The organism is Paenibacillus methanolicus (assembly GCF_008124765.1).
Taxonomy (GTDB): Bacteria; Bacillota; Bacilli; order Paenibacillales; family Paenibacillaceae; genus Paenibacillus_Z; species Paenibacillus_Z methanolicus.
Genome location: NZ_VNHS01000001.1, coordinates 288357 through 346027, shown reverse-complemented (window position 1 = coordinate 346027; position 57671 = coordinate 288357). Strand labels below are relative to the sequence as shown.

Annotated in this window: 45 protein-coding genes and 1 pseudogene (2 of these 46 cut by a window edge); 6 read left to right on the top strand and 40 right to left on the bottom strand. The window is 59.6% G+C overall.

Annotated elements, in window-relative coordinates; all coding sequences use genetic code 11:
• The 22 genes from BCM02_RS01270 to BCM02_RS01170 form a co-directional block, all read right to left on the bottom strand.
• On the bottom strand, positions 1-1310 hold the 5' portion of the coding sequence (locus tag BCM02_RS01270; protein ID WP_187433950.1) for a glycosyl hydrolase family 28 protein. 430 nt of this gene lie to the left of the window's left edge; 1310 of the gene's 1740 nt are visible here — the first part of the coding sequence; the start codon lies at positions 1308-1310; its stop codon lies off the left edge, out of view.
• 1 nt (position 1311) lies between these two features.
• Positions 1312-3774, bottom strand: coding sequence for a hypothetical protein (locus tag BCM02_RS35100; RefSeq protein WP_187433949.1), 2463 nt, complete (start codon positions 3772-3774; stop codon positions 1312-1314).
• A complete protein-coding gene (locus tag BCM02_RS01265) occupies positions 3771-4118 on the bottom strand; it encodes a cupin domain-containing protein (RefSeq protein ID WP_246183137.1) in 348 nt (115 codons plus the stop codon). The genes BCM02_RS35100 and BCM02_RS01265 overlap by 4 nt, the downstream gene beginning before the upstream one ends.
• 24 nt (positions 4119-4142) lie before the next feature.
• A complete protein-coding gene (locus tag BCM02_RS01260; RefSeq protein WP_148927242.1) occupies positions 4143-6275 on the bottom strand; it encodes a heparinase II/III domain-containing protein in 2133 nt (710 codons plus the stop codon).
• Between the two features lie 12 nt (positions 6276-6287).
• Positions 6288-7172, bottom strand: a complete 885-nt coding sequence (locus BCM02_RS01255) for a carbohydrate ABC transporter permease (protein WP_148927241.1) — start codon at positions 7170-7172, stop codon at positions 6288-6290.
• 13 nt (positions 7173-7185) lie between these two features.
• Positions 7186-8085 carry a carbohydrate ABC transporter permease gene (locus BCM02_RS01250; protein ID WP_148927240.1) on the bottom strand — a complete coding sequence of 300 codons (900 nt, stop codon included), beginning with the start codon at positions 8083-8085 and terminating at the stop codon, positions 7186-7188.
• A gap of 85 nt (positions 8086-8170) precedes the next feature.
• Positions 8171-9619: an ABC transporter substrate-binding protein gene (locus tag BCM02_RS01245; RefSeq protein WP_148927239.1), complete on the bottom strand. Its 1449-nt coding sequence runs from the start codon at positions 9617-9619 to the stop codon at positions 8171-8173.
• A gap of 123 nt (positions 9620-9742) precedes the next feature.
• Positions 9743-11377 carry a response regulator gene (locus BCM02_RS01240; RefSeq protein ID WP_187433948.1) on the bottom strand — a complete coding sequence of 545 codons (1635 nt, stop codon included), beginning with the start codon at positions 11375-11377 and terminating at the stop codon, positions 9743-9745.
• On the bottom strand, positions 11343-13253 hold the full coding sequence (locus BCM02_RS01235; protein ID WP_148927237.1) for a cache domain-containing sensor histidine kinase: 1911 nt from the start codon (positions 13251-13253) through the stop codon (positions 11343-11345). The genes BCM02_RS01240 and BCM02_RS01235 overlap by 35 nt, the downstream gene beginning before the upstream one ends.
• 251 nt (positions 13254-13504) lie before the next feature.
• The gene (locus BCM02_RS01230; protein ID WP_148927236.1) at positions 13505-15754 is read right to left on the bottom strand and encodes an FAD-dependent oxidoreductase; all 2250 of its coding nucleotides are present in this window, start codon (positions 15752-15754) and stop codon (positions 13505-13507) included.
• Positions 15755-15794: 40 nt separating this feature from the next.
• Positions 15795-16628, bottom strand: a complete 834-nt coding sequence (locus BCM02_RS01225; protein ID WP_425466134.1) for a carbohydrate ABC transporter permease — start codon at positions 16626-16628, stop codon at positions 15795-15797.
• 17 nt (positions 16629-16645) lie between these two features.
• Entirely contained in the window at positions 16646-17524 is an 879-nt protein-coding gene (locus tag BCM02_RS01220) for a carbohydrate ABC transporter permease (RefSeq protein ID WP_148927235.1), read from the bottom strand.
• Positions 17525-17615: 91 nt separating this feature from the next.
• Entirely contained in the window at positions 17616-18965 is a 1350-nt protein-coding gene (locus BCM02_RS01215) for an ABC transporter substrate-binding protein (protein ID WP_148927234.1), read from the bottom strand.
• Positions 18966-19151: 186 nt separating this feature from the next.
• Positions 19152-19928 carry a response regulator gene (locus tag BCM02_RS01210; RefSeq protein ID WP_148927233.1) on the bottom strand — a complete coding sequence of 259 codons (777 nt, stop codon included), beginning with the start codon at positions 19926-19928 and terminating at the stop codon, positions 19152-19154.
• Entirely contained in the window at positions 19900-21693 is a 1794-nt protein-coding gene (locus tag BCM02_RS01205; RefSeq protein WP_148927232.1) for a sensor histidine kinase, read from the bottom strand. Before BCM02_RS01205 ends, BCM02_RS01210 begins: the two co-directional genes overlap by 29 nt.
• A gap of 191 nt (positions 21694-21884) precedes the next feature.
• Positions 21885-22319: an SRPBCC family protein gene (locus tag BCM02_RS01200; RefSeq protein WP_148927231.1), complete on the bottom strand. Its 435-nt coding sequence runs from the start codon at positions 22317-22319 to the stop codon at positions 21885-21887.
• Positions 22320-22495: 176 nt separating this feature from the next.
• Positions 22496-23275 (bottom strand): class I SAM-dependent methyltransferase, encoded by a 780-nt coding sequence (locus tag BCM02_RS01195; protein WP_246183136.1) that lies wholly within the window; start codon positions 23273-23275, stop codon positions 22496-22498.
• Between the two features lie 223 nt (positions 23276-23498).
• On the bottom strand, positions 23499-24062 hold the full coding sequence (locus tag BCM02_RS01190; RefSeq protein ID WP_148927229.1) for a VanZ family protein: 564 nt from the start codon (positions 24060-24062) through the stop codon (positions 23499-23501).
• A gap of 78 nt (positions 24063-24140) precedes the next feature.
• Complete coding sequence (locus BCM02_RS01185; RefSeq protein ID WP_148927228.1) at positions 24141-25271, bottom strand: DUF4179 domain-containing protein; 1131 nt, start codon at positions 25269-25271, stop codon at positions 24141-24143.
• Positions 25258-25794 carry a sigma-70 family RNA polymerase sigma factor gene (locus tag BCM02_RS01180; RefSeq protein ID WP_148927227.1) on the bottom strand — a complete coding sequence of 179 codons (537 nt, stop codon included), beginning with the start codon at positions 25792-25794 and terminating at the stop codon, positions 25258-25260. The genes BCM02_RS01185 and BCM02_RS01180 overlap by 14 nt, the downstream gene beginning before the upstream one ends.
• Before the next feature lie 248 nt (positions 25795-26042).
• Positions 26043-26528, bottom strand: a complete 486-nt coding sequence (locus BCM02_RS01175; RefSeq protein ID WP_148927226.1) for a GyrI-like domain-containing protein — start codon at positions 26526-26528, stop codon at positions 26043-26045.
• A gap of 129 nt (positions 26529-26657) precedes the next feature.
• A complete protein-coding gene (locus BCM02_RS01170; protein WP_187433947.1) occupies positions 26658-27503 on the bottom strand; it encodes a lipoate--protein ligase family protein in 846 nt (281 codons plus the stop codon).
• Positions 27504-27762: 259 nt separating this feature from the next.
• On the opposite strand from BCM02_RS01170, the gene BCM02_RS01165 reads away from it, so the two are divergent.
• Both BCM02_RS01165 and BCM02_RS01160 read left to right on the top strand, forming a co-directional pair.
• Entirely contained in the window at positions 27763-28461 is a 699-nt protein-coding gene (locus BCM02_RS01165; protein WP_148927224.1) for a hypothetical protein, read from the top strand.
• A gap of 49 nt (positions 28462-28510) precedes the next feature.
• Positions 28511-29368 carry a sugar phosphate isomerase/epimerase family protein gene (locus BCM02_RS01160; protein ID WP_148927223.1) on the top strand — a complete coding sequence of 286 codons (858 nt, stop codon included), beginning with the start codon at positions 28511-28513 and terminating at the stop codon, positions 29366-29368.
• A 99-nt stretch (positions 29369-29467) separates the two neighbouring features.
• Here BCM02_RS01160 and BCM02_RS01155 read toward each other — a convergent pair whose 3' ends face one another.
• Positions 29468-30229 carry a sulfite exporter TauE/SafE family protein gene (locus BCM02_RS01155; RefSeq protein ID WP_148927222.1) on the bottom strand — a complete coding sequence of 254 codons (762 nt, stop codon included), beginning with the start codon at positions 30227-30229 and terminating at the stop codon, positions 29468-29470.
• Complete coding sequence (locus tag BCM02_RS01150; RefSeq protein ID WP_148927221.1) at positions 30220-31701, bottom strand: carboxylesterase/lipase family protein; 1482 nt, start codon at positions 31699-31701, stop codon at positions 30220-30222. Before BCM02_RS01150 ends, BCM02_RS01155 begins: the two co-directional genes overlap by 10 nt.
• Before the next feature lie 126 nt (positions 31702-31827).
• Here BCM02_RS01150 and BCM02_RS01145 point away from each other — a divergent pair, with 126 nt between their 5' ends.
• From BCM02_RS01145 to BCM02_RS01135, 4 genes and pseudogenes are all read left to right on the top strand, one after another.
• Entirely contained in the window at positions 31828-32733 is a 906-nt protein-coding gene (locus tag BCM02_RS01145) for a LysR family transcriptional regulator (protein WP_148927220.1), read from the top strand.
• A gap of 183 nt (positions 32734-32916) precedes the next feature.
• A pseudogene (locus BCM02_RS36535) lies at positions 32917-33468 on the top strand (methyl-accepting chemotaxis protein); the annotation flags it as partial.
• A gap of 79 nt (positions 33469-33547) precedes the next feature.
• Entirely contained in the window at positions 33548-33832 is a 285-nt protein-coding gene (locus BCM02_RS36245; RefSeq protein ID WP_281288134.1) for a hypothetical protein, read from the top strand.
• Positions 33833-33991: 159 nt separating this feature from the next.
• Complete coding sequence (locus tag BCM02_RS01135; protein WP_148927218.1) at positions 33992-34441, top strand: VOC family protein; 450 nt, start codon at positions 33992-33994, stop codon at positions 34439-34441.
• Positions 34442-34473: 32 nt separating this feature from the next.
• Here BCM02_RS01135 and BCM02_RS01130 read toward each other — a convergent pair whose 3' ends face one another.
• The 16 genes from BCM02_RS01130 to BCM02_RS01055 all read right to left on the bottom strand — a co-directional run.
• Positions 34474-36276 carry an ABC transporter substrate-binding protein gene (locus tag BCM02_RS01130; RefSeq protein WP_148927217.1) on the bottom strand — a complete coding sequence of 601 codons (1803 nt, stop codon included), beginning with the start codon at positions 36274-36276 and terminating at the stop codon, positions 34474-34476.
• Between the two features lie 298 nt (positions 36277-36574).
• Positions 36575-37558, bottom strand: a complete 984-nt coding sequence (locus tag BCM02_RS01125) for a BtrH N-terminal domain-containing protein (RefSeq protein WP_148927216.1) — start codon at positions 37556-37558, stop codon at positions 36575-36577.
• Between the two features lie 603 nt (positions 37559-38161).
• Positions 38162-39643 (bottom strand): aminoacyl-histidine dipeptidase, encoded by a 1482-nt coding sequence (locus BCM02_RS01120; RefSeq protein ID WP_148927215.1) that lies wholly within the window; start codon positions 39641-39643, stop codon positions 38162-38164.
• 84 nt (positions 39644-39727) lie between these two features.
• Positions 39728-40129: an Rrf2 family transcriptional regulator gene (locus BCM02_RS01115; RefSeq protein ID WP_148927214.1), complete on the bottom strand. Its 402-nt coding sequence runs from the start codon at positions 40127-40129 to the stop codon at positions 39728-39730.
• 115 nt (positions 40130-40244) lie between these two features.
• The gene (locus tag BCM02_RS01110) at positions 40245-40475 is read right to left on the bottom strand and encodes a hypothetical protein (protein WP_148927213.1); all 231 of its coding nucleotides are present in this window, start codon (positions 40473-40475) and stop codon (positions 40245-40247) included.
• A gap of 136 nt (positions 40476-40611) precedes the next feature.
• Positions 40612-40869 (bottom strand): hypothetical protein, encoded by a 258-nt coding sequence (locus BCM02_RS01105; RefSeq protein WP_148927212.1) that lies wholly within the window; start codon positions 40867-40869, stop codon positions 40612-40614.
• Between the two features lie 161 nt (positions 40870-41030).
• On the bottom strand, positions 41031-41345 hold the full coding sequence (locus BCM02_RS01100; RefSeq protein ID WP_148927211.1) for a hypothetical protein: 315 nt from the start codon (positions 41343-41345) through the stop codon (positions 41031-41033).
• 66 nt (positions 41346-41411) lie between these two features.
• Positions 41412-42890: an Lsa family ABC-F type ribosomal protection protein gene (locus BCM02_RS01095; RefSeq protein ID WP_148927210.1), complete on the bottom strand. Its 1479-nt coding sequence runs from the start codon at positions 42888-42890 to the stop codon at positions 41412-41414.
• Positions 42891-43436: 546 nt separating this feature from the next.
• A complete protein-coding gene (locus tag BCM02_RS01090; RefSeq protein WP_148927209.1) occupies positions 43437-44201 on the bottom strand; it encodes an SDR family NAD(P)-dependent oxidoreductase in 765 nt (254 codons plus the stop codon).
• Positions 44202-44239: 38 nt separating this feature from the next.
• Positions 44240-44941 (bottom strand): DUF554 domain-containing protein, encoded by a 702-nt coding sequence (locus BCM02_RS01085; protein WP_148927208.1) that lies wholly within the window; start codon positions 44939-44941, stop codon positions 44240-44242.
• Between the two features lie 216 nt (positions 44942-45157).
• Positions 45158-49996 carry a X2-like carbohydrate binding domain-containing protein gene (locus BCM02_RS01080; protein ID WP_148927207.1) on the bottom strand — a complete coding sequence of 1613 codons (4839 nt, stop codon included), beginning with the start codon at positions 49994-49996 and terminating at the stop codon, positions 45158-45160.
• An 89-nt stretch (positions 49997-50085) separates the two neighbouring features.
• Positions 50086-51771, bottom strand: a complete 1686-nt coding sequence (locus BCM02_RS01075; protein ID WP_148927206.1) for an extracellular solute-binding protein — start codon at positions 51769-51771, stop codon at positions 50086-50088.
• Positions 51772-51881: 110 nt separating this feature from the next.
• Positions 51882-52781: a carbohydrate ABC transporter permease gene (locus BCM02_RS01070; RefSeq protein ID WP_148927205.1), complete on the bottom strand. Its 900-nt coding sequence runs from the start codon at positions 52779-52781 to the stop codon at positions 51882-51884.
• A gap of 17 nt (positions 52782-52798) precedes the next feature.
• Positions 52799-53752 (bottom strand): ABC transporter permease, encoded by a 954-nt coding sequence (locus BCM02_RS01065; protein ID WP_425466146.1) that lies wholly within the window; start codon positions 53750-53752, stop codon positions 52799-52801.
• Positions 53753-53978: 226 nt separating this feature from the next.
• Complete coding sequence (locus tag BCM02_RS01060) at positions 53979-55706, bottom strand: type 2 periplasmic-binding domain-containing protein (RefSeq protein ID WP_148927204.1); 1728 nt, start codon at positions 55704-55706, stop codon at positions 53979-53981.
• 54 nt (positions 55707-55760) lie between these two features.
• Positions 55761-57671, bottom strand: the 3' portion of a protein-coding gene (locus BCM02_RS01055; RefSeq protein WP_246183134.1) for a helix-turn-helix domain-containing protein. Its footprint extends 375 nt past the window's final position; the window shows 1911 of its 2286 coding nt (coding positions 376-2286); its start codon lies beyond the right edge, outside the window; the stop codon is at positions 55761-55763.

Here is a 57671-nt window from a genome sequence, read left to right as displayed (position 1 = left end):
TGATCGATGCCGAAGCCGACCGACGCGTTGTAGATCACGCCGTTGCGGTATGTAATATCCCGTTGGTTCTGACGCATGCCTTGGCCAACCTTGAACGCGTAGCAATACGTCCAGGCGAGCAGATCGTCGAAGACGATGCGCTCGTTCGACTCCGGCGCGCCCGGCCAGCTTAAGCTGATGTCCACCGTTTGATCCCATGTTTTCGTCGAGAACGGGTCGTCGAGCGCGATGCCGATCGCGTTCGTCACGACGACGTCCTGCGATTCGTTGACGTCGATGCCGTCGTTCTCGCCCATGTCGAGCCGGTTCAGCAGTTTCATGTTCGTGAACGTCAGATGATCGGAGCGGGCCGGCGTGACCGCCCACGAGGCGGAATCGCGGACGACGAGCCCCTCGAACGTAAAATGGGAGACGCCGATCGGAACGAGAATGTTGTTGCCGAAATCGTGCGTATCGGCCGCGTATTTGCCGTTGCCGTCCAGCGTGCCCCTACCGTACAGCTTGATGTTCGACGAACCCGGTTTGGTGTAAATCCACCAGGTGATGTCGCGGTCTTGCGAGTCCTTATGCCAATGCGCCGTATAATCTTGCGGGATGCCGGTAAACCGGAATACGGCGCCACCCTCCAGATACATGGCGACGTCGCTTTTAAGCTCCAGATTGCCGACCTTATACACGCCTCTTGGCACATAGACGATCCCTTGCCCGCCCGCATACGCGTATGCGTCGTCGATCGCTCGCTGGATCGCGGCCGTTGCGTGCGCCGCTCCCGTCGCGTCGGCTAGATACGGGCTTGCCGCGACGTTATAAATGCCGGCGCCCGACGCCGCGGGCGGATTCGCCTCCGGCGGATCGACCGCGATGACAAGCTCCTTCTTGTCGTCGATCTTCACGATCAGGTATTCGTCTTTGGTCAGCGTGAACGTAAGCGAATTGCCGCTCTTGGTCGCGGCCAAGTTCAGTTTCCTCGGACTAATGCCGTACTCGTTAATCGCCGACTGGCCGAGCGCCGTCACCTCGAGGGCGATCGGACCGGCCGCGGAGAAATGCGCGTAATCGTATTGGGCATAACTGATGACGGGCACGCTCGTGCCGTTCGCCTTAAGCGCGTAGGCGGATGAGGCGCTGTAGATCGACGGCCGCGGATAGATCGCCAATGGAGCGGCTGCCGATGCCTGAACATCCGCGGCGTCGATTGCCGCCGTCGGTTCCTCGAGGGCTGCCGCCGGCTTTCCCGTCAGGAAACTCGTTATCGACACCCATAACAAGCATGAAGCGATTGCAGCATTCCGCCATTTCGTTCTTCCCATATTAGGAACCCGCCTTTGCTTGGAATTGATCGTCATGCGCAAGCAGCTCGATCTGTCCATCCCACTCCCACTTAACGGCGTGCCAATGCGCGCCGAGCGTACTGGCCGGGGCATCCGGATGATCGGCGAAATTTCGTACGCCCTTGAACTGATCCGGGCTGACCAGATGCCGATCGCCGTCGACATGGCGGTGCGGACCGAATCGATTGTACGTGCTCGGATACAGCACAGCCTCTACTTCCGTAACCCCTGTTGCATCCTCGGCGAGCTCGATTATCCACTCCGGCCCCCAGCACCACTGCCCGGTACGATCGCCGATCCGTACGAACGCCGCGTCCGCGCGCAGGCCGGCGAGCCGCAGCCGGCCCGGTGCGCCGGGCGGAAGCTCGATCGTCTTCGCGATCGTGACCGGATCGCCGCAGAACGGGTAGCCGCCGCGGATCATGTCCTTCTGCCCGGAATGGCAGTCGATTGGAGCAAGGACGAGGGGACCCGCCGTCATCAACTGGCGCCCGTCTTTGTCCGTCCACTCCGATCGGCTGCATACCTCGAATCCGCCTTGAACGAATGCCGCTGGAATCGGTTCGCCGAGCGGCAACGGGGCGGCCTCCAGACGGAGAATGAGATCGGACGCTGCAGCTTCGAAATCCGCGCCTGCGCCCAAGTCCGCGACATAGCCGTCTCCCGAGGGCTTTAAGGTGATCCGTCGGCCGTTCGCTTGCAAGGACTCCACGCGATCGTGCAGGAACACCTCCAGCCTCCCGGGCAGCTCGCCAATCCGGTCGACGACGAGCTCGGCGCCGATTCGCCCGTCCTTCAGCTGCCGCCATTCGATCGGCAAACGGTTCGGCGATGGGAGCTTGCTGATGGTCCATTCGCTTTGAGGCGGGATGACCATGGCAGCCGCGAACGGAGCGGATCGAGACGACGCGCTTTCTCCTCGCTTCGCCGAAAGGCTTTGCCATTCGTCCGGTCCCATCACCTGAACGCCTGCGCGCCGAAGCCGGTCAGGCAGCCCTTCGTCCGACCATGCGCAGCCATCCGCCAGCAGCACGCGGCGATAAGCGCGATGTCCGATGCGAAGCATGCCTTCCGAAAGGCGTCCATCCCGCTCCACCGTTCGTTCCTCGGACAGCTCGGCGTGAATGCCGGCCCGGTGGACTGCCTCTACGAGCCGCACGGCCGCCAGGCTGATCGCGGCCGCCTTCGTATCCGGCGCCCGCGAGCCGTCGTGCTCGTTCATACCCGCCGCTTCCCGCGGCTCGAAGCCGGCCATGACGCCGCGCGTCGGCATGACGATCAACAGCTCCGGGTCGTCCGAGAGATCCGGCATCCGCGCGGCCTTCGCTTGGATCGACCGCAGCAGCGAAGGGAACGCCTCCCGCCACGTCATGTGGGCCGGCATGGAAGGAGGCCAATCCTGGATCGCCTGCGTATCGAGCCGATCCTGCTGAAGATGGACGACGAACGTGTCGATGCCATGTCCGGCAAGCCATAACGCGTAAGTCTCGAACGTCTCGGGATTGACGCCCCATCCGCCCCCGCCCATCGCTTCGGCCAGCGCGCCGCCTCTGCCCTGCTGCATGGCGACCGAACGGGCAAGCATCGGATAGTAGTCGTTGCCGGGATAGCGCTCCAGCGCGTCGATCGCCGGCGTCTCCACCTGCCTCAGCAGCTCGAGGCAAGATCCGCTGTACGAAAGCTGAAAATAAGGATGCTCCTCCGCCTTCAAGTGCGCGGTGAACCGCTTGCCGTGCGCCGCGCACCAGTCGGCGACCGGCCGATAGAAGCTCTCGGCCAGCAGGTCGCTCATCAACTCCCAGTAACGGCTCCGCAGCCGGCCGTCACCTTCGCCCGCCGTGAACAGCAGCGGCAGCTGCGGCTCGAGCCGTTCACCGTATCGTGCCAGATACCGCTCCGGCAGCCGTAGATCCCACGGCACGGCGCCCGTCTTGAGCGTCAGACCGTGCCCATCCAGGAACGCGACCTCGTCGGAGAAGAATCCCTCGACGTGCGCGAACGCTTCCGGATGCAGACCCAGCCGGTAGCCGTCGTACGTCAGGCGAATGAACAGCGCCGTCGCCGCTTCATCCAACGAATTAACCGCTTGCTTCGAGCCGAACGCGATCTTGCCCTGGCCGTCTGCCTCCCGCCATTCGATCCACTCGCAACGGCTGCCCGGAAGCTGCCTGAGCACCTCGCCTCCGGCGATGCCGGACGGCCAGCCGTTCTCATCGTAGATCCAGAATCGCAAGCCGATCGATCTGGCGTGAAGGATGATCTCGGATACGCCGTCGAAATAAGCGCTGCTCAAATACGGCGGCTGATTCGGGTATCGCCTCGGATGAAAGACGACGCCGTCGAAACCGGAAGCCCGAATCGCGTCAAGCCGGCTGTTCAAGTTCGTCGCATCAAGGCCGCCGTTGATCGCCCAGAACGATAAAAAGGTCAGTTCCTTGTTCATACGTCCTGCACCGTCTGATCCGTCCAGCCGGAGGACCGCAGCAGGTCCGCGCGGAGTGGCGTGAACGCGTCAAGCAGCGCGCCCGCCTCCAGCGCCCGAACGCCATGTCGCGCGCCGCCGGGGATGAACAGCGTCTCGCCTTGCTCGAGCGGATGCGGCCGTCCGCCGATTCGAAATTCGAAGCGCCCTCGCAAACAATAGGTCAGCTGTTCATGCGAATGGTCGTGCTCGTAACCTTCCGCCCCCGATTCGAAATGCACCTCCATCATCATGATCGAATCGCCCGGGCGAAAGATGCGCCGTTTGACCCCGGGCTCCGCTTGTTGCCATTCTTCCTTATCCACCTGCTTCGCTCCTCTCTGATGCCTTCATAGGTCGTCCGTCATGCCGAATTCGGCCGACGTATCATGCCAATGCAAGCGGAATCGACGCGCGCCGCCTCCCGTTCGCAGTTCGATTCGCCAACCGCCGTCTTCGGTCGGCGACACGTCCAGTCCTTCCTTTGGGGCGGAGGCGGCGGGTTCGGCTTGTTCGTCCTCGAATCGGTAGGCGTGGACGAACATCGCCGTACGAACCGCTTGCGTGGAGCGGATGAGCGTTGCCCTTGATGCGGTCGGCGGATTATCCGGCGTATCCGCGAGCGACATCGACGACGGTACGGAGCACCAGCCGTCCAGCCGCATGCGCCCGCCTGCCCGCAGCTTGGCGCGCAGCGTCTCTCGCGGCCCGGACATGCGGCCCCGATGCGCGCTCAGCCAACGTCCGTCGATCGCGCCGAATGCGTGATAATTCGGGAGCCACGCGTCGCAAGGGACTTCCCATTCGCCGGCGATATGCTGCGCAAGGCAAAATTCGCGCGCTTCCAAGGCTTCCGCCAGCACGACGTCAAGCGCCAGGTCGTCCGCGAGCGCGACGATGCGGCGGAACGTTACGCCCGCATACGGGCGTTCATCCCAAGGGCAGAGCTCCTCGGGAAGAAAGATGCTCGATTGCATGCGGTAACCGTACTCCGTCCAATCGACCGCGGACTCCGCCCATGTCCCCCATGCGCGATCGTGCGCCTGCGCGAGCCGCCCGTCGCGGGGAGGTTGGTCGAAACCGCCAACGCTCGGCGCGTTGTGCGCGAGCGTATGCTTGAACCAGCCGTAGTGGGCAGGCACGCCGTACGCCGTCGTTCCCGGATCGGTCAAGACCGGACGCCCTTCGTAACCGAGCTGAAGCCCGAGTCGGTCCAGATGATCGTGCTCGCCGCCGAACGGCCCGTGCTTCAGGAGCGCATGCCAGCCCGCGGGACGGACAAGCTTGGTCAGGCCGCTCTCCGCCGACGTAAAGGAACGTTCCGTCCATGCTTGTAATACGCTGCCTGTTTCAGCTTCCGTATCCGGTAGTTCGCCACCGTATAACAGCGCTTCCAATGAATCGCGAGCTTGGAAGGTCACGCATCCTTCCTCGTTGCACGCCGCCCGTCCCGCCTCTTGTCCGTAATAAGCCTCTTGCAGGAGCAATCTATGACGCGTATCTCCGTAAAAGTCTAATCCCGCCTCGTATAAGCTCGCATAAGCGACCAGCAGCTCGGACGGCCCCGAATCGTTCAGAGCCGGCAGACGGCCGCCGGGCAGCACGACGCGCAGCGGGAAATCGAACATCGCCTTCAGCTGCGCGCTATTCCTCACGTCCCAGGCGGTGCCTTCCGCGAGAAGCGAGAAGCTAAGAAGTGCCCGCAGCGCATAGAAGTGGTACGTAAAACTTCCTTCGTACCAGAAGCCGTCTCCGAGAATGCCGCGCGCAATCTGATCCCGGAGGCCGTATTCGCCGTCCAACCCGGCCGACGCGACCGCGTCGTCGCCGAGCAGAATGCCGAGCGCCCCGATCGCCGACGTAATGAGAACGGCGTGGTTATGAATTTGCATCTCCTTATGCGCGATCAGGAATTCGGCGCATGGCGCGAGCAACCCGGCGCGAATGCGCGAATTCTCCTCCTCGGCGAGCTCCCCGCTCAGCAGCGAATAGCCTGCGGCCAGATCCAGCATCCAATGCGCTTCGTCCAGCGTCTGGGCGAACAGTTTCCCGGGACCGTTGTACGGGATTTCGCCGTGTACGGCGTAATCGGAATAATGTTCCGCGTATTCGAGCATATACCGCTTGGCCGTCGTCGCCAGCGCTTCGTCCGGCTCAATGGCGTGAAGCAACGCCGCGTGATAGACCGCCTTGGCGATCCGGTTATGGGCGATCGATATCCAGCAGCCGTCGAACGGCTCGCCAGCGTAGACCGTTCCGCATAGGGGGCAGACGTGGCAGCCGGGCTGCTCCCAATCGAATCGAAGCGCCGCGCCGTCCGCGTGGCAGTGGTAGAGATGCGTCCACTGCCCCCTCGCGCCCGCAAAATCGACTTCGCCGATTCGCGCCGCCTCCGCCGTTTCCGTTCGCAGTCTGGCCAGCGCGGCCCGGAAGTGCGGCGATCGTCCGTTCGCGCGCAGTTTCTCGCGTCTTATCTCCAGCATGTGTTGCGCCACCTACCCTTTCAGCGAGCCCGCCGTCATTTGCATGAACGACCGGTTCGCGACCGCGTAAGCCAGCAGCAGCGGCAAAATGGACAAGCAGGCGCCGGCGAACATGTAATGGGTCTGCACGGCCGCCGTCGGGCCATAACGCAGATAGGACAAGCCGACCGTCAGCGTCTGCAACTCCGGGTTGTTGAGCGTGAACACGAGCGGACGCAAATATTCGTTCCACGCCCCGCAGAACGTGAACAGCGCGCCGACGCCGAGCGCCGGACGAAGCAGCGGCAGGATGATCCGCCAGTAAATGCCCGCGTTCGAGCAGCCGTCGATCCTCGCGGCTTCGTCCAGCTCCCGCGACAATCCCTTGAGGAAGCTGAGCAGGATGAAGAAAATATACGCGTGCGCGCTGATCAGAATGAGCACGACGCCCCATAGCGTCGTATGCAGATGCAGCTTGACCATGAGTTGGAATTGCGGCCGGAGCACGACGGCGCCGATCGAGATGAACATCGTCGACGCCTGCAGGCCGACGAACAGCGCCTTGCCCGGGAACGTCATCCGCTCCACGACGTAGGCCGCCATCGAGGCGACGATGAGCGTCCCCACCGTGGAAGCCGCGCTCAGGAACAGGCTGTTCCACAGAAACCGCGAGAAGTTCGCCTGCACCCAAGCCTCTTTATAATTGATAAACTGCCACTTGGCCGGAATGAGCTTCCCGCCCGCCGTAATCTCGGCGTTCGTCATGAGCGAGCCGAAGCCGGTGACGACGAGCGGGAAGAGAATCAGACCGGCGATGACGAGCAGGAACAAGCCGATGAGCAGCCGCCCTCCCCAGCGCCCGGCCAGGCGAAGGCGGAATGGCTGCCCGGATTGCGCGTAAGCCGACGAATTCGTCATCGGGCACCCCTCCTTACTGTAGTTTGTTCAAGCGTCGGGATAAGAGATGGTAGAGCAGCGTCACGATGCCGACGATGACGGCCGTCGCGAAGCCGACCGCGCTGCCGTAGCCGAACTGCTGATCGGCCGTGAAGGAAGCCGATGGCGTCGGGAAGAACAGCTTGTAGACGTACAGGAACATGACCTCCGTCTTGCCGATCGGCCCGCCGTCGGTGAGCACCATAATGCTCTCGTACCCCTTGAGCGAGTTGATGATCGCCAGCATGATGACGATCTGCAGCACGGGGCCGAGCATCGGCACCGTCAAGTGCCAGAACTGCTGCCGCCCGTTGGCGCCGTCGATCGACGCGCTTTCGTAGACGTCCTGCGGAATATTTTGCAAGCCGGCCAGGAACAGCAGCATATAGTTGCCCACCGCGCCCCAGACGGCGATCAGAATCGTCGTCAGCATGGCATGGTCCGGCCCCAGCCAATCGATCCGCTCCGGGATCAGGTTCAGCTTGAGCAAGTATTGATTGAGCAGGCCGTTGTAGGAGTTGAACAGCATGTAGAAGACGACGGCCATGACGGCGGAGCTGATGATCGTCGGGAGGAAAATGACCGCCCGCAGCAGGCTCCGTCCCCGGAAGGCGCGATTCAGAATGACCGCAAGCGCCAGGCTGAGCGGGATCGTAATCGCCAGCTTCCCGCCCGCGTAGACGAACGTGTTGACGACCGAATCCCAGTATTGCGCATCGCGCGCCAGCCGCTCGAAGTTGGCGAGGCCGACGAACGACGCTTCTCCGTATCCCTTGTAATCGAAGAACATGTACCAGATCGCCCAGCCGATCGGATAGAGGCCGAGGACGGCCGTCAGCAGGAAGCTGGGGAACAGAAACAGATACGAAAAGCCCGTTTGACGCAGCCGAAGCATAGGTAAACCTCCTTGCCGCAAGCGTTTTTTGACATTAAGAAAGGAGCGCCGCCCGCGGCACGCGGCGCTCCTATGAATAAGCTCTTTATTTCAGCTTCATCGGGTCGAACGCCGGATCCGGCTCGGCCTTCACTTCGCCGGCGGCGATCGCTTTATCCAACGCGGCGTTGTAGCGCGCGTTCAAGTCGTCCACGATCGCATCCAGATCTCCGCCGCTCAGCATGTACTTGAAGAAGGCGTCGGGCGCCATGATCCCTTCGAGCTTGAGCGCCGAGGTCGGTTCGAGCGGCCATGTGCCGTCGTTCTCCGTCGGCATGAATCCTTCGATGCCGTTGATCGCGGGCTTCCCGGCGGAAGAGGCGATGTGCGGCACCATCGACAGGCCGAACCCTTTCTCCTGGTACGCCTTCAAGATGTCGTCGCCGTACATGTACTGCATGAATTTCCAGGCGGCTTCCTTGTTCTTCGACTCCGCGCTGATCGCGAGCCACTGACCGCCGAGGAGCGACGTCTTGCCGTGCACTTGCCCGTCCGTCGTCGGCACCGGCGCCGCGGCCCAATCGATCTTGGCCGGGAACTGATTCTGATAGACGCCCGGCTCGGACGAGAACGAGATATACATGCCGATCTTGCCTTCGGCGAACTGCGCGCGCAGCGGGTCGATGTCGAGCGACTCCATACCCGGCATCGTGCTGCCGTCGTCGACCATCTTCTTGAACGCCTCGACGATCGGCTTGTAGCTGCTCCAGTCGTAGCGCGCCGTCTTGAAGTCGTATCCAAGTCCGCCGTGCCCGTTCGCTTCGGCGATGACCCGCGCGGAGCGGAACAGCGCGCTCTGCGTGCTCTTGAAGTTCTGCGCGAACCCGTAGGCGCCTTCGGCCTTGCCCGCTTCGGTCAGCTTCTTCGCCGTCTCGACCATTTCGTCGAGCGTCTTCGGCGGAGCGGCGACGCCCGCTTTGGCGAACAAATCCTTGTTGTACACGAGTCTCAGCGTTGAACCATAGTTCGGCAGCGAATACAGCTTCCCGTCGATTTGGTTGAAATCCGGAATCGCCGGGAACTTCTGCTTCAGCTCGTCGGATAGATAGCCGTCGATCGGCTCCAGATATCCTTTCTTGGCCCACGCCTGAATCGTGTTCTCCTTTACGCGGATCAGGTCCGGCGCTTGGCCGGAAGCATAGGCGAGGTCGATCGCTTGATTGAAGTCGTCGGTCTTCACGACCAGCTCGATCTCGATGTTGTCCGCGCTGGACGCGTTGAACGATTTGACGACTTCCGTAATGTAGTCCTGGTCGTGTCGGTCGCCCGTCCAATAGGACAGCTTGACCTTCTTCCCGCTCTCCTGCGGCTTCGCCTCGTTCCCGCCTGCGGGCTCCTTATTCCCGGCCGCTTCGGTAGCCGGCGGATTGCCGCTTCCGCCATTGCCGCCGTTATTGCCGTTATTGCCGTTGTTGCCGCTTCCGCCGCTGCAGGCAGCCGCCGAGAAAGCCAGCATTCCGATCGTCGCCGCGATTCCGAGTTTTTTCATGCGCATGGATGATCCTCCCTTTTCTGTTAAGAACGCTTTCGCTTACCTCTTTACTATAAAGAATCGGCCTTCGGACGATAATGCGGCAACTTGCGGTTCGAGGGCAGCTTTTTCGAGTTGTTGCGCGGCTCAATGCGACGGCGGCTTCCCCAGGAACGATTCCTTGAACTCGGTCGGCGTCAACCCCGTCTGTTTCTTGAACACCTCGCTGAAGTAGCGCCGATGCTCGTAGCCCAGCTGGTCCGCGATTTCCTGAACCTGATAGTCGGCCAGCAGCAGCGCCTTCGCGCGTTCGATCTTCTGCTGCGTCACGTAATGCTGGAACGTCGTTCCCGTCGCTTTCTTGAATAAATTCGAGTAATACCCCCAGCTGAGATTCACCTCGCGCGCGCACAGCTCCAACGTCAGATCGAGATGAAGATTCGCCTTGATATAGTCCATGGACCGGAAAATAATCCGCTGCGACTCGCTTGTCCGCTCTCGCTCCATGAGTCCGCACCCTTCCTCGCACAGTCCGTTCAGCCAAGCTCGATAATCCGACATTTCCATCGAGCGAGCAGCGTCGTTCGTCGCATCGGCCAGCCGCTCGAACGCCGCCAACGCCGAGCGCGGGAACTTCTCCAGCATGATCCGATGCATGCGCAGCGCCAGTCCCCGGAATAGATGCTCCGCGTCGCTCGGCGCCGGAAGCGTCTTGGCGGCGCCCATCTCGACGAACGCCGCGTCTAACCACGCCCGGCATTTGGCCAAGTTACCGCTGCGGAAGGCAAACAGAAACTCCTGCTCGCTCTCGGCGGAGTAGATCCAGGCGTCCGTGCCTCGTTCGTCCGCGGGCGAATAACGGAACGCGCCGCCCCCGCCCGTATAGAAGTGATAGGACAACGCGCGGAGCGCCTGCTGATAGCTTCGCGGAAGCCCTCTCCAATCCACGGACTCCTCTCCGATCCCTACGGATATGGTGAACTTCGTATAGGACGCGATGTTCGCGCAGCAATTATCGGCGATCTCGAGCAGTGGCGCGCCGAGGTTCCCGGTATCGACGAGGCAGACGTACCGGTTGAACGCCTCCCGGAACACGACCGCCTTCGCGCGCGCAGCCAGCGTTTCCTCCACGATATTTTGCAAGGCGAACCGGGCAAGCTCGAGCTCCCGCAAGCCGGAGCTGCCGTACCGTTCGGCGAGCTGGTCGATCTGGACGACCATGACGGCGAGCGGCGGCGCGAGCGGCGTAAGCTCCAGGAACCCCCACCACTGCCGGGCATCGGCGATGTCGGTCGGGTGATGGATCAATAGCGATAAATACTGCTGGCGCAGCGCCGGCAGGCTTTCTTTGACCGCCGCCGCAAGCTTGCCCACCTTTTCCCGCTCCGCCTGTTCGCCGAGCCACTGTTCCTTCGCCTTCAGGACGACCTTGATCAGATCGGCAATCGCGAAAGGCTTGCGCACGTAATCTACCGCGCCGAATTGGAGCGCCTTCTGGGCGTATTCGAAATCGGCGTAGGCGCTCAAGATAACTACTTTGCTGCCCGGCGACAGCGCAAGCGAGCGGCGCGTCATCTCCAGCCCGTCCATCTTCGGCATGCGCACGTCGGTCAAGATAAGATCGGGCTTGAGCGCTTCGATCAGCGCCAGTCCCTCTTCGCCGTTCGTCGCGCTGCCGACGATCTCGATGCCGTGCTCACCCCAAGGAATTTTCGTCGTCACCATGTCCACCACGCTGCGAATATCGTCAATCACGCACATGCGCGCGATTTTCTCCTGCATCCTCTCTCCCGCCCCCTTCTTCGCGCGGCAGCCGCAGCGTAATACGCGCGCCGCCCGATTCGTTATGTTCCAGCATGAATGCCGCGCCATCCTCGCCGTAGAACAACTGCAGCCGCTGCGCGATGTTCCGAAGCGCGTAACCATGCTTGCCTTCGGGCGGATTTGTCATGCGTTCCCGCACCCGCGCAGGATCAAAGCCGGAGCCGTTATCCTCCACCGTAAGCAGCAGGGAATCCGCGCCAAGCTCGGCGGCCACCCGAACGTCGCCGCCCTCGCCGCGGTCGGAGAATCCGTGAAGAATACTGTTCTCGACGAGCGGCTGCAGCATGATTTTGGGCACCAAGCAATTCAGCGCCTCCGGGTCCGCCTCGATCCGGCACCGGAACAGCCGCTCGTACGATTTCTGCTGGATCGCCACGTAGTTGCCGACATGCTCCAGCTCCTCCCGGAGCGTAATGCGTTCCCGGCCTCCGCTTAAGCTCAGCTGGAACATATGCGACAGCGCCAGAATCATCTCGCTGACGTCCTCATTCTCGCCGAGCACGGATTTGCAGTGAATCGTATGCAGCGTGTTGTAGAAGAAATGCGGATCCATCTGCGCCGTGAGCGCCTTGAATTCCGCCCGTCGCTTCTCCCGCTCCCGGCTCTTCACGTCGTCGATCAACTGTGCGATCTCTTCGAGCATCCGGTTGAAGCGGAAGCCGACCTGGGTCACCTCGTCCATATAGGGGCTTTCGTACCGGACGTCGAGATCGTTCTCCTCCACCCGCTTCATAACGCGCTGCAGCTGGAACAGCGGCCGCAGCAGCACGTAGGTCAGCCGATTGGCGATCATGAGCGACAGCAGCACGAATCCGGCGACGACGGCGATCGTCGCTCGCTTGATGCCGCTTAACTTCGCCAGCAGTTTCGCCTTGGACTGCACCCCGACGATCATCCATTCCTCCTTGACCGGGAGACGGCTGAAGTTGACCAAATAATCGTCCCCGTCCTGGCGGAAGAAGAAGTCGCCCGACGGCGCCGGCGTCAGCCGCTCGGCGAAGCTCGGCTCGTTCATAAAGTCGTAGGCCGCATCGTCGATCGTCGCCGATGCCACCAGGCCGCCGGACGAGTCGAGGAACGCATAGGCTTTATCGCCTTGGCTCAGGCTGTCCATGAACAGATCGACCAGATCCGATTCTCTGACGTTCACGACGACGAACACGTCGAGCGTCCGCATATGATCGGACACGTCCAGCACGCCTTCCGCGACGAGAGAGACGACGCGCTCGCCGTCCTTGAAGAACGGATCGGCATGCCCGCTCGTCCAAAAGCCGCGGCCTTGCGTCTTGAATTCCGCGTACAAATCGGATTCGTAGAAAGAAACGCCGGCGCTGCGCACGTTCGAGGTCGGGTAGAAATCGCCGATCGGCGTCGCGATCAGCATGCTATGGATCATCGCGTCATTGAATTTCACTTGCGAGAAGGCCGGCTGCAGGAGCGACAGCCACTTGTAATACCCGTTCCGGTCGCCGCGCTGGACGTCGAGCATCATATCCTGGAAGGCGTCGCTGAACATGAGCGCCCGGACGGCGGTGCCGATATTTTTCATCCGCTCGCTCACGATCTGCGCGGATTGATTGACGGTATCCCGGCTTGCTTGCAGGGCGGTCCGCTGAATTTCGCTCGCGGCGATCAGGTAGGCGATCGTGCCGACGGAAGCGAGACTGACGGTAATCAGCAGCACGAACGTCAACCACAGCCGGCGTTTGAACGAGATGGAATAGAAGAGACGTTGGGGCCAAGACGGCCGATTGGTCGGGGAGACGACCCTAGACGTGCCGGGTGATCGCGAAGCAGATGCGGAGCGGTTCCGCGGTAATGGTCGTTGAGTCATAGGTCCTTCTCCTTTCGGTCGGCAAGGAAGCTCGCATACTATCACTATATAGCAAACCGGGTGTAGGCAACATGCGGTAAACTCTAGGTCGGGGCAGGTATTTCTATATCCGAGCAGGCATGCCGAAGAGACCCTGGTCACGGGACCAAGGTCTTCCTCTCGTTCGGCAAATGATCAGACGTAGTAATAATCGCCAAGCGCGTAAGACGTCGCCTCCAGTCGCGGCATCCCATGGACAAAAGCGACTTTCTTTACCCGTACACCCTAACTTCCACGATCTCCGCGCGCTTGCCGCCGTTCGTCGACTCTACGACCACGCGCAGCCGCGACGCCTCGATCGGCTTCGGCAGACGGTGAACCCGATGACGCTTGCGGTTATTCCGTTCGGCCGCGATCGTCCGCCAGCTCGCCTCCTGCCACGCTTCGATCCGATAATCCTTGACCAGCTCCGGCATGACGTCGAAAGGCGTCCGGTGGTGATGCAGGTTGATTAGATCCTCATTGAGATCGTCGTTAAAGGTCAACCGGATTTCACGGATGCTTACGGGCTCCGCCCAAGTGAGCGATACCCACTCTTCCCGTCCATCTTGCATCGGCTCCGACACCCATAGATGCGGCTGTCCGTAAGGGCGGTGATAGCCGTCGACGATCCGCTCGGCCGCGAAGACGTTGGACTCGCCGGCGATCCGGAAGCAGAACGGGCGCCGCCCCATCCGGTTCATCTCCCAATCCAGCAGCGGCTGCGGCTTCCCGTCGGTAATCGACCCGCGCGCCTGCTCGTCGACCTGGTCGGAGTAGAACGGCAGCACCCCCGTCACCGGCGAAGCCGACGGATACAGCGTAATGCGATCGTTCGCCCGCACGATCAAGAACGCATTCTGCGCCTCGCCCGGCTCCCATGCGATCGGGATCGGCAGCCATTGCTTCTCCCCGTTCGGCACGTTCACCAGGACTTCCGCCTTTCTCGCACGAGGGACGTAGTTCTCCGCGCGTCCCGTATCCCACACTTCGACCTGCAAGGCGGTCGGCTCCGAAGCGCTCAGCAGCAGCTCGAGCCCGTTCAACTTCGGATCGATCGGAATCAACTGACCGACATCCGACGCGAGCGGATATTCCGAATCCGCCTCCTCGGCGGCTAGGCGTCGAAGCGCGGACGATGCCTCCGCCTTCGCCTGCCTCGCCAAATCCGCCGCGTCCTCGCTGCGCAGGCCGATAATGGACGCATCCTGCTTGAGCATAAGCTGCTGCAGCTCCGTCATGCGGCCTTGCGCAAGCTCGGATGGCGTCATGCCGAGCTCCGCGCACAACGCCGCGCCGGAGCCGGCCGCTTCGCCGATGACCGCGCACGTCGCCATGACCCGTGTTGTCCCGAAAGCCACGTGCGAAGCGCTGATGTTGCGTCCGGCGAACAGGAGATTCGCGACGTTCGCGGAATACAACGAACGGAACGGGATGTGGTAGACGCCGTCGGCGTACATATGCTTGGAACCGGACTCGCCCGCGTACATCCCCTGCGGAGGATGCAGGTCGATCGACCAGCCGCCGAACGCGATCCGGTCGGCGAACGGCTCCTGCCGCATAATATCGCGCTGATTGAGCACGTAATCGCCGACGAACCGGCGATATTCGCGCTTGCCGGGGAGCGCGCCGACCCACTCGAGCGTCATCCGTTCGGCTTCGAAGCGGCCGGAGTTTTTGATATAATCCCAGATCCCGTAGATCGCCGACCACAGTTCGTCGCGAATCCGCTCGTTGTCGTGGACGGTATCCAGCTCGCCGCCCCATTCGATCCACCAGTAATGGCAACCCGAATCGCCGCTGCGGATGACGCGCCGCATCGGGATGGACGTTTTCGCGATATCTTTGGCGAACGAAGGCGGAACGAAGCGGACGGGATGTCCGGCGTCCTTCGTATAGAACAGAATCGTGCTGCCGAGCGTAATGTCGTCGGCCGTATCCGGCGCCCATTCCTCGCCGTATTCATGCTTCGCCTCGCGTCCGATCCGGTATCGCGCCCCGGCGAGAAAGCCGACCAACCCGTCGCCCGTGCAGTCAAGGAAAAACGCGCTCTCGAAACGGATGCGCCGCTCCGAGCCCATCATCCAGCCGGTGACCGACGCGATTCGCCGCTCCTCTTCAGGACCCGTCGCCTCCGTTTCGTGGACATCGGTATTGAGGAACAGCCGGATGTTCGGCTCGGCCTTCACCGTCTCGAGCACGACCAAATCCCACAGGTACGGGTTGCCGTCCGGATTACGATACTGATTCTCCGCGAACATCTCGCCCATGATGCCGCTCTCCCGGGCATACCTGTTCTTCCCGTGCGAGGTCGCGCCGCATACCCACACCCGCACCTCGCTGCTCGAATTACCGCCGAGCACCGCCCGGTTATGCACAAGCGCGACTGTGCGCCCGAGCCTCGCCGCCGCGACCGCGGCGCATACGCCGGCCAGTCCGCCTCCGATAACCGTGATATCCGTCTGAACCGTCTCGTCTCTCATTTGACGTTTTCGTCCCCTTTCGCTTCAGCCCGCGGCCCGATCATCCTTTGACCGACGAGCTGGATATGCCTTCGATAATGAATCGCTGGCCAGCCATGAAGACGAGCAGCATCGGCAGAATCCCCGCCGTCGCGGCCGCCATCATGCCGTTGTAATCGATGTTGTACTCCAGGATGAAGTTCTGCAGGCCGAGCGGCACCGTATATAGATCGCTCTCGGTCAAGAAGACGAGCGCGTTCTCGTAATCGTTCCAATGCCACGAGAAATCGATGATCATGAACGTCGCGATCGCCGGTTTGGCCAGCGGCAGCATTAGCTGGCCGAAGATGCGCAGATGCCCGGCCCCGTCGATGAAGGCGGATTCCGTGATCTCCTTGGGAATGCCGACGAAGAACTGGCGCAGCAGGAACACGCCGAATATGCTGACAAGCCCCGGTAGTATAAGCGCCCAATGGGTGTTGTAAATGCCCGCCCATTCGAACATGATGAATTTCGGCACGAACAGCACCTGCGGCGGAATCATCATCATGGACAAATACAGGACGAACAACGTATCTCGTCCCTTGAACGCGATGCGGGAGAAGCCGTAGGCCGCGAAAGCCGCCAGGAACGTGGAGCCTACGGTCGCGATAATCGCGATCTTCAGCGAGTTGGCGTAATAGAGCGCGAAACCTTTCGGACCAGACCACACCTTGAGATGATGCTTCCACAGCAGCTGGTCCGGCAGCCACCGAATCGGATATTCGAATACCTCGTCCGGCCGTTTCACCGACGTGCTGATCATCCAGAGGAAAGGCAGGATCATCAGCAGGCCGAGCGCGAACATGATCGCCGTCGCCGCGCTTTTGCGCCAAGAAATCGATCGAATCTGCACGGGGATGTCCCCCTTTCTCAATAATGAACCCACTTCTTCTGGCCGAACCACTGGATGAGCGTGATGAACAGGATGATGGCGAACAGCACCCACGAGATTGCGGAGGCGTACCCCATTTCGTAATAGCTAAAGGCCGTCCGGTAGACGTAGAGCGACACGATCGTCGTGCTGTTCCCCGGTCCGCCCTGCGTGATCGCTTGAATGATGCCGAACGTCTTGATCGACATGATCAGACCCGTGACGAGCAGCAAGAACGTGGTCGGACTGACCAAAGGCCATATGATCCGACGGACGGTGACCCAGCCGCGCGCGCCGTCGATCTTGGCCGCCTCCAGCAATTCGGAGTTCAGCTCCTGCAGCGCGGCCAAATAGATGATCATGAAATAGCCGAGCATGAACCATATCCAAATGATGTCGATCGCGAGCATCGACGTGTCCGTAGTGGAGAACCAGCCTGGCGGGTTCTCGATGCCGACGGCGCGCAGCAGCTGGTTGATCGGACCTTTCGACGGCTGGAACAGCAGCATCCAGACGAACGCGATGGCGATGCCGCTCGTGATGTAGGGCATGAAGAACATCGCTCGCAGCAGCGACCGCAGATAGACGCTCTTGTTCAATGCCAGCGCAACGAGGAACGCCAGTCCGATCGACACCGGCACCGAGGCCAGGAACAAGGCCGTGTTCTTCAGCGCGAGGTAGAACAGCTCGTCGTGAAACAATCGCTTCAAATTGCCCAGTCCGACGAAATTCATATCGGGATTCGCAAACCGGTAATCGGTGAACAGCAGCCCGAACGAGAATAGCGCCGGCAGGATGAAGAAGAGCGTCACGCCGAGCAGATTGGGACCGATGAACAACAATCCCCATAATCGCTCCTTCTTTCTCCAGCCGCTCATGCATGAATCCCCTCCTCTTGTCGCCGGGCAGTCCCCCGGCGGGAATAAGAAAGGAGGAAGCGGCAATCGTACCTTCCCCCTTGAACGTCTTCTATGGCTGCTGCTTCAGAAACTCGTTATGCTTCTCGGCCATCTCGGCGAGCGACGCGTCCAATTCCGCCTGCTGCAGCAAATATTTCTCGTATTCCGCCTTGCGGATGTCGACGACCTGCTGCGGCAGCGATTCGACGAATGTCTCGAATTGGCCGAACACGACTTTCTTCAGCGAATCGATATCATACTTGTCTTCGACGCCCTTGAGCAGCAGCGCCGCGGCTTCGTCGCCGTTCACCGATTTGGAGGCCGGAATCCGTCCTCCCGCGGCCATCGGCAGCATGCCGCCGTCCGCGTACCACTTCAGGAATTGCCAGGCGGCTTCCTTGTTCGCCGATTTGGCGTTGATCGAGAGGACGTCGCCCAGACCGCCGGCCGCCTTCGCGCCCTGCTGATCCGCCGACATTCTCGGCGTCGTCGCGAACGCGATTTTGAACGTGCGCGGGTTGTCGGTCAGATTGTTCGCATTCCGGAAGATGAAGCCGCCCGCGTCGAGCATCGCCGATTCGCCCTTGAGGAACATGGTGTCGACCGGCATTTTGCTCGTCATCTGCTCGCCGTAGGTCGGCGTCGATTTGTCCGCGAACATCATGTCGTGCCACGTCGAGAAACCTTCCTTGAGCAGCGGATGATCCAGATTCGAAGTACCGTCCGCCCTTGTGACGCCGACCGATTCCAACACGCTGTTGAACGGATTCATGAAGATCGCCTCGTGGCGAAGCAGCCCCCACGTCGCGTCCGTCTTCAACTTCTTCGCGTATTCGCGCAAATCCGCCCATGTCCAATCGGCAGGCGGGATCGGCAGACCCGCCGCGTCGAGCATGTCCTTGTTCAACCACATGAACGAGATGCCCCGCGTCGTCGGCATGCCGTAATACTTGCCGTCCACCTTCCACTGCGACGCGTCCCTCCCCATTTGCTCGTCGATATTGTAATCCGCGAATTCGCTCAGATCGAGCGCCTGCCCCGCGTCGATGCGCTGCTTGAGCCGCGGCATGGCGTAGTTGACGAACAAGTCCGCCCCTTGCCCGGTCGTCAAGGCGGTATCCAGCTTCATGTTGCCCGCGTCGTCGTTGACGAACCGCTCGTATTCGACTTGAATGTCGGGATGCTCGGCGTTCCACGCGTCCACGACCGCTTGAGGACCGGCCTCCACCGGCACGCCGCCCCACATTTTCAGCTTGATGACCTCCGTCTTCTTGCCGCCTGACGACGATTCCGTCTCTGTCTTGCCATTCCCCCCGGAATTGACTTCTCCGCCGTTGCCGCCGTTGCCGGAACAAGCCGCCAGCAGACTGACCGTCAACGCGAGGACAAGCGAGGCCGACATCCATCTGTTCCGCTTCATTGAGCATCCTCCCCTTTGGTTGCGCTTTCCTTACATCTTCAACTATACCGTCGGCCAGGCAGCCGGATAAGGAACGCGCTTTGGCGGTCGATAGAACGATTTTTGGATTCCATATACGCGGCGCGCAGGGAGAAAAGTTACCTTGGCTTCCCTCCGCGCGGAGGTGCCCGGTTCATGCCGGCCGGTCTACCCGTCTGACCGTCCCGTCGACTTGCGATACTGCGCCGGCGTGCCGCCGGTCGTTCGCTTGAAGATTTTGATGAAGTAATTGTCGTTCTGAAAACCGACGCGCTCGCCGATCACGTGTACCGGATCGTCGGTATGCGTCAAATAAAACTTGGCCGCGTCGACCCGAAGCCGAGCCACGTAATGGGTCAGCGTCACCGAAGTCTTCCGCTTGAATAAATCGCTCAAGTAACTGGCATCCATGTTCACGTAAGCGGCCAGCGCCGATAGCGTCATCGGTTCGTTGAAGCGATCTTTCACGTAACGGATAACCTTGTTGATCTCGGGATGGTCGGTCTCCTCGTCCGGCTGGCTCGGAATCGCCTTCAGGTACGTCTCGAGCTGCCGGATCCGTCCGAGCTTGCGAAGCTCCGCGTCGACTTTGCCGAGCATCTGCTTGAATCCCGCCAGATCCATCGACAGTTTGAGCAGGTAGCTGGTCGCGCCGTGCTCTAACGCTTGCCTCGCGTATTCGAATTCGTTCATGCAGGTGAGCATGACGAAGCGTCCCTCGTAGCCGTCCTCTCTGGCACGCTTCAGCAGCTCGACGCCGTCCATCTTCGGCATCATGATATCGGAGATAACCAGATCCGGCTGATGCCTTACGATGAGGGCGAGCGCCTCCTCTCCGTCGGCCGCTTCCCAATCCGCGCGGAACCCGGCATCGGCTTTGCGCAGCAGCAGCTTCACGTATTCCTTCGCTTCCTTCTCATCTTCCACGATGAGCGACGTCCACATGGTCCTTCCCCCTCTCCATTCCGTACGGCGCCGAGACGAGCAGCGGAAGCGTCACGCAGGCGCGCGTCCCTTGCTCAGAGCCGAATAGCTCGAGCGATGCCCTTCCGGGAAAAAGCAGCTCCAGCCGTTCGCGCACGTTGCGGATGCCGATCCCTTTCCGCTTGCGGGCGCTCGTTCGCTCCTCTTGAATGCCCGCGCCGTCGTCCTCGACCTCGAGCACGAGCCGATCCCGATCGCGATAGCCACGGACGACGATCCGTCCTTCCTCCCGCGCCGCGAATCCATGCACGATGGCGTTCTCGACGAGCGGTTGCAGCGTCGACTTCGGCACGAGCGCGTAATCCAGCTCCTCCCGCCACTCGTACGCAATCGAGAAGCGATGCCCGAAGCGCGAATTGTGAATATGCATATAGGCGTCGAGCAGCGCAAGCTCGTCCTTGAGATGAATCAAGTCACGATCCAGATCAAGGCTGGACTCCAGCAGTTTGCCGAGCGAGATGCACATCTCGTGAATTTCGTCGTCGTCGTTGCGAAGCGCAATGCACTTGATCGAATGGAGCGTGTTCAGCAGAAAATGCGGATCCATCTGCGACAACAGCACCTGAAAGCGGACGGCCTGACGCTGGCGTTCTTCCAGACGCAGCCGGTCGATCAAGCCGTTCATATCCCGGATCATCCGGTTGAAGCTTCTCGAGAGCGCGACGATCTCCACGCTCCCCCTTTCCTCCGGCAATTTCAGCTTCAAGTCGTTGGCGGCCGCGCCTTCCATCCGCCGCTGCAGCAGCTTGAGCGGCCGCGTCATCGCCCGGGTGATCGCGAATCCGGCCAACAGGAACGCGAGGCTGAAGACGACGAACGACGTATAGTACCGGCGCTTCTGCTCCTCGACCTCCCGGTACAGCACGCCGAGCGGCACCTGCTTGACTATCGTCCACTGTAAAGCCGGCAAGTAGCTCGACGTGTATAGGCTTTGGCGGTCATCGAGCATGGCGACAGACTCTTCGTCCTGCTTCGCGGCAATGCCGACCGCGACCGCGGGAGGCAGCTCCGACTCCGAATCGGATCGCTGAATGACGGCCCCTTCCCGGTTGACGATGAAATAGCGCTGTCCGCTCAGATCGGTGGACGTGATCGTTTTGAACCAAGGCAAATAATCGATGCTCACCCGCGCCACCCCGATCGTGCGCAAGTTCTCGTCCTTGAAAGCGACGTACAACGAGATGAGATAAGGACTCCGCGAGATGTCCTTCGAGACGTAGCTCGGTTCGCTGCTGTTCCATTGATAAGCCGCCTCGCCGCTTCGGGCCGCTTGGAACCAGGACTCGTCCGCGATCTTCCGGTAATCCAGCCGATCCTCCGGCCGGAACGACGTATAGACGTTGCGCGTAAGGTCCGCCACCGTGAAGTAGACTTGCGTGCCGGTCAGAAAGAAGCTGTTGTCGACGCTCTGCAGCCGATTCTCCATTTTGCGCTGACGCTCCAGCTCGCCGTACTGATCTGGGTAGCGGAGTACGGCGAGGACCGTCGGATCCTGACCGATAAGTGTAACCGTTTTCATAACAATGCCCATGACGTTCTCCAACGAGCGCTTGACCGCCTCCAGATGCTCTTGATCCTGTTCGCCGATCTTGTTGCGCATCACCTTCTCGACTTCGCTGAAGTTGTACGCGCTCAAGATCGCGTACGGCACCAATACCATGACGATAAAGGCCGCGAACAACCGGTTGTTCAGCGTATTCGGGATCCATCTCCGCCGCTTGCGCATCGTGCGTTCATCCCCTCCGCAGCTTCTTTCTCTCACTGTAAACGAAGGAAGGTTATTCGACAACCCGATATTGCCGGTTACTTCCACCCCCCCGGTTAAGACTCGACATAATGCAAAAAAGCCGCGAAAATCGCGGCTTCGTAGGTTGCTTCGTATTCGGTTATTCGCGAGAATGCCTGACGTTCGAGTGTTTATGCCTCTTCCAGCGACTCCGCGTATTTCTTGAAATTGTCCAAGATCGCCTGCCAGCCGGCTTGCTGCATCTCGACCGCGTTCGTCTCTTCCGCCTCGAACGATTCGACGATCTTCGTCGTCTCGCCTTCCGGCACGAAGCTGATCTTTACCTTGCGGCCGTCGCCGAGCGAATAGGCGATCGTTTCGTGCAGGTCCACCTGGTCGTACGTGCCGCCGAAGTCGAAACCGAAGCTGCCGTCTTTCGCTTCCATCCGCGAGGAGAACGCGCCGCCGACTCTCAGGTCATTCTCGGCATGCGGCGTATGCCAGTCTTCGGAGGCGTTGTTCCATTGCTTAATGTGCGCCGGCTCCGTCCATACTTTCCATACGTGCTCGACTGGCTTGTTCACGATCGCTTCGACCGTAAGCGTGACCGGATTGCTTGTTCCCATAATAAAACCTCCTTAGGATGATTGCGAGTCTATGGATGCCGACCTTGCGACGACTTGCGACGACAACCATTATTTACCTAAGTGATAGTATAGCATAGAAGGGACGAGCATAATTCTTATCTTTTGCTAATTTTTGTTGAAGCGCGACGATTGGCAAGCATACCCCTCGTACGTTCTCAATTCGCGTGCTGCTTGAAGGCGATGACGCGTATGCGACTGATGTCGTTATACCATTGGCCGTCCTTCCGGAGCGCGGTCGCCGCGTCCATCTCGACAGACCGATAGATGGATGCCTTATCCGACGGGGTGACGTCGGCGAAGAAAATCGCATCGAAGCCCTCGAGCCACCTCTTGATGCCGTCCGGGTGGTTGAACGGCCGAAGCCGGTCGAAATGCTGGGCCAGCGTTACGCGAAATCCATTACGTTCCAGCAATCCCGCAAATTCGCCGATCGTCGGCAAGTACCAAGGAATTCTGCCTGCCGGCGCATACCCGTGGTCCGCCAACGCCCGTTCGATCGAATCGGTCAACGCCGCCACGTTGCCGCTCCCGGCGAATTCCGCCACGAACCGTCCTCCCGGCGCAAGCGCGCGGCCAATCGTGCGAACGACCGCTTCCGTATCCGGAATCCAATGGATCGCGGCATGGGAGAAGACGGCGTCGAAGCGCTTCTCCGCTTCGTAATGGCACGCATCGGCCGCTTGGAATCGCAGCTCCGGATAGGTCAATCTCGCTTTCTCGATCTGCGCTTCCGAAGAATCGATGCCGAGCGTCATGGCGCCGGACGCCGCGATGGCCGCGGTCAACCTCCCGGTACCGCACCCCAAGTCCAATATTCGCTCCCCTTCCCTCGGTTCAAGCAAAGATAGTATCGTATGTTCGCCGGCATCGCCGATATCAAGTTTAATCTCGCTGTCATAACTGTTCCGATAAGATCTATTCGTCTCGTTGCTCAATGTGTCAGTCTCCTTCGCGACTCTCTCGTTGATAATATGCACAGACGGATGGCTAAATTGAATTACAGACTTAATATATCTATAATAACTCCGAATATCCCAGAACGTCAATGCGAGCCTGTCTTCTAAGCTCGAATGGCCTCCCATTGAAAATAAAACGCGTTACAGGGCTTATCCCTGTACGCCCTGGATGTTCTTCATCTGTCCAAATACACTTACAGGTTCATGCATCCCGGGATGAGAGCCGATAACCGCTCAACAGCCGCTCGATCGGCTTCATGGCGATCAGCTTGCGATAGACAATATACCCCAGTACGCCGCCGAGGGTATTAGCAATCAAATCGTTCATATCGGTCATTCTGCCGTTGCCGGCGACGATCCGAATCGCCAATTGAATCATCTCGAAGGCAATACTAGCGTAAATGGATGCCTTAGCGGCGTGACGCATGCGTTTGTAAGAGGAACATAACAGCGGCAGACCGAGGCCGAACGGGACGAACAAGACGACATTGAGCAAGAAGGTCTTCGCGTCCATGGTTAGAATCGGAATCCATTGAATCGTCCGATACCACGGGGTTTTATTCGCAAATTCGCCGATGTTGACTTCGATCGGAAACACAACGAAATGAAGCACTCCCGTCGCGTATACGGTAAAAGCAGCCAACAGCGCGAATTGACGGAACGAATAGCGCTTGGCAATGAAGGTCCGAGCCGCCGCGATCGAGCATAGCACAATTGCGACCGGCAACAGGACAAGCCATGATTGAATCGTAAATGAAATGGACATCGGTCGGCAAGTCTCCTTTATCCGGCGAACACTCAGGCAGCGAAGTCCACCTTCGCCGCCTGGTTCAAGCGTATCGGATTAATCGGCGGAAGGAAGCTCTATCTTCACTTCCAACCCCTTCAGATATTGTGATTCCTTTACCTCTTCCGCAAAATCGTCTTCAATCTTGAACGGTTTCACGGTAAGATAATCGCTCATGCCCGGCGTGGTGGCAAAACGGCGGTCATAGACGATCTTGTTTCCTTCAACGATGCCTTCGCCGTTCAGCGCCGTTAATCTGCGGCCTTGGTCGTCGAAGACGGCAATCCCGACGCGGGTCAAGCGTCGTTCTTCCTTGTTGGTCAATACGAATGCGTGCTTGTATTCGAGCTCCGTCAAGATTCGGGTTGTCACAGGGGTGACGCCGACATTCGCGACTTGGAAGCGGTAGTCCCCGTTCTCCGATTTGGCATCCGGCGTAATCTCAATGCTTGCCTGCATTGTTTTCCGGAACGGGATGTCGAAGGCGAATTCATGGTCGATCCCGTCGAGTTTTATCGTGACCGAAGCCTCGAAGACATCTGGCGCATCGTTTGGATTCGCGTAAGGAAGCACTTGCTCGAAGACAAGCGTATTCGGGTGTTCCTTCCCCGCGCCGCCGTAGAATAATCCCCCGGCACCGCTCAAGCTCGAAATCGCGCCACCGTCGTTCTCGCCCTTCAAGACAACCTGATCGATCGCGCTGCCGAGCTTCACCGTCTTTCGGCCGTTGTCGTAAACGCCATCCTTCAGGTTAGGCGCCTCGACTGTCAACAGAAAAGCGACTCTCGTCCCGTCGTAAATCGTATCCGTTACCTTAAGTTTCACATCCTCGTGCGATACCTCGCGGTTCACGGTCGCGAACAACCCTTGCTCCCCTGCCGCACGCAGCCCCGAATCCCCTTGCAAGGTACTGAAAATGCTGCCGATCACCGGTAGGCTACGGATCGAATCGGCCATCGCCGGCGACGCGAAAGCGGTCGCCAGTACCCCGATGCCGAGCACGCCTGCCGCCGCGGTCGATGCCGCAATCAGCCGCAATCCGGTCCACCTCGTCCGGCCCTTTCGTTTCGGCTGGATTCCGCCGATGTTCGCATAAGTCTCATCCAGGCGCGCTCGCACAAGCGGCGACATTGCCGGTTGATCGTTGCCCGCTTTTTTCAATTCCTGCTCGATATTAGATGCTGCCAAGGTTCATCTTCCCCTCTCGAAATGTCGATAACGAACGTTGAAGCGTATCTCTTGCCCGCAGCAAGCGCATTTTCGCCGCGCTCTCCGAAATATCCAGCGCGAGCGCCACTTGGCGAATCGGCAAATCCTCGTAGTAATGCAGAATAACGGCGATTCGTTGAGGATCTTCCAGCCTGTCGACTGCTTCTCGCAAGTCTACCTTGGCATAATCGTCGGCTTGAGCCACATCGGTCGTCGGTACGTCGGCCACCACGTCCGCGCGAGCGCGTTGGGCGATCAGATTGTGACATTCATTGATCAAAATACGAAACATCCAGGTTTTGAAAAATTTCGGCTCCCGCAAGGAAGTCACGGATTTATACGCCTTCATAATCGTTTCCTGCAGCGCATCCGCCACGTCTTCGTCTTTCCGCAGGATCGATTTCGCCATGGCATATAGCGAATTCTCCAGCTGCTTGACGAGATCTAGGAACGCATCCGCTTCGCCGTTCACCGCTTTGGCAGCCAGCTTGGTCATGCTCATGTGCCGTTCTCCTTTCGCTCGCTTGTTTGGTTTTGCTATTAATTAGACCGGCGCAGGCAAACATTCGGTCACTTTGAAACATAAAAAAATCAAGATCGAGAAAGGTTGTCGATATTAGCGGCTTGTGAACACCTTCCTGTAACGAACGGGCACGTCATTAAGTCGAGATCATTTACGGACGCCAAAAAAGACAGCCGCATGTAGGCTGCCCTTTATTCCGTACTGTTGAAAGGTTACTTCCGTCCACCCTATTTAATCGAAATATAAATATCGACTTGGCTGTTCGCCGGATCCGACGCCCTGCCGTCGTACACTTCGAAATCCGCGACGAATGCGCGTTCATTATGCTTGGACCAGGACCATATCTCCTGCCAAGCCTCTACGACCACTTCCGGAACAGGACCCTTGCGCGTCGTGAACACGACGTACTTCTGATCCGGTATGGCGATCGTCCGCAGCTCCTTGTCCTGTCCTGCTTCCGCGATCTCTGCTCCCAAGACATACGTATACGCGCCTGTCTCGTCCGACTCATAGTCGGTATACACCGCGAGAATCGTGTCATTTTTACGATTCGCGATCTTCTCCATCACCTGATTGCCAAAGAACTGCCCCCACTGTGCGCCGATGACGCCATTCCCGGACATTTCCGCGGCATTGGTCGTACGAGCAGACGTGCCGCTCATTTTGAATCCCTCTTTTGCAATTGCTTGGCCAATCGTTACCGAAACGGACATTATACGCGCCTCCTGGCATGATTTTGAAATTTGGCGATCCTTCATGTAAGACGAGCTTGAGAGGCATTTTGTGACAGCTTCTCAAAATTTTTCTGTGCCGCCCGTTGCGCTCAGCTTCATTCGATCGACTCACCGGGTATCGTAACGATCGCGAAGTTCGACAGCCAACCGTTCGACCTCGCCCGCCGGCGCTTCGGGAAGCGCTGCCTCTTCGCCCCCGATCGCGGCGAGCACCTGCTTCAGCTTCTGAACGAAGACGTCTGCGCTTATGTTCGCCTCGAGCGCACACTCGTCCAGACTGGCCATGCTCGACGTCACGATTCTCGGATAATCGAGCTCCGTAAGTCCTCCGGAGGCAACCGCATAGAATCGTTCGGCGACGCCGGCCAGCATCGGTCCGCTGCCGCCCGCGACGACGAATGCCTGCACGTTGACCGAGCGAACTTGCCGCCGCTGCGCGATGCCGCAGAACTTACGGCCTCCTACGGCGACATCGTACTCGCCGGGACAATAAGCGCCGGCGATTTCTCCTGCTTCCGCGCGCAGCCCCCAAGCGTCCAGCGTGGCGGACAACAGCCGCACCATGCGGAGGAAATCCGCCCTATGCTCCATCCGGCCGGACGGATTCGGCATCAGCAGCGTGACGTTGACCACGCCTTCATCCAACGGCACGAAGGCGCCGCCCGAATTGCGCACCCCGACGGACCACCCTTCGCCCTCCAGCTCCCGAATCGCCTCCTCTGCTTCGGGCAATTTGCGATCTCTCGTGCCCAGCACCGCGCCGCGTCGATGCCGCCAGATATGCACGCCCGGCTTCAACCTCCCCTGCCCGATCTCCCGGCCGAGCCATTCCTCGTACGCGAACGGCAGCAGCACATCGCCGGCAAGCGGCTCGACAGAGCGGTCCCATATGAGGAAGGATGGGCCCGTTTCGGATCTATCGAATATTTCGTTCCGCTCCTGATTGCTGTTCATGGCTATATTTCCTTTCCGATCTAGAAGTTCGCTTGGCATGATAGGTTAACTATAACCTTATGTCCCGGGCTTGCACTAGTGGCGGCAACGAATTGCATGCCGCATCGTCTCGAACGTTCGGCGGACATACGATCCGAAGGTTCACTATTCCGTATTTTTTCGTTAAAAATCCGAGTTTTTGCTGATAAGGCGACATGATGCCGCACGCTATCCTTATAATAGAGGTGCTGTGCAGTCTAACTTTCCGGAGGTTCAAGGGATGTCCGAGATTACGAGAGTATTGGCGAGAGCGCAGCTGCCGGCGGAACGCGCATCCGAAGGCGAACAAGCCGCGCGCGACGCGACTACGCCGTTATCCCTCGCCGCGCAGGGCAGCTTGCTCGTCGCAGCTTGTTACCGATGGGACGAGCAATTGTTTCTATATTATGAATGCGTTCGCGGCGAGCTGGCGCCCGATCAAGTGCTGCCCGAGATGTCGGCTTACCTGGAGGATTGGCCCGGCCAGGACCGGAAACGCAAGTGGGTTCCGATGATCGACGTGTTCCATTTCAACGCGCCGGCTTCGCTGGATCATTGGCGGCGCAAGACGCCGGTTGAACGGCGCGTCGGACGCGTCGCCCGCCTGCTCCCCGATATGGCGGCCAGTTATATTTATTATCACTATCAGCTTCAGGAAGAACGGGCTTTCCTCGGACCGAAGTACGAAATTATCGCGATGCACGAGAACGTGCTGTTCGGTTACCAAGAGTTTCCGGCCGTCGTCGAAGAGCCGGCGCTGGCCAAGAAGCTCACGACGAGCGGCACGCCCGCGAATTGGAACGACAGCCGGATGGATTTGCATTTCCAGCCCTGGCCGGATGGCCATCTGTACTTCAAACCGGCGCAGGAACTATTCGCCTATATGTCGAAGGAATACGAACGGCGTCAGGACGCGGACAGGAACGATTTCGCGAATTAAGCAAACCCGACACGCATGCATAACCAGCCATTTTAGGAGGTTGTTCAAAATGACCGTTGGAGTATTAGCCCATTTGTTCGGGAGTTTGCCATACCGGGAGCTCGCCGAGAAGGTTGGCGCAGCCGGTTTTCGCCATGTGCAGCTCGCCTTGTGGAAAGCCGTAAGCGACGTCGATTTCTCGCGTCCCGGCCTATTAAGCCCGGGATTGGCCGCTTCGATCGCGGAGGAATTCGGAAAGCGCAACGTGCGAATTTCCGTGCTGGGCTGCTACCTGCATATGTTCGACAGCGACGCGGAACGCCGCAGGGTCAATATCGCGCGGTTCAAGGAGCTGCTCCGCTACGCGCCTCTGCTCGGATGCCCGACCGTCGCCTTCGAGACGGGCGTCAATCCGGGCGGCGACTACACGGAGCAGGATTGGACCACGATGCGCGAGACGCTCGAGGAGCTGGCCGAGGAAGCGCAGCGCTGGGGCACGTTCATCGGACTCGAAGCGGCGAACGGCCATCTCGTCGGGACGACGGCGCAGCTGCATCGCATGCTCGAGGAGGTGCCGACCAGCTCGATCGGCGTCGTGCTCGACCCGGGCAATCTGCTGAACGACGACAATTTCGACCGGCAAGACCAAGTGATCGAGGAAGCGTTCAGCCTGCTCGGCAGCCGCGTGATCGCCTGCCACGCGAAGGACCGGCTCCCGGGACCGGACGGACGCATCGTCACGGCCGCGGCCGGTCAAGGCAAGATGAATTACGCGCTGTACATGAAGCTGCTGCGCCAGTATAAGCCAGGCGTCGATATCATTATGGAGGAAGCCTCGGTCACCGATATGGTCGCGGTGAAAGCGTACATCGAGAATGCATATATACAGGCCGATGGCGAATACGCCTCCTCTTTGAACCGGAACTAGCTCTGTTGCGAATAAGGCAAGGCCGTCCCATGCGTCATCTTGAATGACGCACGGGACGGCCTCTTCTCGTTCAATCGTATTCGGGTCTTGCTCGCGCTGCTATAGCAGCAAGATCGTCGCCCCGATCATCGGGGTGACGACCATGCATACCTTCAGCCATGCGACCGGCACGCGCTTCGTGAATTTCGCGCCGACGTAGGAACCGGACATCGTCCCGGCCACGACCGCGAGGAGCAGCGGTACGTCCAGGTAGCCCAGCGTGAAGTAGCCCGCCCCTCCGGCCAACGCGATCGGGATGATGACGAGCATCGTCGTGCCGGCCGCATACCGCATCGGCAAGCCGAGCAGCACCATCAGCCCGAGCTGAATGAACGGCGTGGAGCCGATGCCGAACAAGCCCGACAGCGCCCCCGTTACGCCTCCGACCAGCACGGCATTGACCGCGTACCGCCACGTGATCGTCGCCGCAGGAACGCCGTTTTGAGCAGCCTGCTTCCCCATGAAGGCCATTCTGAACCACAAGGCGAGCCCGGAGGCGAATAGCATGCCGGACGTCATCCAACCGAGCTTCTCCTCGGGAATGAACGACGACCATCCGGAGCTGAACCACGCCCCCATCGCGCCCGACGCGCCGACGAGGATACCGGTCTTCAACACCATGTTCCCTTCCCGGTAATGACTGACCGATCCGGACAACGAAGAGAAGAACATGGCCGCGAGCGCCGTCCCGAGCGCCGTATGAATCGGATAGCCGAACACGACGGTCAGAATGGCGATAATAAACCCGGAGCCGCCCGCGCCGACGAATCCAAGCAGAAGTCCAAGTAAAATCATGACAAGCGAAATCTCGATCAGCTGCATGCGGAGATCCTCCATACCTGGTGGGTCACGGCCGCTCCGGCCGGCTCCGGCAAGTCCTCGCCCACGCGGCATTGCCGGTCAAGCACCATCGTGGAACGGTTCGCTCCGTACGTCGGCCACTCCGGAAGCTGAGCAACGTTCGGATTGCCCGTCTTCGCGAAAGCGACCCATGCCGCCCGCATGCTTCGCGCCAATGGATAATACTCGGGCGCGACCGCAAACGGATCCTCCGGATTAGCCGTCATGCCCGCGTCATGCAGGCCGTTAATCAGACTGCTCTCGTAACCGTGGATCGCTCCGAGCGATCCGCCGCAGCGAAGCCGGTACACCCACGCCTTGGCGCCCGCGTCGGAAACCGCCGCCGCGAACTGCATGGCGCCGATCGTATAGAGATGCTCGGATAACGTACGTCTCCATGCTTCCGCGGATGGCATACTCTCCGAGTATCGCCGATAACTCACCCATACGATAGGCGCGTTCGCGCCGAACAGCCGATCTGCAACGTCTGGCGACGGCGGGGCGAGCAGCGGGTCACCCTGAATGAATATCGCCGCTTCGTCTTCGTTCGACCCGATTAACAGCGGCGGCATGCTGCCTCCGCTGACGCTATTCATGCTTCCGAGCGGGTCGTCCGGTATAACCCGTCCGTCCGCCACCGGTCCGAACATGTGCAGGCTTCGCGACGTATCGAAGCCGATCGCCGACTGCGCCTCGATCAGCCGCTCGGCCGGCAGCTCCAGCAATTGATGCGCCTCGGCGCGCGCCAGGCCCAATTCATCCAATAGCCGCTGCGCGGTCACGTTCGCGGTGCTCCGATCGCGAATCGATTGCGTGGCGCCGCTCTGCGCGATCACGCCGGCGAACAATCCGCGAGCGGCTTCCATCGTGTAGAGCGTCGCCGCGCATTTGGCTCCGGCCGAGTTGCCGATGGCCGTCACTCTCGACGGATCTCCGCCGAAAGCGGCGATATTCCGCCGTACCCATTGCAAGGCGGCGACGATATCGAGCATGCCGGTATTGCCCGAAGTTGCGAACGCTTCGCCCAGCAGCTCGCCTAGATATAGAAAACCTAGGGCGCCAAGACGGTAATTGATCGATACGTATACGAGGCCATCCTCGGCCGCATATCGGCGACCGTCGCAATCCGCCCCTTTGCCGGAGACGAAGCCGCCTCCATGGATATAGAACAGGACAGGCTTGAGAACTTCAGCCGGACCGGTCGTCCATACATTCAAAGTCAAGCAATCTTCGGATTGCGGAAGTTCGGGCAAGAATCCGTTCGGATCGCCTTTCTGCGGAGCGATCGGACCGAAATGATCGCAATGCCGAATGCCCTGCCATGGCCGAGCCGGCGCCGGGGCTTTGAACCGAAGTTCGCCCGTGGGCGGAGCCGCATAAGGGATGCCCCGGAATACGAAGGCTCCATCTAGTTGGGCGCCCCGGACCAACCCCGAACAAGTCTGTACTAGCATGTCATCTTCTCCTGTTTATCGGTGTTGTGACCATTATAGCTTCCATTCGATATGAACCCTAATATATATTTATTTATAATCATCATAACTTTAAAGTTATGACAAGAGTGACAAGGAGGAAATCGGATGGAGCTGCTGCAGTTGAAGTATTTTCAGACCGCCGCCCGAATGCAGCATATGACCAAGGCTGCCCATAGTCTCCATATCTCGCAGCCGGCGTTGAGCAAAATGATCGCATCGCTTGAAGCCGAGCTCGGCGCGAAGCTGTTCGAGCGCTCGAACAAATCGATTCGCTTGAGCGAACACGGCAAGCTGTTCCTGCGGCATGTGGATATCGCGCTGCAGTCGCTGGAGGACGCGAAACGCAAGCTGCAGGACGAGGTTGGCGAATCGCCCCCTCTCGTCACGCTGGACGTCCGCGTCTCGTCCCACTTGCTGCCGGACCTGCTGGCCGAATTTCGCAAAGAATGGCCGCAGGCGCAGTTTCATCTGCTGCAGCACGCCGCGCACGCGGATGAAGGCGCGCCGCAGTTCGATCTGTGTCTGTCGGACGGCGCTGTCCCTCCGACAGGGTCGTCCGTCTTGCTGCTGGAGGAGGAGATCGTCGTCGCCGTGCCGGCCGGGCATCCGCTCGCCGATCGCGCGCAGGTCAGCTTGAAGGAACTGAAGCAGGAAAGCTTCATCACGCTGCCGCCCGGTTCCTCGCTGCGCGAGACGACGGATGCGTTCTGCCGCTTGGCCGGATACTCGCCGCTCATCCGGTTCGAGAGCGACGATCCTGCCACCGTGCGCGGCCTCATCCGCGCCGGGCAAGGCGTCGCGTTCCTCCCAGCCATTACTTGGGGCGGGTCGACCGGTCCCGACGTTGTGCAGCTCCGGCTGTCGGAGAATTATTGCAGACGCTCGATTTCGCTATCTTGGCCGGAAGAACGATACATGACGCAGTCCGTCTCGAGGTTCCGGGATTTTACGGTCCGGTATTTCGCGAAGCTCGCCGATTCGCATCGGTTAGAGAACGGCATGCATCCATAGGCTCCCGATAACTTGGATCGCGCAATGGTTTTCTATTCCTCGCAACTTTGCGATCATACGGGACGATATATCTCCTTACTCCAGCTGACAACCACCATCAACACCTAGGAGATCGAGCTTGCGGAGAGCAACGCGGCGGCGACGGATCGGTGGCTGAATACGAAGATCGGCGCGCTGCAGCAAATGTTGAAGAGCACGCCGAATTACAGCGAGATGGATTTCGATTACGCGCTCTTCGGCCAACATGAATTCCTTGGCGTCTCAGGTCGAAGAAGTATCCGCGACAACCGAGCAAATGTCGGCCGGCATGGAAGAGACCGCGGCCATGGCGCAGCAGATGAACGCGACTTCTACGGAAATCAAGCCTCGATCGCCGTCAAGGCTCAGGACGGCTCCGCAATGGCCGAAGAAATCTCGGACCGCGCCGAGCAGTTGAAGGAATCGGCGGTGACTTCCCGCGACACGGCCCAGGATATCCACGGCGAGATTCAAGCCGACTCGAGAGCCGCGATCGAACAAGCGAAGGCCGTCGAGCAGATCCACGTGCTGACCGACTCGATTCTCGATATTACGTCACGGACGAACTTGCTTGCGCTTAACGCCGCAATCGAAGCCGCCCGCGCGGGCGAAGCCGGCAAAGGCTTCGCGGTCGTCGCCGACGAAATTCGCAAGCTGGCCGAGAACTCGGCGAAGACGGCGAGCGAAATCCAACAGGTGGCCAGCCAAGTCATGGGCTCGGTGAACGCGCTGACGAGAAGCTCCGAGAAGGCGCTCTCGTTCATCGATACGACCGTCATCCGGGATAATAAACGCAATGGTCGTGAACGGCGAGCAATATTACAAGGACGCGGGATCGATCCAATACCTCGTTACGGACTTCAGCGCGATGGCCGAAGAGCTGCTCGCCTCGATTCAGAACGTGGCGCAATCCATTCAGGAAGTATCCGTATCCAACAACGAGAATGCGGAAGGCACGCAGTACATCGCGGAGAAAACATCCGAGATGATGGGCCGATCCGAGAAGTTGACCGATATGATGCGCGGTACGGAAGAGACCGCTGCGAAGCTGCTGCAGGCCGTCTCCAAGTTCAAAATCTAATCCGGACATGGCATGCCATGGGCAAGGTGAAACGGCTGCGCCGTCTATAAGCGGCGCGGCTTTTCATTTTTGTTTGGAAGCACTTCGTATTTCTTGATAGAATGACAGATGAAGAGGATCGGATTAGGTTATACATTGGTACATAAGGAGATAAATACGATGGCAGAAAACAAATTACTGCGAATGGACAATGTCGGCATCGTCGTCGAATCCCTTGATGACGCAATTTCTTTCTTCGAGGAAATTGGCTTGAAGCTTGAAGGGCGAGCTACGGTCGAAGGTGAATGGGCCGGCCGCGTAACCGGGCTGGGTTCACAGAATGTAGAGATTGCTATGATGGTTACCCCAGATGGCCACAGCCGACTTGAACTTTCACGATTTGTCGCCCCGCCTCCTATATCAGATCACCGAACTGCTCCTGTAAATGCCCTCGGTTATCTACGCGTCATGTTCACCGTCGAAGACATCGACGATCTGGTAGCCAGACTTACGAAGCATGGCGCTCAACTCGTTGGCGAAGTGGTACAGTACGAGAACTCGTATCGGCTCTGCTACATTCGCGGAAAAGACGGACTTCTAATCGGCTTGGCGGAACAGCTCGAACGCTAACGCTGCCAGTCCTTCTTGTCGCAAGTCTACTCCTACGTCACGGCCTCCGTCGAATCGATCCACACCCGGTTGAAATCGATCCAGCCGAGCGAATTAAACCGCACGCCTTTGACCGCCGGGTGAATGTACGTCGTCAGCTTCTTGTGCAGCAGGAATAGCAGATGCGCTTCTTCGCGCATACGGCGCTCGATTCCGCCAAGAACTCGAGCGCGTTCTTGCTCATCGCGCTTCGACAAGACCAGGTCGACTTGCTCCCCGACCCATGCCTTCAAATCGGGTTCCATATAAGCGGGGATAAAGCCATCCGGCTGCTCATAAACCTCGATGACGTCCGCCTCCCCATCCCCCAAGCCAACGCCGTACAATAGGCAATCTTCGTCTGCGATTGCCTCCTTGCGCCGGATCGACCGCCATGATTCCAGTCGGATGCGTACCGGTATGCCCGCTTCCGCGCACCGATCGCGAATCCACTCCGCATCCCGCTCGTGAATGCTGTACGTCACAAGCGTAATCGGCTCCCCGGCGTACCCCGCTTCGGACAACAATTCTACTGCAAGCGCGGGATCGTGATCGTCGATGACGTCTTCTCCGGTCTCCGGCACGCGGAAGCCGGACGCCGGCACCCCGCGTTGGACGGCGGTAAGCCGAAGCATTCCGCTTCGGTCGAGCACGTGGTCGACGGCCTTGCGGAATGTGGGATGGCGATGCGGTCCGTCCTTGCGCATATTCCAAGCGAGCACGGTGCAGCCCTTCCATAGCTTCTCCTTGAGGACCCACCCGCTCTCGGGCGGCTTCTCCACCAGCTCGTGGTCCATGAGCAGCTGCCCCCAATTGCGCGACCTGTCGGAGATCGGCGCATCATCGGGAAGCAGAATCAGCTCGACGAGATCCAAATGCGGGCGGCCTTCAAAAAACGCCGGATGCGCTTCGAGCACGATGCGGTCCTCGGCCCAGACGGAAAGCCGAAACGGCCCTGATCCGACGGGCAGCCGCCAGAACTCCGGTTGCTGCGATACGAGCTCCTTGGGCACGATCGACATGGACGTGGCGCAGAGCAGCCGCGGCAGCATGAAATTCGGCCCTCGGAGTTGAAACCGGACGACCAGCGGACCGATCGGCACAACCTCGAGCAAACTGCGGAATAGCCAATTATCCGGTCTGGAAGCGCGCTGTCTTTCGATGGAGAACGCGACGTCGTCTGACGTCAGCTCGCGGCCGTGGTGGAAGCGAACGCCTTTGCGCAGATAGAACGTCCATACCTTCCCGTCCTGCTCGGACTTCCAATCATGCGCGATACCCGGCACGATCTGATTCGAGTCGATATCGAACCGAACCAGCCGATCGAATAGCTGCCGGATCAGATGCGAATCGAACACGTAGAACGCCTCCGCGGGATCAAGCGTAATGACCGATCGATAAATCGGCAACCGGAGCATGTCCATTCCTACCGGTCCTCCGTCCTCCTGCTGAAATCCGAATCGTCCGCTCAGCCACTCCATGAATTTGCGGTTCGCTCCGGTATGCCGGCCGTATCGCTCCAGCAGCTCGATCGCCGCTTTATACGCGCCGCCGGATGCCCGTTTGATCGCCAGATCCAGCAAGTAGCTCTCCAGCTCCGTCCGGAAAGCGATTCGAGAGCGATGTCCGCGTCCCAGCCCCGCCTGCCATCGAATCAGCCCTTCCTCCTCCATTCTTCGGATAATGAGCTTCACGTTGCGTCTCGAGCACGTCCATAGTTCCGCCAGCTCGTCCAGCGTAATGTCGTAATCCTCCCCGATCGCATGATCGCGAGTACGCGATTCGTACAATTGCACATACCGTTCTTCCAGAACCAATTGCGCTCCCCCCTATAGAAATCCTAATCATTTCGCTCTATTCGATCTCTCACCAGTATACCTTCTTGGATCTAAAGGGGAAGGCTAATTTTCAGCGTGTATCACGTTGCTCCTTTTAAACAACTGCGAGGGAATGTTAACGGACGTCCCGATATGCGGGCAGAAAGAGAAAAGACGATCCTAAGGGCAGGATCGTCTTTTGTGTCGTCTACTGGATTGAAACCCATCTCCGCGCCGAGCTGCCGTCGCAGTCCTGCTCCATTGTGAACGAACGCAATTCTCGACTGTTACGGATCGTTCAGCACACCGGACGCGTCGCCTCCGCCATAGCCCCGAGAGCCTGCTCCAACTCCGCTTCCAGAGCGGCATTCGCCGCGATCCGCTGCGATAGCTGCTGCAGCGCACGCTCCTCCTTCTTCGCGGCGCGCACGCCGTAGTGCTTGATCAGCAGCTTCTGCACGACGTCCCAGTCCTTGGTCAGCTGGTCGCTAATCCGCCGAATTCTATCGAGCGGCTGGCCAAGAGAAGGCTCCGGGCCGCGCTGAATCAGCAGCGCGGTCGTCTCGCTCAAGTAATGCCGCGCGTAATAAATCGTATCCAGCTTCTGGAACAAGGGGCTCGCCCAGAAGTCGAACACCTGCTCGAACTCTTCGGCCAGACTGGCTGAACCGCGGATGGCATTCGCAATCGCGTGAATGGCTTCGGCGTTACGACTCTCTTGATATTTGGCCGCGATACGGCGCATGAGATCGAGCGGTTCGGGTTCAACCGGATCATGCCGGCTCACGGTGATTAAGCCGCCGCGGTTCCCGTTCATGAAGTGATCGAGCGGCAGTCGTTCCTGCCCGACGCTGAAGGTCGGATCGATGCACAGCAGCGATTCGCCGTCCGCGTCGAAGCCGGTCACCAGACAAATATGCTCGCTATGCACCTGTTGATACGCGGCTTTGTTGCCCCAAGGATTCCAATAGGCATCGAATTCGATGGCTACGGGGCGTCCTTCCGCGAGCTCCGAACGAACGACCGCCAGCGCTTCGCCCGAATCCGCGCAGCTTCGCTGCCGCAGCTCCATTCCCGTGTAGCGGCACAACAAATCCAGCGACGTGTGTTTGTCCGTCCGGATGGCCGCCCCTAGCAGCCGCCCCGGTTCCGGCTCGAACCGGACGTTCAGCGATTCCGCGAATATGAAGGCGTATTCCCGTTCCCAATACGTCGCAACCGACACTATCAAATCTTGAAAACAAGTCGTGCTGATCCCCCGAATCGGAACGATCGGTATCATCGTCAGCTTCCTCTCCCCCGTGGATGGTATAGTCGAAAACCCGTTTCTGTCTAACCTCCTTTAATCCGCTGCGGTCAAATGCTCGCATGCGCCAGAATCGGACGCGCGAACATCCTCGTATGCGATTGCAGTCAAATCTGTTAATCGTTGTAAGTACGGCAGACTAATTATAGAGTCCGTCCGGCGTTATGGATAGAGGGTCTTTTTGTTGAAAGCTGTCGTGAGTTTCCTCCCCCTTCCCCCTCCGCTGAGGGGAACCAAAGGGCTCCGCCCTCTGGACACCCGTTTTCGTGCCATTACGATTGTTCGCGGTCGGCGATTGGGCTTGAGCCGGGCACGCTTTTGTCCTTGCGGACAAAGCTCCATGCGCGCATGGGCTTACTCTAATTCCAGGTCATCAGTACCAAGTTCCCCTCCCTCTTCCCTTTCCCCCTCTGCCGCGTTTTTTGTCCTGATGTCACATTTGGGTATTTTATGCTCCTTCTTTACGCTCAGCTGACCTTCGCTTTCGTCCGCTTCCACGGACACGCTTTGCGTTTTTTCACAACAACAAAAAACCTCCGTTCCCTTTCAGGAACGGAGGCCAATGCTTAAACCAATCTTTTATCCCTTCAGCTCGCGCAGCACATCTTGCAAATAGTCCCACGTCCGTTCGACGGACGAAATGGACAAGTGCTCCTCCGGCGTATGGATCCCGTACAGATTCGGGCCGAACGAGACGGCATCGAGATCGGGCATTTTCTCAATCAGCACGCCGCATTCGAGTCCGGCATGAATCGCCCTGATCTCGATCGGTTGTCCGAAGCGGCGTTCGTACGCCGATTCGCAGACCGGACGAAGTTTCGAATCCGCGCGGTATGGCCATCCGGGGAAATAATCGTCTTGGCGAAATTGGCAGCCGGCCGTCTCGGCCAGCGTCGACATGATCCGCAGCACGTCGTAAACCTGCGATCGGTGCGAGCTGCGCGCCAGGCTTTGCATCACGACCTCCTCCTCGGAAGTCGCGACGACGCCAAGATTGGAAGACGTGCGAACGAGGTTCGGAATCGCTTTGTCCATGCTCAAGACGCCGCTCGGGATGAGCGCCAGCAGCCGTATGACGAGCGCCTTCGTCTCCTCCGCGAAGACGCGCCCGGCCGATGCGACATGAGCCGATTCGTCGATGCCCGGCGTAAGCGTGACCGACACGCCGCTGTCGCTCACCTGGAATTCGCCTTGCAGGATCGCGTTCAGCTCGGCGATTCTCGCTTCCGCTATGGTCAAGTTAGCGGCGTCCAGATAAATACCCGCTTCCGCTTCCCGCGGGATCGCGTTGACTTTCGCCCCGCCGGTCACGCCCGCGAGCGCGAAGGTCGCATGCCGCCGCAATTCGTCCAGCGCTCTGCCGAGCAGCTTGTTCGCGTTGCCCCGCTCGTGGATGATATCGTCGCCGGAATGGCCGCCTTTCAGACCCTGCACGCTGATCGTGAACGGTTCCCCTTCGCTCGGTTCGACCGCCCGCCAGACGATCGGCACCGAATGGTACGTGTTGATGCCGCCGGCGCTGCTCACGAACAAGATTCCTTCCCGGTCCGAATCGAAGTTGATCATCATACGGCCGGCAAGGGGCGAAGCGTCGAGATGGAAGGCGCCGCCCATACTCGTCTCTTCCTCCGTCGTCAGCAGAATTTCGAGCTCCGGATGCGCCATGTCCGACGTATCGATGATCGCCATTGCCGCGGCGACCGCAATGCCGTTATCCCCGCCGAGCGTCGTGCCTTGCGCGTACAGCAGATCGCCTTCTAGACGGAATCGGATCGGATCGCGGTCGAAGTCATGCTCCGTGCCTTTGTTCTTCTCGCACACCATGTCGAGGTGGCCTTGGAATATGACGGGCGGCGACGATTCGTACCCCGGCGCGGCCGGCTTTCGAATAATGAGATTGTGCCGGTCGTCCTGCAGCACTTCGCAATTGCGCTGCCGCGCGAAATCCGCGACGTAATAGCTGATCGCCTTCTCGTGGCCGGATCCGCGCGGTATCGCGGACAATCGCTCAAAATGCCGAAGGACGAGGCTGTCGCCCGTGTAGACTGGTTGATCGTTCATAGGTATCCTCCTAGGCGGTGTTATGTAAAATGCTACTCGCGGCCGGGGCTTCCGATCCGCGGACATGTCAAAGAAGACCGATCCTTACCGACCGATCTTCTGTTCGGACACGAGCCGGGCTAACGTTTGATCGCGCAGATGCGACTCCATCTTGGCTTCCGCCTCCAGCACGACGCGCTGAACCAGGCATTCGGGCCCGTGATCGAGACTGCAATCGAACAAGGACGCCGTCCCTTCGATCGCATGGATAATATCGAGGAACGAGATGTGTTCCCAGTTTCGGCGAAGCCGATAGCCGCCGTTCGCGCCGGAAGCCGATTCGATCATGCCGGCTTTTACGAGCTTCGTCAAGATTTTGGACAGATACGTCGGAGAGACGTCTTGGTGCTCCGCCAGCTGTTGAACGCCGACGGGTTTATTCGGAGCGGCCGCCGCAAGATAAAGCATCGTATGCAGCGCGTAGTTCGTCGCCTTCGAATATTTCATGGAATGCGTGTCACCTCGGAAATTCAGACGTTGTCCATCGATCATAGCTTGCGCCGCCGGACACCGTCAACCCATGATGGAACCGCAAGACCCGTGCGCTTGACCATCATGCCTTTCAGTCAAGCTCGGGCAGTACGAAATAATAAGCGCTCACCAAGAAGACGACGACGAACAGAACATTCACGACGAGCGATTCGACGCGCGGGTTGAACGCGTCCATGACCTTGCCTACCGCGGGAATCGCCCGCCCGGTTACCGCTCCCGCGAGCATGAATACGAAATAAACGACGTATACCGCCAATCCGCAGATGAGCGATTTTCCGATTTCCAACCACGGTATTGCCATGATTGCCACCTCCATCTACCGTGCAGGCCGTGATGGGCATTCCTTCCTTTCCTTAGTGTTGCCCGTCTTAACGCCGTCCAACCCGGCGCGAGAACGGCGAAAAACCGCTTCATGGTCCGAAGCGGTTACACGGCGGTCACAACAACCAGTTGAGTATAAGCATAATTAAACCGAATACCGATGCTCCGCGCTTGATGCCGGCGTTGAACTTCGGCCTGAGGAAGAAGCTTAACGCGAAACCGACCGGCAGCGCCAACCCATTAATCGTGATCGAGAAAGCGCCTAAAATATAGTACCCGAGCAGCTTCAGCCCGAGCATCTCTTCATTCGTCTCCCGTTTCGTATACAGCACATACAACACCAACAGAATCAGCAAAATCGCGAGGATAAACATTCGTCGTCCCTCCCTTGTACGGAAGCGCTCCTCCGCTCACGCAGCGCTCTATACAGCTTATGAGGCGCCGTCGCGTCTTAAGCTTGCGTTCGTGCCGCTACCGCGCGGCGCGACTGCTTTCGATTCTTCAACACGCTCGGTTCCGACGTGCGGAAAAGCGTTCATCCGCCCTGCTGCAGCTCGACCTTCGTCACTTCCCGCCAACCGTTCGCCGCGAGCTTCGCCTTGTAGTCGGCCAGCGGCATCTCTTCCGCCTCGATGGCCAGCGGCGCCAGCGAAACCCAGCATTCTTCCGATGCATAGCTGATCGTCACCTTCGCCACTTCATACCCGTTGTGAAACCGCGGATCGAAGCCGGGATCGTCGATCAAATCGCCCCGGACAGGGCGTATGTCGGAGGTGAACGTCTTCAGCATGAGATGCGAGGTCGCGATTTCGCTTGAAGAAGCAAGGAACAGCACGAGTTGGATTTTCATAGCACGGTCACCCTTTCGGAAATATTTCGGAGGACCGGACCGCAACCGGAATTGCGGCCGTACCTCCTACAAGCGAACGATCTTCGTCGCGATATTGTCGCAAAATTCGCGGTCGTGCTCGACGAATAGAATCGTCGGTTCGTGCTCCAGCAGCAGCTCTTCGATCTGCATGCGGGAGATGACGTCGATGAAGTTAAGCGGCTCATCCCATATATGGAGGTGAGCAGGCTCGCATAAGCTTTTCGCCAGCAGAACCTTCTTCTTCTGTCCGCCGCTGAAGGAGGCGATGTCTTTCTCGAATTGGACGCGGGCGAAGTCCAGCTTGCGCAAAATCGATTTGAACAAACTTTCGTCGATGCCGTGCTGCCGGGCAAAGTCCTTCAGATCGCCTTGAAGATGCGACGTATCCTGCGACACGTACGAGATTTTCAATTGACTGCCGACGCGGAACGTGCCGGCATGCGAGATCGGCTCGCCGCAGATCAGCTTGATAAGGCTCGATTTACCGGAGCCGTTCTTGCCGGAGAGCGCGATGCGGTCGCCCTTCTCGATCGTGAAACTGATATCGCGGCATACCGTTCGCCCGCCGTAGTCGATGGACACCCGATCCAGCTCGACGAGCTGCTGCTTGTGGTAATTCAGCTGCGCGATCTTCAGGCTGTCAGCCTGCTCGATGTTCTTCAGCAGTTTGGACTTCTCATCGATCGCCGTATGTTGGCGCTGCTCGATCGATTTGGAACGCTTCATCATTTTGGCGGCTTTGTGGCCGATGTAGCCCTTGTCGACCTTGGAGCCGGAGTTGCGCGTGCCGTTCTTCGTCTTCTCCACTTCGTCCGACCAGCCGCTCGTGCGCTTCGCCGCTTCCGACAGCCGCTTGATATCCTTCTTCAGCTTGTCGTTCTCGGCCAGTTCGTAGTTGTCCTGCCGCTCCTTGTTCGCCCACCAGTCGGAGAAGTTGCCTCGCTGGATGTCGATGTTCGTCCGGTTGATGGAGAGGATATGATCGACGCAGTTATCGAGGAACGCGCGGTCGTGCGAGACGAGAATGTAGCCGCGCTTGGACTTGAGATAGTCGCTGACGATGCGGCGCGCATCCATGTCGAGATGGTTGGTCGGCTCGTCGATGAGCAGGAACCGATTCTCCTTCAGGAATAGAGCAGCCAGCAGCACCTTCGTCTGCTCCCCGTTAGATAGCGATTCGAACGGACGGTACAGCACGTCTTCGTCCACCTTCAGCAGCGACAGCTCGCGCAGGAGCTCCCAATGCTCGTAATCCGGATAAATCTCGGCGACCGCGTCGATCGTGTTCTGCTTCTTGTCCGCGACCGGGAACGGAAAATATTCGAACCCGACGTTTGCGGATATCGTGCCGTCATATTCGTATTTACCCAGCAACAGATTCATGAACGTCGTCTTCCCTCTGCCGTTCCGTCCGGTAAAGCCGAGCTTCCAATCGGTGTCGATCTGAAAGCTGACGTTCTCGAATATAGGATCATAGCTGCCCTCGTGCGCGAAGGACAGGTTGCTTACGTTAATCAATGACATGCGGTATCCCCCCTGGAAAATAAAAGAGCCGCAAGAAGGTTACGCTTCTCGCAGCTCGAATCCATCCGGGGCGAAACGGCTGACGCTGCATTAAAGCGGCGCAACTCGTTTCATTCCGCAAATCCACCCCGCGCATAAGCGGGCCTTGGATAAGGGTTACCGACGGTCGAGCGGAACGAACGCGTAACTTTCTTGCCAATAACCGATCCAACAAGGTGCCGATGGCGGCGAAGCGCGATGCGTGGCGGCCGAATACGAAGCTGCCGAATACGAACGAACGTATTCTAGCTTGTATTCAGACGCCAAAAGGCGTTCGCAATTACCGGCTGCGATTCGCGTTACATCCAACGCTCGCATCGCCTGGCCTTGTTAAATCCACTGTTATCGGTCGCAAGAAAGATTACTTGTTCATGTTCCGCTTCAACCCCAATCGTAAAAGTACCCACATCTTAACACAGCCGGTTACCGAAGTTCAACCCGGCAAATATCGCTATAACTGAACTCGACCAACGTAGGTTTAACGCTCGCTTCAGACGAACGAGATCGCTAGATCGAAGGCATGACGTTGCCGCCCGCCACCGGTATGTACGCGCCCGTAATAAAGCTGGCGAGATCGGAAGCGAGGAAAGCGACCGTGTTGGCGATCTCCTGGTCGGTCCCTCGGCGCTTCAGCGGCACGGTGCTCTCGTAGCTTTCGCTGCGCTCCGTCCCCTTGTCGCGGTCCCGGTCGCTGATCGTCCAGCCAGGCGCCACCTGGTTCACCGTAATGCCGTGCTCGCCGATCTCGCGCGCCAGCACTCGATAGACGCCGTCCATCCCCCGTTTCCCAGCCACGTAGGCGGATTGGTTCACGAAATTTTGAATGGCGCACTCCGTATTGATCCCGATGAAGCGGCCGCCTTGTCCGCGCGCGATCATGCCCGGCGCGAACGCTTTCGCCAGATAGACGCTCTGCATGACGCACGAATCGAATTGCCCCTGATAATCCGCGGCCCGCTGCTCCAGAACGGACGTCCAGGCATACTGGATGACCGCGTTCGCGACGACGATATCGACGCCGCCAAGCTGCTGCTCGGCCGCTTCTTTCATCGCTTCGATGGACGCTTGGTCGGTCACGTCTGCTTGCGCGATCAAGGCTCTGCGTCCCATCGCGCCGACCTCGGCTCGCAGCGCCTCCGCCTTCGCGGCATTACTGTTGTAGTGAATGACGATATCGGCGCCGCAGGACGCGAGCGTTCGGACCATGACGCGTCCGAGATCCCCGCTCGCCCCCGTCACTAACGCGATTTTGCCGGTCAAATCCAATTTCATGCGTGGTTTCCCCTCTCCGAATTGAGTCTTGCGATCAGTTACCAAACTTGCAGAGCGGCGGTCATTGCCGCGGCCGCGACGAGACCGGGCAGCAGATTCGCGATCTTGATGCGCGTAATGCCGAGCAGATTCAAGCCGATACCGAGGATCATAATGCCGCCCGCCGCCGTCAACTCCGTAATCATGGCGTCCATGATCGCATCCGGCACGAGCCGCGTAATCTGCGTAGCGAAGAGCGCGATCGCGCCTTGATACAGCAGAATCGGGATGGCGGAGAACAGGACGCCGATGCCGAGCGTGGACGTCAGCACGATCGCGATGAACCCGTCCATGACCGATTTGGCGTACAAAATGTCGTGATTCCCCTTCATCCCGCTGTCCAGCGCGCCGAGAATCGCCATCGCTCCGACGACGAACACGAGGCTGGACGTGATGAAACCTTGCGCGATCGCGCCCGGCTCCTTCGAACCGACCCGCTTCTCCAGCCATAAGCCGGCGTTCGTGAACTTGTCCTCCAGTTTGATGGCTTCCCCGGCCAGCGCCCCGATGACCAAGCTGAGCAGTACGATCAGGAAGTTGTCCGTCTTCAAGCTCATCTGCGCGCCGAGCACGAGCAGCGCCAATCCGATCGCGTGCATGACCGTGTTCTTCATGCTTTCCGGAATGCCCCGCAGCAAGATGCCTAGCAGCGTGCCGGCGATGATCGCCGCTCCATTAACCATTGTGCCTAACAATACCAAAGCTTCTCACCTGTCGTTCTATCTAGTTGGTTGCCTACTCATTATAGGAGGAATGCGCACAGAAATAAATCCTGTCGTTTGGCTGAGAGCTTGATAGGTTCGATGCCCGGATCGCCATGCCGCGAATTCCGGCAAACCTTCGCCCCCTAATGGAAACCCTTCCGGCGAACACCGGAAGGGCTAAGATTCGTTCCCTTATGGGTCAAGTTCCCTAACTTACGGAACGATGACTTCTCCGACTGACGCATCCGTCGTGAAACCATGATCGACGGTAGCCTCTGCAATATCCGCAGCCGCCCAGTGATCAGCCGGGACATCCTTCCACGGCAGCGCTCCTAATCCGCGCAGCGGCCCCCGATTCAGCGCCCGGTTCAAGATGACGACGGCTTCGGCTCGGCTGAGGGATTGATCCGGACGGAACGTGCCGTCCGCGTATCCCTTGACGATGCCGGCCCGTTGCGCCTGACGAATCGCGTCTTCGGCCCAGTTGCCGCGCGTGTCGGCGAAGCCTTCACCGGGAGCGGCTTCGCCCTTGGTCAGCTTCACGGCCACGGCGGCCATCTCCGCGCGGGTGATCGGCTGATCCGGCCGGAAGGTGCCGTCCGCGAAGCCGCGCATCAGTCCGGCGCTCGCCGCGTCGCGTACCGCATTCGCCGCCCAGTGCTTGGCATCGACGTCCGAGAATGCGATGCTCGCATCCTTGGACGATGTTGGCGCGAGTCTAGACAGAATTGCCGCCATCTCCGCGCGGGTAAGCGAACGATTCGGCTGGAACGACGAACGATCCACGCCTATCATATACGCTTCATGGCTTTCGATCGACGCGCGCTCCGCCACGACGGCCGCCAATACGCCGAAGCTGGTTGTCGACGCTTGCAGCGACCGCTTGCCCTGATCGTCGACGATGCTACCCGTAATGAATGCCGGTTTGCCGTCCGCGCCTTCCAGATATAAGCCTATGATCGCGCCCATTGCCGGAAGGTCTAGATCGCCGAGCGGCACGGCCACCTTCGCTTCCCTTCCGCCGAGATTCGTCTTGATTGAGAGCGCCGTCCCCGCTAGTTTCGCTACCGTAACAGAAGCGCCGGAGATCGCCGCTTCGGCCGACGTCCGCAGCTTCGCTAGCGCGGCGGCATCCGTAACCGGATCGAATGTAAAGGTGAGGTCCTCGCCGAACCCTTCAATCGAAGTATTCGGAATCGTGAGGACGACCCCTGACGCTTCGATGCCTAGCGACAACTTCCCGTCCGCGAAGCGCCGAACCGCGTCTCGCTCGATCGTGATAGTCGTCCGTCCGATCTCCCGCTTCCCGTCCGGGATGACGAGGACGACCGTATCCGCGCCGGCCTCGGCCGCAACTTTAGCGGCGATGCCTGCCAGCTCGCCCGTGAGCACGACGTCGTCCTGCTTCAAGCCGCCCGCCTGCGCCGTGCGTGTGACCGGCACTTTGGTCGCGCCGTCATTAGCGGCGTTGGCCGCGCGAACATACCCATAGACGGTCTCGGCGCCGCTTCCCGCTCTCGGGATGACGACAGGCGGATTAGTCGGTCCGGGACCCGTAGCGGAAGCGCCCACATCGAATACGATTTGGTCGACGAGCATCAAGGCGCCTGACTTTTTGACCGCCTTAAGCGTGTGTAGCCCGACGGACAACCCGCTCACGGCGAACACTTTCTGTCGCGATTCGCGGCTCTCGCCGTGCGCGTTGATCGTCTCCTTCAGCTCGCCGTCCACGTAAATATCGGCCTCGCCTTGCTCCGGTCCTCGCGGCATGTAGAGCGCGGCGCCCCTCCCTTTGAATGAATAGGTGAAGGAGTCGCCGTTCTCGGCCGTGGCGTGAATATCCTCTAGATAGTCGCCTTCGAAAGCGAAATTCAGCTTCACGCTGCCCAGCGGCAATGATGCCAAATACGCTTTATGGATGAGCACCGTTCGTCCTTCAACCGTGTAATCCGCGCCGGGATCAAGCTCGGCCGCTTCGTTCGAGATGCTGCTGAGCTTGCCCGCATCGTCCAGGAGATTGACCTGTATATCGTCTTGCTCCGCTTTATCGAATTCGGCTGCCGCCGGATCGATCAGCGACGGGATGCTGATCTGCAGCATATCGAGCAGCATGAACGTGCCGGACTTCTTCACCGCCTTGATCGTATGCTGGCCGTCGGTCAGACCTTGGATTTCATAGACGGTCTGCAGCGACTGGCGTCCATCGTGGTACGTATCGACCGTCGCCTTGAGTTCGCCGTCGATGTAGATATCCATCTCGCCCTGCGATTCGTCCCGCTCGGTCACGAGCTTGACGCCCGTGCCTCGGAACGCATATTGGAACCAGTCGCCACTCTTCTCGGTGAAATGAACATCGTCCTTGTAATCGCCGATCCCCCTGCCGGAGTTGCGTGACCAGGAGCCGGTATAGAGAATAGCCGGATCGTCGTTGTTGACGTATTGGTAGCGAACGCCTTCCGGTTCCGCGGCTTTGACCGCGATCGTCAGCGTCTGCGTCGCGCCGGCGCTGAAAGCGAACGTCAGCGTCGTCGTGCCTGCCGATTGCCGGGCCAAATAGGATTGATGGATCGTGACGACGTTGTACGCCATCGTATAATCGTCGCCTTCCGCGAGCGCCGAGCCTTTGTTCGAGATGCCCGCGAGCGCATTGCCGTTCAGCGTCAACGTCGTCTGCACGTCAGCTTGCGCCGATGGCTTCAGATCGAAGCTTGCCGTCTTGGGCGCGATCTCGCTGTTCGCCTCGGCCGCTCCGCTTACGTTGATCGCGACATACTGCGTATCGCCGCCCGCGAAGGCGAAGGCGAGCGCAAGCGCTCCAGCCGGCTGCTTAGCCAGGTACGATTGCCGAAGCGTCGCCGTGCCGCCGTTCACCTCGTAATCCGTCCCCTTAACGAGCGAAGCGGCTCCATTCGTAATGCCGGTCAACGAGGATCCCCCGAATGGCAGCTCGAACGCGAGATCCGCTGGATTCGCATGATCGAATTCCGCACGATCCGGCGCCACTAACGTTTCCGCCCTCACTTTGAGCGCGTCCAGCAGCATGTAGTCGCCGTCATTGATCGTGCGCTTCACCGCCTTGAGCGTATGCTCGCCGATCGGCAGGTTCGCGACTTGGAATACCGTCTGCTGCGCCTCTCGCGTACCGGTGCCGGACGTATCCGCCGTCTCGACGAACGCATCATCCAGGTAGAAGTCCATGCTGCCCTGCGATTCGTCCTTCTCGGTGAGCACCTCGATGCCGGTGCCGGTGAACGTGTAGCTGAAGGAGTCGCCTTCCCTCTGGGTATAATGCACATCCGCAGCGTAATCGCCGAAAGACCGGTTCGTGCTGTGGCCCCAGTTGCCGGCGTACGCAATCGCGGGGTTATCGTCGTTCAGCAGAACGAAGCGCGAAGCCGCGGCTTGGCTGGCTGTCTCGCCGCTCGCATCTCTTAATCCCGCATTAGGGGCAGCGTCGCCTAGCGCTTCAGCGGCCGTCCCGCTATCGCCCTCCGAGGAGGACGCCGCTTCGGTCTCGATCTCGCTTGACGCCGAAGTCCCCGCCGCCGGCTGTTGTTCCGCGCCCGAATCGCGAATTTGAAGCTCCAATTCCTGCGCGCCCGCAGCTTGCTCGCGCCCGCCGTTGCGCGCCCAGCTGCCGACGTAGTTCATGCCGGTATCGTCGTCGTTGACGCTCGACGTGCCATTCTTGGCGGTTACTTTGAACAAGCGCGACGCATGCGGCTCGAGGTTCACCGCGCTGTATCCCGTCTCGAACGTTCCCAGCTCGGAATGGCTCCACAAATCTCGAACGCTTGCCGCGCCGGTAAGGCCGATATCGCGCCAGTTCGCCGTCACCGTCGCCCCTTTCGTGCCGTGATTGAACAAGGCCACCGTGTAGGTCCCGTCGCCGTTGTTGGCGTACCACACCTGATGGTTCGTCTCCATCGAGACCGGATGCGCCGGGCGTCCCGCCTGATTCACCGCGATGACTTCGTCGTTGGTGAGCAGCGACAGGCCGAATTCGTCGAGGTTGGTCATGTCGTTGCCGATATAGAGCGGCGCCGCAGACATCGACCACAGCGTCATCGCCGTCTGCCGCTCATCCTTGGTCAAGCCGTCCATGGCCCCGTTGCCGACGTTAAGCGAATCGAAGTCGTTCCAGCCGCCCGGGCGGGCATCGCGCCACCAGAGGGCCGCGTCCGGGAACAGCCGGGCGATGTTCGCCCACTGCGTCAACCCGACCTTCGGATCATACGATTCCACGTCCCAGTTCACTCGCCAGCCGTTGGCGTGTTCCCGCCAGAAGTCGATGTAATTATGGTCGAGCGCCCACGACAGCTCGAACCAAATCTTATGTTCCTGCTTCGCCAGCGCCTTGGACCAAGCCGCGACGTCGTCCCTGGCGTCGATCGATGTATTGTTGTGGCCCGAGCCCGGCGTTACGCTATCGAATTTCAGGAAATCGATGCCCCAGGAGGCGATCAGCTCGGCGAGCGAATCGATGTAGGCTTGCGCGCATTCCTTGCCGTGCTCGGACGAAGTAAAGTCCATCTTGTATCCGATATTCCAATAATCGGCGGTTCGAAGCGGCTGCGCGGCGATGTCCCGCATGCTGCAGCCCGGCGCGTTATAGATCGGCAGATCCGCTTCGTAGGCTTGCTTGGTCAAGCCCGGAATCATGTAGATGCCGATCTTCTGGCCGTTATTATGTACGTAATCGATCACCTCCTGGAACCCGTTCGGGTACAGCGTCGTGCTTGGGATCGGCCGGCCGTATTCGTCCATGCCGCCGTTCCAGCCGGCGTCGATGTTGATGTATTCATAGCCGTGCGCTTGCAATTTATCCCGCATCGCGTCTGACTGCTGCTTGATCTTCTCGGCCGAGGTCCAGTTGCCGGCCGGTCCGTCGTATACCTGCAGGCTGTACGTGCTCCAGCCCATGTACGGCTTCTGCGCTATGCCGTTATCGGCCGCCTGCGCGACCTGCGTCTTCGGAACGAAGCCGAATTGGCCGATCGCGACCGCCGCCAGCAGCAGTCCGAGTCCCGCCTTTCTCATCGTACGCTTCACCTTGCATCTCTCCTTGTCGGTCGGATGTTCATCGGGCGCGTTCTAAGGTGGGTATGCCCGCCCGCCATCACGGCAAACGGGCAATCGCGTTACTTGCTTGACGAATCGTAAGCTTTCTGCAAGAGCTCCAGGTAACGGTCAAGCTTCAAATCCTTCAGGCCTTGGACGTAGCCGTCCCAATCTTGGTCAAGATCCTTGTTGCCGGTTACGAATTGAAGCGCGTTCTGCTCGATGTAATTCTTGATGTTCGTCTGCAGCATGCTCGCTTCGTCGGTGTCCGCCGGATCGAGCCAGATCGACCAGAGCGGGAACAATTCCTTCGGCTCCTTGCCTTCATAGAGAAGCGTGGCGTTGTACAGACGGCGCTCGTAGCCCGTCGATTCGTAAATATCCGTCGCCTGCACGAAGCTGTCGCGATACTCCTTGGGCATGTAGAAATGCGCAACGCCGCTCCACCCCGCATTATGCGGCGCTTCGCCTTCCACGGCGGCGATCGGCTTGAATTGCGCCTTCACGTTCTCGCCCAGCGCCTTATCGCCTTCGCCCGGCTCTTCCCAATCGATGCCCTTCATGCCGGTCGCGCCGTTCGTCTGCCCTTCCGGCGTGAACATGTAGTCCGCCATCTTGATCAGGGCGATCTGCGCTTCTTCGCTCGCCTTATTCGTGATGACGAACTTCGCGCCCGGGATGACGCCGCCCCCGTCGTGGGTGGCGTAGGAGCCGTGCGGGCCGGTCAGCGGCGGCACGGGATTATAGTCGGCCGAATATTGATTGCCTTTGTCGATATTGATGAAGATCGCCGGGTGCATGCCCGCGCCGGCGCCGAGAATTTGCGCGTCGCCGTTCTCGCCGATCTTCTTGAACGCTTCGGCGTTCTGCGTGAAGGCGCCCGGATCGATCAGCTTCTCGTCGTACAGCGATTTGATGTACGCCAGCCCTTCCTTCCATTCCGGCTTGATGGCCGCGGATTCGACTTTGCCGTTCGTCAGGTTCAAATAATTGCGGTCGTCGTCGTACACGAAGCCGTTCATCAGGAACGGGATAATGCGTACGCCGAAATCCTCGATCGACCCGGACAGCGGCACTTCGTCCGCTTTGCCGTTGCCGTTCGGGTCCTGCGTCTTGAACGCTTGGAGCACCTTCTTGAAGTCGTCGGTCGTCTTCGGCATTGTAAGCCCGAGCTTGTCGAGCCATTTGGTGTTCAGCCACATTTTGTTCGGGTACGAGCAGTGGAAGCACTGCGTGTAGGCGACAAGCCCATAAATATTGCCGTCCGGCGCGGTATTGTACGCCTTCAGATCCGGATGCGCTTCCATCGCGGCCTTGATATTCGGCGCATGCTGCTCGATCAGGCCGTTCAGCGGAAGCAGTACGCCCTGTTTGCCGTATTTCAGCACGTCGGCCTGCGAGAATTGGTCGATATAGCCCGGCAGCATGTAGGCATCCGGATAGTCGCCGCTCGCCAGCGAGATTTGTCGTTTCTCCTTCGCTCCGTCGGAAGGGTTCAGCTCCCAGTCAATCTTCAGGTTGAACTTCTCTTCCACGAAAGCGGTAAATTTGTTCGTCGGCAGGTCGATGTTCGTCTCTTGGATCGAGAAAATCTTCACCGGCACTGGCTTCGCCGACGCTTCTCCTCCGCCGCTCGCCGCCACGTTCCCGGCAGGCGCCGCATTGTTGGTCCCGTTGTTGCCTCCGTTATCGCCGCCCGTGCAGGCTGTCGCCAGAAGGCCGGCGGCGATAATCATCGCGATAACACTCCCCATTTTTCTTCTCATGTCCGATCGCTCTCCTTTAACGGATGTTAGTTTGCTGACTCCCCTTTGCTTACAGGCGCGCTTGCTGCTACATCGGCATCTCCCCTTTCAAGACGTCCCGATCCGCTTCGTTAACCTTTGACCGAACCGACCAGCATGCCCTGCACGAAGTAGCGCTGCACGAACGGATAGATGACGAGCACCGGCAGCGTGGCGACGACGATGAGCGCGTATTTCAGCAGCTCGGCGAGCTGCTGGCGCTCGACCATTTTCATCGCGTCCATCAGACCCGAGCTGTTGTTCTGGATGATGATGCTGCGCAGCACGAGCTGCAGCGGGAACAGGTCGGCGGTCTTGAGATAGATCAAGGCGTCGAAATACGAGTTCCACTGGCCGACCGCGTACATGAGCACGAGCACGGCGAGAATCGGCTTCGACAGCGGCAGCACGACGCTGCGCAGGAACCGAAGATCGCTGCAGCCGTCGATCTCGCTCGCCTCGATCAACTCCTCGGGAATCGAGGTTTGGAAGAACGAGCGGGCGATGATGACCTGCCATACCCAGATCGCGTTCGGAATGAGCAGCGCCCACCGGGTATCGATCATATGGAGTTCCTTCACGACCATATAGGTCGGAATAAGGCCGCCGCCGAAAATCATCGTGAACGTCACGAGCATCATGAGCCCGCCCCGGCCGAAGAACGTGCGGCGCGAGAGCGGATACGCGAGCATGACGGTGAGCGCGACGCTGATCAGCGTGCCCGCCGCCGTGTAGAACAGCGAATTGCCGTAGCCGGTCAGAATCCGGGGCGTATCGAGCAGCGTCCGGAACCCGTCGAACGAGATGTCCACCGGCCACAGCCACACTTTGCCGGAGGTGACCGCTTCGGGCGAGCTGACCGAGCTGCTGAGAATGTACACGAGCGGGTACAGCACGACGATCAGCACGAGCGTGAGTATCGAATACACGGCGAACAGGAAGAGGCGGTCGCCCGTCGATTCCCTTATCGCCCTTTGGGTCGTTGAGGCCATTGTCGTGTACGCTCCTTCTACCACAGACTGTTGTTGGCGAGCTTTTTCGCCAAGCTATTGACTGCCACGAGCAGAATCAGATTGATGACCGAGTTGAACAAGCCGACCGCGGTCGCGAAGCTGTAATTGGCGTTCAAGAGGCCGATGCTGTAGACGTAGGTCGAGATGATTTCCGAATTGACCAGGTTCAGCGGGTTTTGCAGCAGGTATACCTTCTCGAAGCCGATCGCCATCACGTTGCCTACGTTCAGAATGAGCACGATGACGATCGTCGGCAGAAGGCCCGGCAGGTCCACGTGAAAAATCTTCTGCCATCGCGACGCGCCGTCCACCTTTGCCGCCTCATACAACGTCGGATCGATTCCGGCAAGCGCCGCCAGATAGATGACCGCCGTATAGCCGGCCGTCTGCCAAATATCCGACCAGACGTAGATCGAGCGGAACATGCCCGGCTCGCCGAGGAAGTTGATCGACTCCAAGCCGAAATAGTTCAGCGCGACGTTCGCGAAGCCCAATCGCGGCGCGAGGAACAGCATGATGATGGACACCATGACGACGGTCGAGATGAAATACGGCGCGAAAGTGACGAGCTGGACGAACCGTTTGAATCTGCCGGCGCGCACCTCGTTGAGCATGAGCGCGAGCAGAATCGGAATCGGGAAGCCCGCCAGCAGCAGATAGCCGCTCAAGACGACCGTGTTCTTGATCAGCGTCCAGAAGATCGGGTTCTCGAAGAACAGGCGAAAGTGCCGGAATCCGACCCACGGGCTACCCCAGATCCCCTTGGTCACGTTGTAATCTTTGAACGCGAGCACCGCGTTCAGCATCGGGTAATACTTAAAAACGAGGAAAAACAAAATCGGCGGCACGACGATCAGGTAGAGCTGCCAATGTTTCCTCAAACTCCGCAAGGCGGCGGCCGACGGTCCGCGCCCGGCTCGAACGGCCTCCGGAGGCTTCACCGCTGCGATCTCTGCTTTCAGAGCAATCCCTCCCATTCGGCTGTCGGGAGCGCTGCATGATAACGCTTCCACAACACCGATCATAGGGGCCGCGTACCGCTCTTCGATAGGTACAATTCCGGATTTCGACGTACAGATGGCCGTTTATGGAGCGAACAATCGCGCGCCGTACGGCCATTTTTCGCCGGATCGAGCGGTTGCGGCCATAGCTACCGCGCAGTCCGGCCTCTATGCGCTAGACGGTTGGGAATAGGCATGCTCCGGCAAACTTTGGCATGCTTCGGATGCAAAAAGGACCCTCGGTCAAGGGTCCTTTTCCTCCATTGATTCGGTTGTCGTGATACGCGTCGTACCCCTTCTGCAGCAGCGCTTCATAGGCGGGTAAGCCGATCCGGTTTAGCTCCTCCAGGTAAGCGTCCCAATCCTTGTCCAAACTTCGTTCGCCGGTGATGAACCGCAGCGCGTTCTCCTCGATATAGCGCCGGATATTCGTCTGCAGCGCGCCGCCGCGTCCGCCATCCTCCGGTTCGATCCAGACGAACCACGACGGAAACAGCTCTTTCGGCTCATTCCCCTCATATAAACGAGTTGCCTGCTGCAAGCGTCTCTCGTACCCGTTCGCGGCATAGATGTCGTCGCCCTGCACCCAACTATTCCGGTACGCCTTCGGCATGTAGAAGTGCCCGGTGCCGATCCAGCCCGAATTGTTCGGCGGGTCGCCCGGCTGCGGCGCGAGGAACGCGAAACGGGGCTCCGCTCCCTCGGCGAGCGCCTTCTCGCCCGAAACCGGCCGCCTCCACGCGATCCCTTCCTCCCCGGATTCGGCCCGTATTTGCCCCTCCGGCGTATAGATGGCGTCCACCATCTTGATGAGCGCGACTTGCGCTTCGGGCGACGCCTTGCTCGTAATCGCGAATTTAGCGCCGGGCACGATACCGCCTTCGTCGTGCACCGCGTATCGCGCATAAGGTCCGGCGAGCGGAGGGACCGGCGCGTAGAGCCGCGCTCTGCCGCTGCTCCCCGCGCCGCCCGCGAAAATTTCCGGGTGCATGGCCGCGCCGGCGCCCAATATCACCTCGCCGCGGTTGTCGCCGAGACGGCGGTAAGCGTCGGTGCTCTGGGCGAAGGCCCCCGGATCGATCAGACCCTCTTCGTACAAGGAACGTATATAACGCAAGCCTTCCCGCCACTCCGGCTTGTTCGCCACCGCCTCTACCCGACCGTCGTTCAGCCTTACGTACATTCGGTCGTCGTCGTAGATAAACCCGTTCATCAAGTATGGAATCACCCGCACCCCGAAATCCTCGATCGATCCGCTGAGCGGGATTTCGTCCATCTTCCCGTTGCCGTTCGGATCGCGCGTCTTGAACGCTTGCAGCACCTGCTTGAAGTCGTCCGTCGTGCGCGGCATCTCCAAGCCGAGCTTGTCGAGCCACTCGGCATTCAGCCACATTTTGTTCGGATACGAGCAGTGGTAGCAGTCGCTGTAACTGACCAATCCGTAAATATTGCCGTCCGGCGCCGTATTGAGCTGACGGAGCACGGCGTTCTGCTCGAAGGCCGCCTTGATGTTCGGCGCATGCTTGTCGATCAGCGCGTTCAGCGGCAGGAACAGTCCTTGTTTGCCGTAGCGCAGCGTCTCCTCCTTGGAAAATTGATCGATGTACGCCGTTAAGATGTAAGCGTCCGGGTAGGTGCCGCTGGCAACCGACAGTTGGCGGCTGGCTTTGGCTTCCTCGTACGGATGGACGTCCCAGCGGAGATCCACGTTGTACTTTCGCTCTACGTACGCGGTATATGCGCTCGTCTCCATATGCTGACCGTCGCCTTCAAGCGCGTAGACGCGAATCGGAATCGGCTGCGCTGCTTCGGATGACGGCGGCTCGGCGGGTGTTCTCGCGCAGGAGGCCAGCAACAGCAGGGCTATAAGCGTCACTAGCGGACGAAGTGTTTTATTTTGCATGCGGGCGTCCTCCTTCTGCTTCGTTTGCCGTACAGGCTTCATCGTGTCGAACCGTCATTCCAACGACTGCCGGTACAAGCTTGGCGATACGCCGAGCACCCGCTTGAACGCCCGCCGGAACGAATGCGAGCTGTTGTAGCCGACTTGCAGGGCGATGTCGTCGACCGTCGCCGCCGTCTCCTTCAACATCGCCGCCGCGCGGTCGATGCGCACCTGCTCGAGATAATCGGACAAATTCGTGCCCGTCACCTCCTTGAAGAGCGACGAGACCGATTTCTCCGGCCGCTCCGCCTGCTCGGCGATCCGGTACAGCGTCAGATCCGCATCCGAATAATGCGACGCGATGAACTGCTTAATCCCCTCCACCGTCTTGTTGTGCATATCCTGCTTCTTGCCCGCGACGATCGCGCCGAGCATGCGCATGAGGTCCGCCGCCTCGGCTTCGACCTGCGCGAGAGAGCCTTGCAGCTGCAGGGCGAGGATCCGTTCGCGCGCGGTTTCGAACATTGGCGAATCGGCGAACGCTTTGTGGTCCAGCAGCTTGAGCAACGTGCCCCGCAACTCCACGACAAGCTGGATCGCCATCTCGGGCGACAGCTTGCGGTTGTCCGCGTTGTGCGCGATCACCGCTTCGAGAATTCGGAGCGCCTCCCCTTCTTCGCCCGCGCGGAGCGCGCCGATCAACCGGAGCTCGGTCTCGAGCGGATAATAGTAGGCCGTGCTCTCCTTGCTCATTTCGTCATGCCAGCAGAAGCCTTTGCGCTGCGCGTAATCGGCGAAGGCGAGCGCTTCCTTCGCTTGCTCGAACGCCCGGCTCACTTCCGTCTCCGTCGCGAAAAAATCGCCGAATGCGCCCCCGATCGTCATTTTATAATCATGGAACAACGCGTCGGCGAGCTCGGCAAGCACCGAATCCAGCTTGGCTCTCCCTTCCTCCGCGCCGTCGGCTTCCGCGATCAGCACGACCCCGTCCGCGCCGGAATCGGTCATGTGCAACGGCATGCCCGCTTCGAGCAGCTGCTGCTTGAGCAGGAGACGCGCGGCGCTCAGCTCGTTCAGAATCTCGACCGTCTTCACGCCCGCATAACCCCGTATGCGCAATATTCCCACATATCCGCGGTCCGGCGCCATTCCCATATTCGCTTGGTCGGCTGCCGCCTGAAGCTCCTCTCGCGTCTGGAAATCGCCGGCGAGCAACCGCTTCAGGAACGCGTCCCGGATCAGCGGCTGCTGGCGGCCCAGCTCCGTCTCGAGCCAACGGTTGTTCGTCAGCATGCTGGCGATGTTGCCCTGCAGGAAATCGTAAGCGTTCTGACCCGCCGGCTCCGGCTTGCCCGACTGCTCCCGCATGAGGCCGAGCAGCCGGTTAATCGGCGCGCTGTTGCGGCGAGAGAGCATCCATCCGACGACGAGACCGACGACGAGCGCGGCGCCGGTGACGGACCACGAGATGTATTTGATCCGGTTCGCGTTCTGCATGAGCGCCGCCCGCGGGATTCCGGCTTGATACACCCAACCGGTGGTATCCGATCGCATCGTGATGACCAGGTCGTCCCCATACCATTGATTTTGCTTGTTCGGGCGAAAATTCGCGTCGCCGTTCATCGCCGTCATCGCCCGCTCGTCCGTCCCGAGCGCGCTGATCGCGCGCCCCTCCGCATCGCTGACGTATGTCCACCCGCCATATCGCTCCTTCACGCCGGCGAGCAGCTCGCCGATCGTCTTCTGGTCGATGAGGACGACGACCGTCGCCGGCGCCTCGTCTCCGAAGCTGTCGAGCGGCAGCGATTGCGCGAACGTGAGGACCGCCGTCTCCGCGCCGCCGCCCACGTACGGCGTCAGCGGCAGAATTTCCCGGCTGTGCGTCCGTCCGAGTATGCTCGACTGCCACTCCTGCAGCGACATGTCCCGGTAATGGGATTTCTCGTAGTAATGTTCCGGCCGGAAGTACGCCGATCCCGGCGT

What these genes read in the sequence shown, in the direction of transcription:
- BCM02_RS35100 (WP_187433949.1), bottom strand. Translation starts at nt 3,774, where the DNA reads ATGAACAAGGAACTGACCTTTTTATCGTTCTGGGCGATCAACGGCGGC.
- BCM02_RS01260 (WP_148927242.1), bottom strand. Translation starts at nt 6,275, where the DNA reads ATGCTGGAGATAAGACGCGAGAAACTGCGCGCGAACGGACGATCGCCG.
- BCM02_RS01255 (WP_148927241.1), bottom strand. Translation starts at nt 7,172, where the DNA reads ATGACGAATTCGTCGGCTTACGCGCAATCCGGGCAGCCATTCCGCCTT.
- BCM02_RS01250 (WP_148927240.1), bottom strand. Translation starts at nt 8,085, where the DNA reads ATGCTTCGGCTGCGTCAAACGGGCTTTTCGTATCTGTTTCTGTTCCCC.
- BCM02_RS01245 (WP_148927239.1), bottom strand. Translation starts at nt 9,619, where the DNA reads ATGCGCATGAAAAAACTCGGAATCGCGGCGACGATCGGAATGCTGGCT.
- BCM02_RS01240 (WP_187433948.1), bottom strand. Translation starts at nt 11,377, where the DNA reads ATGCAGGAGAAAATCGCGCGCATGTGCGTGATTGACGATATTCGCAGC.
- BCM02_RS01235 (WP_148927237.1), bottom strand. Translation starts at nt 13,253, where the DNA reads ATGACTCAACGACCATTACCGCGGAACCGCTCCGCATCTGCTTCGCGA.
- BCM02_RS01230 (WP_148927236.1), bottom strand. Translation starts at nt 15,754, where the DNA reads ATGAGAGACGAGACGGTTCAGACGGATATCACGGTTATCGGAGGCGGA.
- BCM02_RS01220 (WP_148927235.1), bottom strand. Translation starts at nt 17,524, where the DNA reads ATGAGCGGCTGGAGAAAGAAGGAGCGATTATGGGGATTGTTGTTCATC.
- BCM02_RS01215 (WP_148927234.1), bottom strand. Translation starts at nt 18,965, where the DNA reads ATGAAGCGGAACAGATGGATGTCGGCCTCGCTTGTCCTCGCGTTGACG.
- BCM02_RS01210 (WP_148927233.1), bottom strand. Translation starts at nt 19,928, where the DNA reads ATGTGGACGTCGCTCATCGTGGAAGATGAGAAGGAAGCGAAGGAATAC.
- BCM02_RS01205 (WP_148927232.1), bottom strand. Translation starts at nt 21,693, where the DNA reads ATGCGCAAGCGGCGGAGATGGATCCCGAATACGCTGAACAACCGGTTG.
- BCM02_RS01200 (WP_148927231.1), bottom strand. Translation starts at nt 22,319, where the DNA reads ATGGGAACAAGCAATCCGGTCACGCTTACGGTCGAAGCGATCGTGAAC.
- BCM02_RS01190 (WP_148927229.1), bottom strand. Translation starts at nt 24,062, where the DNA reads ATGTCCATTTCATTTACGATTCAATCATGGCTTGTCCTGTTGCCGGTC.
- BCM02_RS01180 (WP_148927227.1), bottom strand. Translation starts at nt 25,794, where the DNA reads ATGAGCATGACCAAGCTGGCTGCCAAAGCGGTGAACGGCGAAGCGGAT.
- BCM02_RS01175 (WP_148927226.1), bottom strand. Translation starts at nt 26,528, where the DNA reads ATGTCCGTTTCGGTAACGATTGGCCAAGCAATTGCAAAAGAGGGATTC.
- BCM02_RS01170 (WP_187433947.1), bottom strand. Translation starts at nt 27,503, where the DNA reads ATGAACAGCAATCAGGAGCGGAACGAAATATTCGATAGATCCGAAACG.
- BCM02_RS01165 (WP_148927224.1), top strand. Translation starts at nt 27,763, where the DNA reads ATGTCCGAGATTACGAGAGTATTGGCGAGAGCGCAGCTGCCGGCGGAA.
- BCM02_RS01160 (WP_148927223.1), top strand. Translation starts at nt 28,511, where the DNA reads ATGACCGTTGGAGTATTAGCCCATTTGTTCGGGAGTTTGCCATACCGG.
- BCM02_RS01155 (WP_148927222.1), bottom strand. Translation starts at nt 30,229, where the DNA reads ATGCAGCTGATCGAGATTTCGCTTGTCATGATTTTACTTGGACTTCTG.
- BCM02_RS01150 (WP_148927221.1), bottom strand. Translation starts at nt 31,701, where the DNA reads ATGCTAGTACAGACTTGTTCGGGGTTGGTCCGGGGCGCCCAACTAGAT.
- BCM02_RS01145 (WP_148927220.1), top strand. Translation starts at nt 31,828, where the DNA reads ATGGAGCTGCTGCAGTTGAAGTATTTTCAGACCGCCGCCCGAATGCAG.
- BCM02_RS36245 (WP_281288134.1), top strand. Translation starts at nt 33,548, where the DNA reads ATGGTCGTGAACGGCGAGCAATATTACAAGGACGCGGGATCGATCCAA.
- BCM02_RS01135 (WP_148927218.1), top strand. Translation starts at nt 33,992, where the DNA reads ATGGCAGAAAACAAATTACTGCGAATGGACAATGTCGGCATCGTCGTC.
- BCM02_RS01125 (WP_148927216.1), bottom strand. Translation starts at nt 37,558, where the DNA reads ATGATACCGATCGTTCCGATTCGGGGGATCAGCACGACTTGTTTTCAA.
- BCM02_RS01120 (WP_148927215.1), bottom strand. Translation starts at nt 39,643, where the DNA reads ATGAACGATCAACCAGTCTACACGGGCGACAGCCTCGTCCTTCGGCAT.
- BCM02_RS01115 (WP_148927214.1), bottom strand. Translation starts at nt 40,129, where the DNA reads ATGAAATATTCGAAGGCGACGAACTACGCGCTGCATACGATGCTTTAT.
- BCM02_RS01110 (WP_148927213.1), bottom strand. Translation starts at nt 40,475, where the DNA reads ATGGCAATACCGTGGTTGGAAATCGGAAAATCGCTCATCTGCGGATTG.
- BCM02_RS01105 (WP_148927212.1), bottom strand. Translation starts at nt 40,869, where the DNA reads ATGTTTATCCTCGCGATTTTGCTGATTCTGTTGGTGTTGTATGTGCTG.
- BCM02_RS01100 (WP_148927211.1), bottom strand. Translation starts at nt 41,345, where the DNA reads ATGAAAATCCAACTCGTGCTGTTCCTTGCTTCTTCAAGCGAAATCGCG.
- BCM02_RS01095 (WP_148927210.1), bottom strand. Translation starts at nt 42,890, where the DNA reads ATGTCATTGATTAACGTAAGCAACCTGTCCTTCGCGCACGAGGGCAGC.
- BCM02_RS01090 (WP_148927209.1), bottom strand. Translation starts at nt 44,201, where the DNA reads ATGAAATTGGATTTGACCGGCAAAATCGCGTTAGTGACGGGGGCGAGC.
- BCM02_RS01075 (WP_148927206.1), bottom strand. Translation starts at nt 51,771, where the DNA reads ATGAGAAGAAAAATGGGGAGTGTTATCGCGATGATTATCGCCGCCGGC.
- BCM02_RS01070 (WP_148927205.1), bottom strand. Translation starts at nt 52,781, where the DNA reads ATGGCCTCAACGACCCAAAGGGCGATAAGGGAATCGACGGGCGACCGC.
- BCM02_RS01060 (WP_148927204.1), bottom strand. Translation starts at nt 55,706, where the DNA reads ATGCAAAATAAAACACTTCGTCCGCTAGTGACGCTTATAGCCCTGCTG.